Source organism: Pseudomonas sp. Pmew2, from assembly GCF_058129885.1.
Window position 1 is genome coordinate 56,677 of the sequence record NZ_JBYJZP010000002.1, and the last position, 56,365, is coordinate 113,041.

The window sequence follows — 56,365 nt, forward strand, 5'->3', positions numbered from 1 at the left end:
TCATTACGGATGCGTGTTTCACCGTGCTCAGCCACTAGGGCATAAAAATCGGCGCGTGAAGTCACGCCACGTTCAATAACCTGCTTGACCAGCTCCTGCTTGAACTGGCGGTTCTTGCCGTAGAAGTCATCGCCTTTATAACGAGACAAGACACTGGCCGCATCGGTGATGTCCGCACGCACATTCTCACGCGGCGAAGACAGACCGTACTTCTGGTTAATGTGCTCCTGAAAAGCTTCAAAATACTTCTCATGATTCTTATAAACATCGACCGGATTGGCCTCGTTGCCGCTCAGCAGGTTGATACGTGGAATGATGATATGAATGTGAGGCTTGCGGTCAATCACCTCGCCGGTTTTCCTATCAGTGACCGTCTTCATTTTTGGCAAGTGCGCTTCGGCATACAGATTGAATTCTTCAGGCTTGTACGCATGCATAAAGAAGTTCTTGAAGTCGGTCGTCACTGCCTTGAGCAATTCAGGTGACACCGTGTCCTCTTTGAAGCTTAGCGTGAACGTAAGGTAGCGATCTTGGCCATGGTCCGGGATACTTTCGTAGATAGCTCTAGTAACACTGAGCTGCCCCTCAATTATCAAGCGATGGTCCAATTCATCACGTGTAAACTCTCGGCCCGACTTGTTACCTTGTTCTAAATACTCCTGCGCCCCGGTGTTATAGCCACTGACTCTAATCAGCATATTCAATACCTGCTAATAAAATCGTTTCGATGACCACCAGCGCTTCATACCATTTGTCTCTCACACTGTCGGTAATGAGGCCCCTGTCACTGGCTGATTTAGCGATATAAGCCAACTGCGAAATGTTGTTGCCGGCTTTATTGACGATGAATACTATTCTTCTCCTAAACCCGGTAAACTCTCTGAATACTGGAGTTGGATTTAAAATCAGCTCTCTAAAAAAGGTTGATGCAGAACAGCCCGCGCGTTTGATCATTTGATCAAACTGCGCCATCTCGTCTTGAGTGAGTCGAAACCGGATGATATGAACTTTTTTGCCAGATTCGTTAGGTGAGCCACGGTTGCCGTTATGGACTGGCCTCGCCGGTTTTGGCGGGTCAGTCTCGGGCAATACCGTGAGCAACAGCTGTTGAATAGCGTTCAGCTTATTAAGCCAGTGGAGATACTGCTTTTGATAAAGCGTGCCGTTGTAAGGTGCCGAGTTTGCGGAGTAGGCAACTTTGTTTAGAGCATGTCCGGACTTTTCGAATACCTGCTGCATCCGCTTCTTGTCGATTGCGGACTGCTCGAAGGTAGGCGAACGACTCATCACCAGGTCATGAAAGAAGCGGGCTGGCTTCAGGCCGGATTGCGCGATGGGCTCGGCAAACCGGGCGAACTGTTCATCCGTGAAACGGCATGACACGGGGCATGATTTGGTCACTTTTTTGGCCACAAGATCACCTCCTGGGGGCACCTGGAATGACGACAACCAACAACGACAACAACAACGCTTTCCCGCTCTGCGGGGTTCCAAAGGGGTATCCCCTTTGGCACGTCGATTGGATACGAAAAAGGCGAAGCTCTTTTTTGTAGACAATCGGTAACGTGCCTGTTTAGCGAATTCGGATTTCGAGTACGGTTCCAGAAGACAAGTGCACACTGCATTTGCACTGCACTCGCACTGCAAAATAACTGCACCTACACTGCACCTACACTGCATTGCACTGCACTTTCACTGCACTTTCACTGCTTCCCCACTGCAAACCCTGATGAAAAGGAACATTTATGGCCAAATCATCCATTGCTGACACCCTAAACAGAATGGCCAACGCACAGAGCGGTCGCAGTGTGGCCAGCCGCCTGCGTGACATTTTCCCTGACATCGAAAGAGCGCTTGAGGCAGGGGTGAGCCGCACAGCCATTCTGAAAGCGCTAGAAGATGATGGATTGGCAATCACCATGAAAACATTCGAAAGCGCTCTGTACAGAATCCGCCGTAGCACTAAGATAAGTGAGGCAAATACAGGCATCGCTGGAAGTTCAGAATCACGTAGTGCGAGTCAGAAACTAACAACATCTCAACAGCCTGAAGGTAAGCCTCACCCTTTCGCAGGGCTCGGCGGTAACGGCAGAGACAGCAATGCAGTGCACCACTCTGTACCTGACAAAGACCGAATATACGGACGAAAATAGTCAGAAAAGGGGTTAACTCACCCCTTTTTACTCATCAGCTCTAACACCTGCTTTTTAACATTACTGGGCAACCTATCAATAGCCTGACTCTGTTTTTTTGATTCTCCATACCAATAGTTGGCGCTTTCCTGACTGTCCTGCGCAAAATTGTACAACATCACCCCCCCAATAGAAGCCGTCATCACAATTAAAGCAAGGGCAACAGAAAGACAAACATTCGTAATTAACAGCTTGGTATCTCGCAAACTCGCTGACAGTTCGTTTATTTTGCCTTCCGCCTTTGCAGCCACTGATTGGAGCGCCTGAGTAGACCCCGTCAATACAGCAGAGGTATCAGCAACCACAATTTCCTTGATACGTTGATGCGCATTTTCAATTTCAAGTTTGGTTAAAGCACTCAACATGCCTTTGGTCTCGTCTCGTAAAGACCCTACAGTCCTTTCCGAATCTTCAACAGCGAGCACAATTTTCTCAATGACCGTATTCATCGCGCGTGGAACATCACGAACCACCTCTTCCAGTGAATCACTCACACTGTCGAGCATCATCTTATTGGCAAGCACTACGGAAAAGATGGGATCTTGTTCGGACAGGCGAATCCCATGCTCGGAGAATACTTCATTACGAATTTTATGATTCAGCTCTTTATCATTCATTCGAGTTTCCATCCTCACGGGAAAAAACCACATCCAATTGACGATAAACATCATTAAACACATTGAATATTCTTGACTTAGGCATCAAGCCAAAGTCAGTGGAGACTTTAACTTCACGGTAAGTCATGTGCCGCTCAGTCATCAGTCGAATATCAGTAATAAAGTCATCACCATTTCTTTGAACGATTGTGACAACCCCTTGAATGATCGGCAAGGCCTCTTGAAACCATTCATTCTGCTCCAGGGTTTTGCCATCAAAAGTAGGCTTACCCCAAAACTCGTTTACCCAAACAACAATTTTTGCATTGGATTGGGTGCTTCGCACCAGGTCAATCAAGGAAATTAGTCCGGCTGCCGTGTCGTCTTTCGATTGGCCACCGGTGACGACACAGTGTATGAATACCTGTTTACCGTATTCCTGCATTGTTTCAAGAACACAATTGGATTTTATGAACTGCGCGAACGGTAAAAACGTCGAGGCTCCGTTATCGACAACCGACACCCTGTCGCTCAGCAGAATGGACTCAAAGAGCGGATCAAAAAGGCGCTGCATCACGATCCCGTCTTCAGCAATTTTGATCAGTTGAACGTTTAACGCAGCAATTTGGTAAAAGGTGCTGTTTACTGGGTCAGTATCCCCGCACGCGGGCTCATGGCCGCGTTCAATCATGTACTGCGCGAGAATGGATGACGCGAAGGACTTACCCACGCCGCCTTTCCCTTGAAGAATCCAGTGGGTAGTATTTTCCATCGGCATAAGGTTGTTCATAGTGTTTCCTATGGTCGAGTTGAGGCGATCAATCGCCTGAATAGAATGGTTTGTGGCGTAGAGTTTCAACACCAAGGGCGCTGCCCTTGTCATCCCGCAACGGCCGCGTTGACCTCGGGAGCGCGGGGTGGTGAAGCTACCCCACACTCCCAAGGTGAGCCTTTTCTGGACGGGGGTGCGTCAAGTGTGCGCTGCGCCCGTGCTTCCGTTCGCCGCGACGATAGAGCGCGTCACGACGAGCCGGGAGCGCGGCACCTGACGTGGGCAAGATCGATGTGTGGGTGGGTCAGACCAGCATCCAGCTGAACCGGTAGGGGTCCATGAAGGGGATATCGTCATCTCCGGCTCCAAAATCCCCGGCGGGTTGCGGGGCGGGCGCTTTGGCCTGAGCCTGTTTACCTGATGCACGTGGCGGTTTTGGTGCGGCTTTGCCTTTGCCGGACGGTTTTTCCCGTGCCGCCTGCTGGGGAGCTTGCTGCCGTGGGGCTTCCTGGTGATCGCTGTCACCGCTGCCGTGACCGTTCTGCCCTTGTTGAGCGTCGCCCTGTGGACGGCCACCGAGCAGCTGCATGGTGCCTTGCATGTCCACGACGATTTCCGTGGTGTAGCGCTTGATACCGTCCTTTTCCCATTCGCGGGTTTGGAGCTTGCCCTCGATGTAGACCTGCGAACCCTTGCGCAGGTATTCACCCGCGATTTCAGCGACCTTGCCAAACAGCGACACGCGGTGCCATTCGGTCTTTTCGACCTTCTGCCCGCTCTGCTTGTCGGTCCATTGCTCGCTGGTGGCCAGGCTCAGGTTGGTCACCGCCGTGCCGTTGGGCAGGTAACGACAGTCAGGGTCTTGTCCGCAGGTGCCTACCAGGATCACTTTATTGATGCCACGCGCCATGATTGCGCTCCTTCTTCAATGAGTTCGTTAAGGGGTGTCTTCGTTGGGGTCAAACACGAATATCGTGCTCAGAAGCGCTCGGCCACGGGCTGTGGACTGCTCGGCAGGGGCCAAAATCAATGCTGTTGAGCCGTCTGCCGACAACTCGAAATCCGCAAAACAGTTGTCGCAATCCACCGGACGCCAGGTCATTTCCCACGCTCTGACGTTGACGATATCGACGGTCGCAGGGGTTTCGCAGTTGGGGCAGTGCGCCGTCATCGTGTCACCGTCTGGCCACTGAGCCGCCTTGGGCTGTTGTTCCTCTGGCATAGCTAATGCCTCCTTTAGAAAGAGGGGTCATGCGCGCGTGGGTTTGCGGCTGAACACGAATTCCAGCTTGGCTTCGTGGTTGAGCTTCAGTGCCGCGTCAAAGGACTTGCCGGTTTTCTTGCTGTGAAACCCCTTCAGTACGCCGGTCTTGCCCTTCGTCAACAGCGCCTCGATCTGGCCGGGGGACAGCATCTTGCCGCTGACTTCCGGGTAGAACTTGAAGTCGCAGGCGCGACACCCGATCACTCGCGGGGTGACGGCCAGTTCACTGCCGCACATGGGGCACTGGGCGTTCAGGCTGTCCAATACCGGCTTACCGTCGCCCTGCACGTTGCCCAGGTCGATGTTCTGCACCTGGTCTGCGATGAAGCCCTCCAGTTCGTCCAGGAACGCGTCCACGGTCAGTTCACCGGCCTCGATCATCTGTTGCTGTTCATGCCAGAGCGCAGTCATGTCCGGCGTGGTCGCGATATCAGGCAGCGCGGCAATGAACTCCAGCCCCAACGGGGTGGGGATCAGTTTTTTCTTCTCTACCGCGTAAAAACCACGCTCCTGAAGCTTGGCCAGCATCGCGGCGCGGGTCGCCGGGGTGCCGATACCGCCGTTCTCGCCTTTCTTGCCCTGGTCGCGGTCGATCAGCAGCTGCTTGATGCGCGGGTCTTGCACGTACTTGGCGACCCTCTGCAGGTCCTTGAGCAACGTGGCTTCGGTGTACAGCGGCAAGGGTTTGGTCTTTTCCTTGGCGACCGTAATGCCGTCGCATACCCCGGCGTCACCGACTTTCAGATCCGCCAGAGCATCGAATGGGCTCGCAACCTCGGCGGCGTCCGACGCGTCTTCGTCTTGCTCGTTTTCTTCAGTGACCTGCGCCGTCCACCCTGGCTGCGTCACTTTGGTGGAGCGCGCAACGAAGGTGTGTCCGTTCACGCCAAAACGCACCTCGGCACTGAGGTAGCGTTTCTCGGGCAAGAACTGCGCGACGTAGCGTTTGACGATGGCCAGGTACACGGCACGCTCATCGTCACTCAGCTGGGCAATGTCGATCTTCACTGCCGTTGGGATGATCGCGGTGTGCGCCGAGACCTTGCTGTCATCGAAAGCCCGGCTTTTGCGTTCCGAATTCACTTCGGTGAACATCACGGCCAAATCCGGCAGGGCCTGATTTAGCAGGCACAAGGTCTCCGGAGCCTCGGCAAATTGTTCGTCGGACAGGTAGCTGCAATCGGACCGGTTGTAGGTGATGGCCTTGTACTTCTCACGCAGCGCCTGGGTCAGGGCCAGGGTTTTCTCGGCATCGATGCTGTGGGTCTTGCTCATGTACACCTGAAGGTCGAGCAACGCGAACGGCAAAGGTGCCGCCGTTTGCTTCTCTTCCACACGCGCCTCGATCACGTCTGCGGGTTTCATTCGGCACGCATCCGCCACCTGGGTGGCATACGCCTCGTCGATGATGCGGTTCTTGTCATCAATTGGGGCATCAGCAGCCACCACGAGGCGGCCCTGCGCACGACTGCTGCCAACGGCCAGGCTTGCCGCAACCGTGTAGTAAAAAGCACTGGCGTGGCTCTTGTTGGCTAGGTAGCGGTTCACAATCAGTCCCAGGATCGGGGTTTGCACGCGGCCCACTGACAACACGCTTTTGACGCCCTTGGCCCTACCGGCCAGGGTGCAGGCGCGGGTCATGTTGAATCCGTACAGCTGGTCACCGATGCTGCGGGCCAGGGCCTTCTGGAACAGGCCGTAAAACTCGCTGTTGTCGCGCAGGCCTTCCAACGCTTTGCGGGCGGCGTTGGCGTTCATGTCATTGATCAGGATGCGTTTGACCGGCGCGGTGTTGCCGAAATACTCCAGGACTTCCTCGACCAGCAACTGGCCTTCGTCGTCCGGATCACCGGCGTGGACGATTTCCGAGGCGCGACCGATCAGTTGCTGGACTACTTTGAGCTGGTCGCCGGTACGGGCAATTGGCTGGTACTTGGCCGGGCGCAGCTTCAGGGGCAAATCGGCTTGAACCCAGTTTTTATAATCAGGGTTGTGCACCTCGGGCGGGGCCAGTTCGAGCAGGTGGCCCACGCACCAGGTGACGATATCGTGGCTGCCACACTCGAAATAGCCGTCCTTGCGTATGACGGTGCCCAACGCCTCGGCAATGACCTGGCCCAGGGCGGGTTTTTCTGCAATAAAAAGTCTCATCGATCATGATCTCTCTATGATGACAATGGTGTATGAATGTGCATTTAGTAAGGGAAGTGCTCCAACAGAGGAGTCGATTACAAATAACGCGCCCCACTTATGCCGAGGCTATTGATGAGAAAAGCTCGATTCGCAAACCCCCACGGCGACCTGGTTGACCCTGTCGAATTTGTTTCACGTGCTCCTGCGAACTACAGAGCGCTTCAGGTTCTTCCTTACTGCGACGCTTGCCATGAAGTCGTTCATCTATATGGCGTCAATACGCCAAACGTGGAAACCACACCACGATTTGATCACGCAAATTTATCGAAAGAAGCCAACCCGCTTGACGATTGCATCCTGGCCCAGCGCACACGCCGCTTTCGCGGCATGGAGCCCGATGGATACGATGATGCGCGAGGCGAGCAGTTGCGCAAGCAATTCATCAACGATGAAAACCTGAAAACTGCCTATTCCTTTTGTTTAGCCCTTTGTGGAAAAGGCAACCTGCCCAAGAGTCATTTTCGATCCATGATAGCGCGCGCAGACAAAAAGAGAGTGTGGTCGTATGTAGGTATCGAAGTTTGGGCTATCCCTTACATACTGTTGACCCTTGAAGACTTTAGTGCCGAAAACAAAAGTGGCATGTCGTATGGCTTCCATTTTGTCTTCGATAAACGCAAAGGGAGTAACGCCTCCGCCATTTGGGACACTGTCAACCCTTGCAAATTGCTAAAAGTCTATTCCGATAGCGGTAACCCCACTCACGACTCTCCCTTTAGTGTGTCTAAAAACGCACTGACCTTGATGGCAGGTAATACTTCATGGGTGAAGTTGCAAGGCTTACTTCCTTGAGTTGGGGATGGCCGGTAAGACGCCATTGGGATCGCGCAAATTGGAGACGCCGTAGATGTCAATGATGCGTAAGTCCGATGGGCAACTGGCGTATTCACTCCCCTCGTAACCGCTTCTCATATCATGATCGAATCGACTGATCATGGTTTCCAGGGCACCCACCGCTTCGTCAAAGCTCGGACACTCTGCATAGGCATCATCCTCAGATTGCACCGTGCACGGGTGGTACTCCAGTGCCACCCGCGTCCAATGATCAAAACGCTCAAACAGCAAAGGCACTGTTTGGGCATTCACAAACCGGTTGGTCCATGTCAAAAGAGCCACAAATACGCCGGATTTCATTGGGTGCTGAACCACATGGCCGTACCAGAAGCTATTGGCGAACACACCATCTGCGTAGATGAGCGTCAAGACTTCGGGAGCACCTGATGCACCAAGAGGGATACCAAACACCCGAGTGGCGGCCATAAGGCCACCCGTGCACTTTTCGTTCTGGCTCAGGGCGTTTTCAATACGTGAAATAAACGGTTCGATTTTCAATTGCTTTATCCTCAACAGGGTGTTAACCACCCTAATGAAATTCAGTTATTAGCGTCATTTATCAATCAAGCGCTGGCATCATAATCATTACACTTTGATACTATTTTCTTGGACAAAGTCCGTTTCCTGAACGACATCAGAAAGCGGGAGCGTTTGAGAAAATTTGTTCACAACGCTCTGAACTGACAAAACATCACGAAGGGGATGGCTTAGGATTTCTTTTATTTCCAACAGGCTGGCAGGGTTCTTTTCCAGGTCTTCCCTGATAGCAGAGTCCATCCCCTCGAAATACGCTAATACCTTGCCCTCATAAAGAGCTCGGTGAGCAAGTACGTTGACCGTTTCACAAAATCCTTCTTCCGTGGTCGGCCACTGAATACCGGAACACCACGCCAGCATTTCCATTGCCTCGTTGTATTTCAATACACCTTGAAGAATCAGATTCTTTCTTACATCTTCACTTAGCTGGTTTTTCTTAAAAATCATGATAATCACCTCTCTCATAGAGTGCAGAATCAACCCCGGACCTTGCCGAACTTGTCGTTGATTTTTTTGGTGTATCCCTGATCAGCACCGGGACAGCTGTTGAGGTAGTCCTGGCGCGCCGTAGCGGTCTGGCTCCATCTGATGTTTCCGTGCTTCTTGACCAGGATGCTGAAGTAGTCCTGTTCGGCGCTGCGGCATTCACTGCCACCGCTGTTGCCGGTGAATTTGCCGTAGAGGCACAGCACGGACTTGCACGGGTCACCGGCGAAGGCCGAGCCGCTGCCCAGCAGGCACACCGCAAACAGTGCGCAGACCCGCGTTTTGCCGCGACCGGGCACGGCGTTGCCAGCGACATGACCCTGGCGGTCAGCCGTTTTGCTGAAGGTATTCATGTTTTGCTCCTGCTGACGCCGGATGGCGCCGGTGGGGGTGTTACATCGTTTCGGGGGTATCGTCAGTCTGCGCAGGCTCGGGATCTGGCTCGGGGGGCTGAGCCTTGACCGCTTCGGCCTGAGCCACTTCGGACGCTTTGTCTTTGGGGTTCCAGCGCTGCCGCTGTTCGGCCTGCATGGGCTTGGTGTCGGCCACGGCCACCTTGGCTTCGACGGTGCGCACCGGCACGGTGAGCGCGTCGATTTTGGTTGCGTCTCCAACCGGCAAGGGCGGAGGGGTCATCTTCTGTCGCGCTTTGAACACGTCCTCTTCGAAGTAAATGATCTTGCGCGCCAGAATTTTCATGGGCTCTGTTTGCCGGTTGCCCTGGACAAAAATCAATTGCTTGTCGAAAGGCAACTCGTTCACCTCCTGGGGCAGCAACAAGGGCCGGGGCTGCTCGCTGTAACTGTCTGTTTGACCTCGAGCACCCACCTCGTGCTTCTGTCTGTTCAACGACTGGTTATGGACGCGCACCGTGGTGTTGCCCAGGCGCGTGCTGTACTCCTTGGCCAGCTCGACATTGCCGGTGCCGTAGACGATTTCGATGTGAAAGGCCTGCATGATGCCGTTGCCAGCCTCCCGGCCATACGTGCGCTCGCTGCGCAGCTGGTCCTTGCCCTGAAAAATGATGATGTAGCGAAGGCCTGCACCGCGTGTCAGCGCCGGGGCCATTTCCATGATCTCGATACGGCCCATGACCGCGATTTCGTCGATCACGAACAACACCTGATACTTGAGTATCAACGTGCCGTCTGCGCAATGACCACCCTGCTCGGGCATCACATCGGTGTTCTGCTGAATGGCCTGAGTGAAGAACAGGTTCATCAGCGGGCCGTATTTCTTGATGGCGTTACCGGTCACGCAAAAGTAGATGCTGATCTTCTCCTTGCGCAGCTTGGTGAAGTCAATGTCGGTGTCTGAGACTGCCCAGGCCACCGTTTTCTCGGCATACATGGACAAGGCACCGCGCAGGATATCGACGGTGGTGGACCATCCGCTGCTCTTGTTCTTCGAGGCCTCGAACACGCCATTGAGCTCTCGAAGGGTTTCCACTGACAGCGCGTTGGGGCCAGTGCTGTGTTGCTCGATGGCTTGCTGCGCCCATACACCGAGCCCGGTGCCCAGTGACGCCACCTCATAGGCCTGGGGCAAGGTCAGCTTCATACCATTGAGCTTCATGCCCTCCATTTCCATCAGGTACAGCAAGATGGCCGCAAACACGTTGGCAGCCTTGTTGTACCACTCCTGGTTCTTGGGGTTGTCCGACACGAACAGCACACCCGCCAGCGTGCGTATCTGCCCCAAGCGGTACAGCGGGTCGCGGCTGAGTGCGCTTAGCGGGTTCCAGCGGTGCGTCTCCAGAAGCTCCGGCGAAAAGCGGTAGACCTTGTGTCCGGCTGCGGCCCGAAAACCTGCCGTGTCCCTCCAGTTTTCGAATTTGGGGTCGTTCACCACCACCGAATCGGGGTAGCTCAATAGATTGGGGGTAACGACCCCCACCGTTTTGCCGGTGCCAGGGGGCGCGGCCAGCATGACGAACGTCTGGCCATAGCTGGCTAAGAAGGTGTCCTTGGTGGGGTGTTTGCCAATGAGGATCGCGGGGTGCTCCTCGATCCGTTCTTGGGGATTGTCCGGGCTGATGGGTTTGGATTTAGCTTTGGCCATCAGCGGCCCCCTGCTTGACGCTGAAGCGTCTGTTCGTTGTTGCTTTGCGCCTGAAGTGCGGCCTGCTGGTGTTGCAGGGCGATGGACACCTGCTGGTTGGCCTGAATCTGCTTGAGCGAGGCGCTGATGACTTCGAGCTGGTTCGACTGTCGATCAAGCTGTGACTGAGTCGCGCAGCCAGTCAGGGACAGCATGAATACTGCGGACAGGGTCAGTGCGGTACGTACATTCATCGTCATATTTCCTTTGAGTAGGCACAGCCAAACGCCAGGCGGCTGGTAGCTGACTGTGTGGCGTTGCATGGGGATGGTCTGAAAATGCGGATGTATCAGGGGGGGATACGCGCGTAATGGCTACTTGTAACGGGTCGTAATCAGCGCGCTTTTTGGCTCAGATTATCTAAGACTGAAGAATCCCTCGGGCTCGTATTAAGGAGCCGCTGATATATTCTGAACCCCAGCTGTTGCCCCCGGATAAATCAAGGTATCCAGAGCGTTGCCGGGACGAAAAATCGAATGGATCAGCGGCTCCTTAGCGCTTAGCCAAATTGCAAAATCATTGGATCAAATACGGACCCAATCAAGATCTACATCAGCCTCAATGCCATCGATGCGACCTTTGTTACTGTGCTGCCAAATCGACCAGCTTTTACCTGCTACTGTCCATGTAGATGGAACTTTAGGTTCGCTAACATCCCAATTAGCGATCCACAGAGGGTATTCACTAAAGGCATATTTATCTCCTGAAATATTATTCACCCAGAAATTGTTATTGCAATATATGAATGGTTTTTTCCCCTGCAGAATTTTTTCGCTTTCCAATAAGGTCAGCAGTTTATGAAGGTTATCAGCCATTTCGTCCGGGGTAGCTTTTTCGTTGCCCGCTAGTTCCACATCAATAGCAAAAAACTCAGTAGATGCATCGAAGTCGGCAGCGGTAAGTGTACTAACGATGTTATCTCGCTGTGCTTCCGGCGTGCTACTAAGCGCTCGAAAGTAATGATATGCCCCCGTTTTTATTCCGACAGCTCTAGCGTCAGTACGATATGTGGTATATTTTGCATCCTGTACAGTAGCGCCTTCTGTCGCTTTGATAAAGGCGTACTCAATGCCAGCCTCAGTAACTTTTTTAAAATCGACATCACCTTGGAAATGCGACAGGTCAATACCTTTGCTATTTGTACTCACGAATCTCTCCTGTTTTTCGTATTGGGAAATTTTATAACTAGTATCAGCAGTTCTTTAAAAACACTGCCAACGTTATGAGTGGCCCCTTTCTACTCTTGGTTCCACTCATCTACTGCGCATCGGGATTTTCGGCACGACAAGGGTTGCCCAAGCATCCTTCTGATATTTCCATTGAGAATCTCCTGCAAGGTGGCTTCCGGGCATAGCCGACTGCATGGCGGTGCATGGAAAAGCTTTGAAAATGCGGGACTATCAGCGGGCGACGCGGGTGCAATGCCTACTTACTGGTGTTCTTGTACTCGCCTTGGTACTCGAACTGGCGCAGTTCGCGGTCGTTGGCAAAGCGGGCATCACCGTGCAGCGAGGTCTTGGGCTTCAAGCGCACGAAAACGGCCATCAGCGTGATGCCGACCGGCAGGAACGTGAGGGCCGCCGTCACACACCACGACCAGGGCACGTACAGCATCCGCCGGTCGTTCCAGGGCAGCTTCCTGGCCTCCCACAGCGTGTCCCAGGACAAGCCCGCGGAGTGCCCTTGGGTCAGTTGCAGAAACATCGCACCCCCTGCATAAAGACCTGCCACGAAGAACACCAGCATCAATGCGATGACCAGTAATGTCAGTCTCCACCACATAAACGTCTCCTATCACCCTGCCGGGCGAGCGTGTGCTCGGCCTTCTGAACATGAGCACGTGCCGCCTCGAATGCTGCTAACGTCCTCGGATAAGGCTGGATTGCTTCGATCATCGTGAACACTTGCCCCAATGCATCACGGTTGTGCCGCTCGCGTTCTACAAGGGCTTTCTCCAGGCCGTGTGCAGGATTGCGCGTAATGCTGTTGTGCAGCGTGACGTAATCCATCTGGATGGCTTCAGCCACTGCGTAGAACTGTGAGTAATTGAGCAGCAGAACGTATGGCTGCGTGGGTGGCTTGGGCCTTTCTGCTACGCGCTTACCGCTACCGCGTGTTGCAAACTTCCGAGTAAAAATCCGTTTCAACCACATGACCCACTCCTATTTAGCGTCGTTGACGCTGACCATTGAGCAGGGCCAGCTTGTGTTCGGGTTCGTAATGCACTTCCAGGATGTCCGTCTTTTCCATGTACACCACCACATCGAACGAGGTGCGGACCAGGCGTTCGATGTAAGCGTAGTCCAGGCCCTTGCCGACCTCCGATTGCTTCACCAGACCGCATACACGGGCATAGCCTGCTTCACTGTCGTTGGCGTGCGCGGTAGTCACGGTGCCCTTGGTGCCGGTGTTCAGAATCTCGATGAAGTGCCACACCTCATCCCCGGTCAGCTCGGCCAGGAACAGGTGGTCAGGCTTCATCCGTAGCGCGCTGGCCACCAGGGCTTTGGGCGTCACCACATCGCTATAAAGCAGATGCACATGGTTGGGATGAAAGGGCAGGGAGTCTTCCAGTGATTCCTGGATCGTGACCATGCGCCGGTGAGCCGGAAAGAGGTCGATCAGCGTCTTGCCGTAGGTGGTCTTACCCGACCCGGGCCCGCCGAACACGATGATGTTCTGGAGATGGGCGACGGCCATTTCCATGAACGGGTCAAAGTCCCCGGCAGCGTGAGCGTCCTTCATGTCGCACTGCCAGGGCTTGAGGGTCAACACCGGTGAAGCGATGGCCTGGGCCCGGTCATAGCGGCCACTGTTGACGTAATCCTTATGAGTGAAGCGCAGCAAGGAGGGTTTGCGAAACGTCATCGACAGGGTGCCTTCCTCGCACGCCGGTGCCATGACGATCTGACCCCGCTCCCCGCCCGGCAATTTAACGGTGTGAATCGGTGAATGAGGAGCCAGCACGCGGGATCTCAGCGCACAGAGCGCATTGGCCAGACGCCAACACAGGCTGTAGGTGAGCCAGGGCGCGTCCTCGCGCACCCAGCCGTCTGGACCGTCTACCCAGATTTCAAAGGGCCGGTTAATGGCCACATCCTGGGTGCCGGGGCGATTCAGGCGCTCGGTGACGCCTGCCTGGGCGAGAAAGTCCAGGACCAGCGTGTCTTCGGTCAGCCCTTGTTCCTCTGGGTCTTGCGAGTGATCTGGTTCTTGCGTCATGAATACTCCTTAGCGGTTCTCGAAAACCGATGAAAAGTCGATGTCGCGGGCCACGATGACGGTGATCACGGTGCCCGGCAGCAGGTGCGCGGTGTCCGGAATGTTGATGGTGCTGTCCAGCGCCTTGTTGGCCATGCTCTCCACGTTCTGCTCACTGCTGTTCACCGTGTAGCCTCCGGACCCCGAGCTTTTCTGCGTGGTGTTGGACGCGGCCTGGAGCGCGTCCTGGATGAACGACAACATCACTGCACCGCCAAAGCGCTGCATGTAGTGACGATTGATCCAGGCTTCGGTCCCGCTGGCCCCCATAGGGCCTGCACCGAGGCTGTCCAGCTTGGCCCGCACGCCCGATTGGGTTTCAAGTTCCGTCCAGGTGGTGAACACGCTGGTTTCGCCTGGCCCAACCTCAACCGTCTGTTCACCGGTGAGCTTGTCACCCGCCGCTGCAATCACCGTTGAGCCATCGGCGGAATACAGCGGATCGGTCAGACGACAATCCACCAACCCTGGGTGAGTGCTGATGATTTCGGTGTACAGCGCGCAGCGCGTGTAGGTGTTGTGGCTGACCAGGTACTTGCGGTTCGGTGCCAGGTACGCCTTGGCCGGGGCAAAGGTGGTGCCGCCCAGGTCACTCAGACTGCTGCGTTTTCTGGAGGGCGATTCACCACCCAAACCGCTGCTCGATCCGCCTTGCACGTCAGCCAGCAATGAAGGCGGCAGTGAGGGCTGATCGTTGGTCGGCTGTTGCGGCTGAGTATCCGCAGCGCCGGTGCCCATCGCATCTTCCGAAGTGACGAACATTGCAGCCCCGAGTTTGCGTTGCCGGGGGGTCTCCACGACCGGTGTGTTCTGGCCGGGCGGTGGCGGCACACTGGCGGCATGTCCCTGATCGGTCGATCCGCGATTGGCGTCCCTTTTATCCTTTTCCTCCTTCGCCAATCGGTCCCTTTCAGCTCGGGCTCGTCGTTCCTCTTCGGCCTTGTCAGCCGCCAGCTTGGCTTCCCGAGCCTTCTTCATGCTGTCGTCGCTGCCCAGATTCACATCCAGGGTCGCATCCTTCTTGACGTGGGTTTCATCGACCTCGGAGCCGGTGGTTTTCATCCGGGAAATGGTGGCGTAGCAAAGCGCGGCAATAGCCAGCAGCCCCACCAACCCCAGCGCGGCCAGGCTCAGGTAAAGCGTCTTCCTGTTTTGGGTATCGTCTGTGCGCTTGGCCCGCACGTCAAAGGCCCCACGGGCCTGGGTGCTGGCGGGCTCCGAGGCCGGGGCGTGTTCCGGTGCCGCTCCTTGCTCCGTAATCGCTGCTGGTTCGGGCGGCCCGATGCTGTCCGGCCCTGGGGTGTTCGCCGGGGCCTGGTCGTTGTCATTGTCATTGTCATTGTTCTGCATGCTTGAGCTCCCGAATCTCGCCGGTGGTGGTCCCGTTGAAGTTGTAACCCGTGTTTACCTGGGCGGTAGGCCGGGCCTCTACAACCAGGCTGTTCAAGCGGAACCGAAACAACCGGCTGACCCCATGCACCACGACCACGTTCTGTTCGTTGTGCGCGTCGGCCACGGTTTCGGTGCCATCGGGCAGTACCTGGTACAGCACCGGGCGCGGCCCGTTGCCGGTGAAGCGGAAGCAGGTCAGCATGCCGTTGTCCCAGCCCTCATAGGGCGCTATGGACCTGCTCTCTGAACTGGAGCGCTTTTGATAGGGACCGTTTTGCACCGGGCCGTCACAGGGGTTGCCGGGGTCACGGCGTACATCGCCGGTCTTTTTCGGCGGCTCGGGGTAGGTGAAGCGCAGCGCGTAGGTCATGTCCGCAGCCCGAGTCACCAGTTTCAGTTCCAGCAGGTAGGTGTGCCGGTTGGTGTTGATCACCAGATTAGTGTTGGGCTCCTGGTCGGTAATGGGCTTGATGGCCACCAGGTTACCGGCCTTGTTCGGGCCGATGGACCAGGCCTTGGGATCACCTGACACCATCAGGCCTGACGCCTCGTTGATGGTCTCGTTGGCCGGAAGCTGTACCAGCGAGGTACGACCCACCGAGGCCTGGATGCGGTACACGTTGTCCGGGCTGTAAACAGCGGTCTGCACGCGCCGGTCGAGTGATGAGCCGGTGCCCATGCTCTCGGCAAGAGCCGGGACGACACACGTTAAGGCCAACAGCGCCGTCAGGCCTGAAGCGGCTTTATTTCCCATTGGACACCCCCACTTCCTGGGTCATCGTGTAGGCCTTGACCCCAAAACCTCGGGGGTTTAGCCACTGATCACCGGCTTTTTTGGCAGGGTTCTTGTAGTCGTAGGTCACCGTGGCCACCCAGGTCACGGGGGCCAACTGAGGATCAGGCGTGCCGTTGCGATCCAGCACGGTTTTGGTGATCCGCACCTGGGCGGTGCCTTCCCGGTCTTTGCGTTCCAGGAAGTTGATATTGTTGATATCCGTGCGGATTTGACGGTTAGTTCCCAGCACTTCCAGATAGCCCTTGGAGGACAATTGGAAGTTGCGGTACTCGGTAAACGTCTCGCCGTAGGACATCAGCTCCACCATGCCGAACTCTGCGTCGTGGCTTGAGAAGTTGTAGCTCTCGCGAAACTGTACATAAGTCGAGAGCCAGAACTCGTCATCGATCTGCTCCGGTGGCTTGCCCTTGTCGTCGGCCCACACCACGTCCGTGTAGCCGGAGTTGTTGTCTACCCGAACCAGGCCAAGTTGCACGGTCTTGGGGTTGTACGCCCAAACCCCAGATTTTTTTGCGGATGCTGAAGAACGGAGCCACCCGCTAATCGCTTGATGGGGGAAAGCCTCAACCGCGTAACTTACAGGCCGATCGGATTGGTGGTTTCAGGGCCAGATTTAACTGCGATTTTTTGTGCATATTTGATTGCACTGCTGATTGTGCTTCGGCTACAGCCAATCGTTCGTTGCACCTGCGACCACGAACTACCACTGGCCAGTAGTCTGTTAATAGCCCCATATCGATTTTGATCGACTTGCCGTCCTCGATACTTCCCGTTCGCCTTGGCCTTGGCGATACCTTGCGTTTGCCTCTCTCGGCGCTGTTCATAATCACGGCGTGCAATTGCAGCGAGCATGTCTAGCAGCATGTCGTTGATAGCTCCGAACATGCGCGCATCGAATTCATTTTGCCCAGGTGCAAGATGCTGCCAAGTGGTCGGGACGTTCACGGCAACCACACGAACCTGTCGTTCCCGAATCAATTTTTTGAGTTTTTCCCATTCGGCACCGGTTAGCCGCGATAGGCGATCAACGTCTTCCACCAACAGCACGTCGCTGGGTCGGCTGTCGGCTAAAAGTCGAAACAGTGCTGGGCGGTCAAGTCGTGCCCCTGATTCGTTTTCTGCGTAATGGTTGCAAATAACCACTCCACGCTCACGAGCGAAGCTATCTAATGCGCCTCGTGCTCGTTGCGCGTCCTGCTCGCTGGTTGAAGCGCGCAGGTATGCACGGACAAAGTAGGTCATCGGTACCAATAGGGTCATTTTGGCGAACTGGTCCTATTTGGTTTGTTTGGCAAGTAATACAGTACCACATATTGTCGGTTCGCTAAGAGGATACCCAATTCGAACCAACCTCATGACCTACGATAGGTACTATTGATATCTATCGCCATTTGATACATACTGCTGATAGCTATCACGAAAGGAGTTCCTCCATGACAACCACCGCCAAGTTATTCGTCACCGGGCGAAGCCAAGCAGTACGGCTTCCAAAAGAGTTTCGGTTCCAGGGGTCAGAAGTCTTCATACGTCGAGATATCCACACCGGCGACATTGTATTGTCGCCTAAGCCTGCATCTTGGTCAGAGTTCTTCGCACTTGCTGATCGCACCAAAATTCCGGCAAGTTTCATGGCTGATCATGAAGATGGCCCAGCCGAAGAGAGGGATCTGTTTTGAACCGCTACATGCTCGATACGAACACAGCGAGTTATGTGATCAAAGGTCATCCACCCGAAGTTCGCGAGCGTCTAGCGACGTTGTCGATGGACAGCATCGTTATCTCGGCCGTCACACAAGCGGAACTGCTCTATGGCTTGGCCCGTAAGGGCCACCCAGCAGCCCTTGCGAACCTAATTCGAGAATTCTTGCTTCGTGTCCAGATACTGCCGTGGGATGGACATGCTGCCACCGTTTATGGTGATTTGCGGGCGTCCTGCACAGCAGCTGGCATCACCTTGGGGGCACTCGACATGATGATTGCTGCGCATGCCGTAGCAGCCAACGCGACGCTCATCACCCATGACAAGGCGTTCACTCTTGTTCCTGATGGCCTACTTGCTGTCGAAGACTGGATAGAAGGACGCTGAGGCGCTAACGAATGGCTGCGAAGAATAAACTGCTGACGGTCCTGTCAGACGCTGAGCAGGAAGCACTCTACGGGCTACCCGACTTCGATGATGGACAGCAGCTAAAATACCTCTCGCTGTCTGAAGCGGAACTGGCACTCGCTATGAGTCGTTCTGGATTCCATGCCCAAGTCTACTGCATTCTGCAAATCAGCTACTTCAAGGCCAAGCACGCGTTCTTCCGTTTCGCATGGACTACTGACGTAGGTAGCGATGTCGCTTTTGTGCTGAACCGTTACTTTAACGGTAAGGCGTTTGAGCCCTGGCGATAACTGACTACGAGCACTACACGCAGCGTCGGCTGATCACCAAACTGTTCGGCTACCGACCGTGGTCAATGGGGTTCCTGCAGCAGCTTGCCCAACAGGCCGCACAAATCGCTCGACGCGATGTGACACCCGGTTTCGTGGCCTCTGAACTGATTGTCTGGCTCCAGGAACATAAAATTGTCCGGCCGGGCTACACCACACTGCAAGAGCTGATCAGCGAAGCGCTGTCGTTGGAACGGCAGCGTCTGGGGGATCTACTGGAGGAGGTGCTAAGCGAAGCCGACAAGGCAGCACTTGCCGAGCTGATCGCACGCGACGATGTTCTTTCTGGCCTCGCGGTACTGCGCCAGGACGCCAAGGATTTTCGGTGGAGGCAGATGGCCCGTGAGCGCGAGAAGCGTGCCACTCTAGCCCCCTTGCATCGAATAGCCAAAAGACTGCTGCCGCAGTTCGACATTTCGAAACAAAACCGGCTCTATTACGCCAGCCTGGCGAATTTCTACACCGTCTACGACTTGCGTCGGCTACGGCCCGATCAGACCCACCTTTACTTGCTGTGTTACGCCTGGTTGCGCTATCGGCAGCTCACCGACAACCTGGTTGATGCACTGGCCTACCACATGAAGCAGTTCGAGGACGAAACCAGCGCGGCGGCTAAAAAATCCTTCGAAACAGAACAACTTCGCAGGCAGCAGGAAACGCCAAAAGTCGGACGTTTACTTTCGCTTTATGTCGATGACAGCGTGGAGGATCCCACGCCGTTCGGCGAGGTACGGCAACGCGCCTATAGAATCATGCCCAAGAGCACGCTGCAAAGCACTGCGCAGCGTATGAGTATAAAGCCAGTAAACAAGCTGGCAAGACACTGGCTGGCCATCGATAGCGTTGCCGACCGAATGCGGCGACAGCTGCGTCCTTTGTTTGGTGCGCTCGATTTCTCCAGTATCAAAACGGACAATCCGTGGCTCGCGGCGCTCGCCTGGGCCAAGGGTGTGTTCGCCAGGCAGCAGCGCCTGGCGCAGCGGCCGCTGACGGAATGCCCGGTAGCGACACTGCCCAAACGGCTGCGGCCGTACCTGCTGACGTTCGATAGTGATGGTAATGCGACCGGACTGCACGCAGATCGCTACGAATTCTGGCTGTACCGACAGATCAGAAAGCGCTTCAAGTCCGGAGGAATCTATCTGGACGACAGTCTGCAACACCGCTATTTGATGGACGAGCTGGTTTCACTGGAGGAGAAAGCCGACATACTGGCGCAGATGGACATACCCTTTCTGCGTCAACCGATTGAGGTCCAACTCGATAGACTGAAAGCTGAGCTGCACACGCAATGGCTCGCCTTCAACCGCGAACTAAAACAGGGCAAGCTGACGCATCTGGAATATGACAAGGACACACAGGTGCTGATCTGGCGCAAGCCCAAGGCCGACAAGCAGCCCGTGCGCGAAAAGAGCTTCTACGAACAACTGCCGTTCTGCGATATCGCCGACGTGTTCCGCTTTGTCAACAGCCAGTGCCAGTTCCTAGCCCCGCTGACGCCGTTGCAGCCACGCTACGCGAAAAAAGTAGCCGATGCCGATAGCCTGATGGCGGTCATCATGGCCCAGGCCATGAACCACGGCAACCTGGTAATGGCCAAGACGAGCGACATTCCCTACCATGTGCTAGAGACAACCTACCAGCAGTATCTACGTCAGGCATCGCTACAAGCCGCCAACGATTGCATCAGCAACGGCATCAGTGCGCTGCCAATCTTCCCGCATTATTCGTTTGACCTCGACGTGCTGTACGGCGCAGTCGATGGTCAGAAATTTAGCGTCGAACGGCCCACCATCAAGGCGCGTTACTCGCGCAAATACTTTGGCCGTGGCAAGGGCGTGGTTGCCTACACGCTGCTGTGCAACCACGTGCCGCTTAATGGCGACCTGATGGGGGCTCACGATTACGAAGGCCACCATGTGTTCGACATCTGGTACCGCAATACGTCAGATATCGTGCCGACGGCAATCACTGGAGACATGCACAGCGTCAACAAGGTTAACTTCGCCATCCTACATTGGTTTGGCTCGCGTTTCGAACCGCGATTCACCAACCTCGGCAATCAGTTGAAGGAGCTGTACTGCGCAGACGATCTGTCACTCTATGATAAATGCCTGATCCGGCCGGTCGGTCAGATCGACCGGCAACTCATCATCAGCGAAAAGTCCAATATCGATCAGATTGTTGCCACCCTGGGTCTGAAGGAAATGACGCAAGGAGTACTGATTCGCAAACTCTGCACCTACACCGCGCCAAACCCAACGCGGCGCGCGATCTTCGAGTTCGACAAACTGATACGCAGCATCTATACGCTGCGCTATCTACGCGATCCGCAACTTGAACGAAACGTGCACCGCTCGCAGAACCGTATCGAGTCCTATCACCAGCTACGCTCGGCCATCGCCCAGGTTGGGGGCAAGAAAGAGTTGACCGGGCGCACCGACATCGAGATAGAAATCAGCAACCAGTGCGCGCGTCTGATTGGTAACGCGATCATCTATTACAACTCGGCGATCCTGTCCCGGCTGTTGACCAAGTACGAGGCGAGCGATAACACCAAGGCACTGGGATGGCTCGCTCAAATATCGCCGGTAGCCTGGCGACACATCCTACTCAACGGGCACTACACCTTTAACAGCGAAGGGAAGCTTATTGACCTCGATATAATGATTGAAGGAATGGATCTGGGATGACGAAGCTTTCTGGGGGCCGTCATTCAGTCCAACAAAAAAATCTGGGGTTTGGGCGTACAACCCCGATTTGGTGGGCCAGCGTTGCATTGGAGCGAAGCATGACTACACGGACCGATCACCCCGATACGTCAGGCGGCGATTTTTGGTTGCCCCCTAACATTTCTGTTACCCGCCAGCCCTTGCCTGAAGGGATGGTGTACGCCTTTCGTGACATCGATATGGGTGAGTTGGGCAGGTTGGTGATCGAATCCACGGTTGACGGTGAAACGCGAATCTCCAGTGAAGTCGCGGGCGATCCGCAAGACCCCATGACAGCGCAGCGTCTCAAGGTGTTTGAACCTATCAGCGAGGCATTGACCCATCGTCTGGAAACGACACTGGGTCGTGGACGTCTTACAGCCCTCCCCGTCCGGTTATCTGAGCCACGTGGGCAGGTCCCGGTTGAGGAGGTCTATTGTGAAGTATGCAATCACCTGGTGGCTTTGGTTGTATTTGCCGATGAGGCCAATGACCTTGGCCAGCTGGAAGATTGTGCACGCATGATGTACATGCACTATGCCTGGCATAACGTGCCGACCTGGCTTATCGGTCCGCAATACTGCGGTGGCCCGATACCTCAGCGACGCGCCAATGTTCTCCAGGTGTGGCCGCAACACGGCCCACTGGAGAGCCTGCGACCAGAAGAATTCAATCCGCGCATTGAGGCGTTGGCCACGCAACATTGCAAATAGGGGGTGTAAGCCGGAATTCCCGAAATTTCCATTCAGGTGAAGTATTGAGTATGACAAACTAGGTGGGCCTACTGCCTAGAGCTGGAAGAGCGAACCATCAGCATTTCTGGGCAGGAAATATCCCTTAATGCAGGACATATCTCTTATGCAAATCTGCACATGCGTTTGCTTGCGAAAAGAAGTGCCTGGGTATAGATCCGGCCCTTCCAGAAAGGGAGACCGGATTGATGCGTAATCCGGTAGCCCTACCGCAACGCGAGCCTGGTGCAATGTCTGGAACACAGCGCAATCTAGTTTACGTTTGAGATTGTCCTGATCGCCATTAAAACCAGGGGTGTTGAGTGGTATGTCCTCGGACGTAGCAACAAGGATGTCGTAAGCAGCTCGAAGCTCATCAAGAGCGCCTTCGTCCGTCAGATTTAGACATAAACCTAAGTCGATCACAGCGCCAATGACAAATGGCCGCTTGATCGCACCTTTGCCACGGCCGGAGTGTTTTTTGATGTGTTGGGCATAGCTCAAAGCACGCTCTGGACTGTTTCCCAGAAATATGCGCCTTCACCCAACCAGTCATAATCGTTGACACTCTGAGCAACATGCTCACCAGCGAGCACAGCTTCCCCGATTTTTCGATCGCAACCGTGAAAACCGAGAACAAATGAGGGAAGCTGTTGATACATCAGCGATAGGCGGCCTTCAGCTGGCCGTTTGTGTTATATACGCCTGTTTTAAGGCGGAAAGCCTTAGCTTCAGCAGGATCGCCAGCAAGAATCTGAGCCAGCTGGCGAAAGCGCTCCGCAGCTTCAATATGCGGGTTTTCAGTCTTGCTGGTTTTTTTGGCTTTTGCAGTCATGTCGACCTCCCAGAGGGATCGGCTGGATGTACGCTCATTTTATAGACAATCGAAAGGTTTGTCAGTTGACATTTAGTGATGACCCACTGCAATAGTCATGCGGTTGGTATTGCCCCATCGGATTTGTTCGCTGCTTCGGCAGCAGCACCTTCATGCCCTTGCGACCAGGCGTATGCCGAGGCTTATCCAACCATTGCTTCCCAATCCGTTTTCGGTTTCGGGTCGACCGGTCCGGCCTTTCCAAGGACATATACGGATCCGACGCGTTCACGCTGTGTGATAGCTAACAACTTCCACCCTTCCTGTTGGATTCGCTGATTGGCTTCTTCAACGCCCAGTGCTTCCACCAGTTGAAACGCTTCATGCAGCTGCATTAATAATCCCCCATATACTCACTTGCGGTTTTCGGCGCGCCCTCACCCCAAGTATCCGATCTTAACCTTAGCTTGGTTCTGTGCCCACACACGTTTTACCTGGCTGACACTGACCCCCGCCAGCCGCGCAGTTTCCGCAATGCTACACCCGCCGCCTTTAAGGGCAATGATCTGTTCATGCACTTTAGCATTCGGCTTACGTCCTCTGTATCTACCAGCGCTCCTGGCCAAGTCGATGCCTTGCCGCTGTCGCTCTCGCCGGTCCTCGAAGTCGTCACGCGCTATTTGCAGTGCAACACGCAACAGCATGTCTTGTACACCTTGCAACACCACCTTGGCGACGCCACTGGATGCCTCGGCCAATTCCGATAAATCGACGATGCCGGGCACCGCCAAGCGTGCGCCCTTAGCCTTGATCGCGTCCACAAGCCTTTCTGCTTCGATCAAGGGAAGACGGCTGATTCGGTCGATCTTCTCTGCGATGACGACTTCACCTGGTTGCAGGTCCTCGATCATGCGCAACAGCTCGGGACGGTCGGATCGAGCGCCCGATGCTTTTTCGCGATAGACCGCAGCTACGTAGTAGGGGAGCCTACAGAATTCGGAAAAAATCGTACTACAAGGGCTTCCCCATTGAGCACAAGCCCAATAGTTTCTGTTTGACTCCGCTGCATATGCCGGATCGACGTAAGAAGGTGAAGGACTGCGGTACTACAAACGGTCATCTTGAGCTGATCGCTCGGACCCTGATGAAAGACGCACGTGAGGGCCTCGTTCGCTAGGGTCTGTTCCCGTTTCGACGTAACCCATTGATCTCTATGAGAACAGGCCCGTATTGTTGGAGTTCTCACACAACACCAATACGAGCCTGCAATGCCCCGATTAATGCTCAGTGATGAGCACTGGCCGAAGCTTCGAGAAATTTTGCTGCACGAATCGATCTACAACAAGCGAGATTTGCGCACCACGGTTGAAGGCATGCTGTACCGCATGCGTGTGGGTTGCCCTTGGCGAGACCTGCCGAAAGCGTTTGGAAACTGGAGCAAGGTCTACAAGCGGTTCAATGCCTGGTCTGCTTCAGGCAAGTGGGTCAAGGTGCTTGAGGTGCTGATGACCGATCCTGACATGGAGTGGGTTTTCATTGATGGCAGTTATGTAAAGGCTCATCAGCACAGTGCAGGTGCTGCCAGCACGCAGGACCAGGCCATCGGAAAAAGCCGAGCCGGTAACACCAGCAAGATTCACCTGGCTGTAGACGCTTGTGGGCTGCCCATTGCATTTGACGTGACCGGAGGCCAGACCAATGATTGTTCGCAGGCGGCCTCGTTGATTGCCAAGATGCCCAATGCAGAAGTGATCATTGCGGACAAGGGCTACGACACTGAAGCGATACGCGCTCAGGTCGAGCAGCAAGGCAGCAAAGTGGTGATTCCACGAAAGCGCAATTCTCTGAAAGGGAACGCAGATCTGGACAAAGGGTTATATCGCAATCGACATCTCGTAGAAAACGCCTTTGCCCGGTTGAAGCATTTCCGGGCGGCGGCTTCTCGGTTCGACAAACTCAAGAGAAACTATGAAAGCGTCATAGCAATGGCCTGCGCTTTTCTGTGGCTGCCAATGTGAAACGGGAACAGACCCTAACCGGGACTGAATTTCCCATACGATTTTTCAGGTATCCCCCACGCAGGTCCAACCCGCTTCACATCAACGACGGCAGTGCACATTGATCCTTTTATCCGCTCATGATCCTCGCCCTAACGCCTTACAAGGTGATCAGTCATGACCTCTGGTGTTTACGCGCCCGTTGGTTCTGCCTGTTCAGGCTTGAACGTGTCGCCGTAATGCAGAACGGCCCAGGCCATCCTCGCATTCTTGGCGGCAATCGCCACGGCCGCACGCCAGTAACCCCGTCGCTCCATGAGGTTGCGGATCCAGCGACTGAGAGGGTCTTGCTTATCGCCCAGGTTGGCCATGACAGATCGAGCTCCAAGCACCAGTAGACTGCGTAAATAGGCATCCCCGGCTTTGGTGATACTCCCCAGGCGCTGCTTGCCGCCGCTACTGTATTGGCCTGGCGTCAAACCGAGCCAGGCAGCCACTTGGCGTCCGTTTCTGAAGTCGTGCCCATCTCCAATACTGGCCACTAAAGCACTTGCAGTGGTCGAGCCAACCCCACGCAATTGCAGCAGCCTACGGCTACGATCATCTTCGCGAGCGATCTGATTGATGGCTCGATCAAGTTCCACCAGCCGATCCTCGATATGGCTGGTGTGCTCCAACAGTTCACTCATGCACCGTCTTGCCCAGCCAGGCAAGGTGTCCAGACAGGGACCAATCTCTTTTCTCAATCGCTCTGGGCTTTGTGGCAGGACCACGCCGAATTCAGAAAGTAATCCGCGCAGTCGGTTGTACGTAGAGGTGCGTTCTTCGATGAATCCCTGGCGGGTTCGATGAAGGCAAAGAGTGGCCTGCTGATGCTCGTCTTTAACAGGGACAAACCGCATGCTGGGTCGGGTCACTGCCTCACAGATCGCGGCAGCATCTGCGGCATCGTTCTTGGGGGTGTAAGCCGGAACCCCGGAAAATTCCGTCGGAAAACGTCACCAGAGCGGTTTACGGCTGCTTTTGCTATCCGACACGGTTTTCCGTACATGTTTTGGCCGCTCAATCAAACAGTTTTCGGCTTGGCGACGTCGCAGCCGGAAAATAACTGTTTGGCGTCAATCCGCACCAGTACTGGCTTCTCGCCCATGACGGAAATTTCTGGGATTCCGGCTTACAACCCCTGACAGGGGGAAGGTGCGTCCGCACCTAGGCTCAGCGGTAAAATAAACTGTGTTAATGCGGATTTATAGGGATTTTCACTGCATAAGTAACGCATCAGCGTCTTCCTACGCATCGCTATGAAGGCATGACGCCTCCTTCACAGCGTCAGGTTCATGCATAGGCATTTTGAAATTCCTATGCATGAACGATCAATCATAAGGATTTTCTCCATTTATCTCTGAGTGAGTTTACACCCGAGCAACTAACGAAGGAATTTTCGGCGGTTCCGGCGTGCAACCCCTTCTATGAGACGCCGCCCTTGTTGATCGCATCGTTCAGCACTTTAGCCGAGACGAACTTGACGACTTTCTTGGCAGCGATTTCGATGGCGGCACCAGTCGAAGGGTTGCGGCCAGTGCGTGCTGGACGCTCTGCCACTTTCAATTTGCCGATGCCCGGTAGAGTGATTTCTGCACCGCTTTCCAGTTGGTCGGCAACGATCTGTCCCAATTGCTCAAGAGCCTTACGCGCTGTGGTTTTTGGCGCATCGATAGCTTCTGCAATACCGGCAACCAATTGGTCTTTCGTCAGAGCCATGGTGGTGTTCCTTCCAGATCAAATTCATTTGGATTGCAGAGTAAGGGGTCGGCTTGGGGCCCGCAAGAGCCACGCCCTTCAGTAGCAGCCCTAATTTATCGCGGATGTTGATGTGCCACACCGTTGTCAACGCAGACCAACTGCGCAAAACGCATGCCTTCATTGAAGGCAAAGAGCGATTTGCCATGCGCATAATTATTTGAGCAGCCTGCGCGCACACGCGCCCGGTTGAGGACTGGGGCGGCTTGCCGTTCCAGGCCGATTTATCCGGGTCTTAGCGCCCGCAGGGTGGCCGCAGGCCAGGGCAGGGCAGTTTCATCGCCCTGGGCCGCTTAGACAGGCTGTTTCACTGACGTATAGGCGCAGACATACGCGCCGTGCCGAAGGCACGACTTGCGCGTGCATTACTGCTTTATGAGGTGGGTTTCCACCGCGTAAATCCCTGTTTTTCCTGAAAGGGGAAACTGAAGGGGGGATAAAATTTCATTTATTTCAAACCCGCCAGTGCGCCACCTCCGGCGTGGCCAAAAAGAGCTATTGGCACAGCCAAAAAACGGCACAACCAGCGCCGTCGAGCGGTCATTGTGGTGCCTGGCCATAGGGTCACCCACCTCCCTTAAAACGCAGGCGTGACAATGCCTCCGCGTGAGCGGATGCAGTTTTCGGACAAAGTGGGGGCCTGTTAGGCTTTTTTGCTCCTCGACGCCAGGAGCCTATCCAGCGCACTGGACACGGTGTTGCTCACTGGCGGCGATGTGCTGGAGTCCGCGACATCTTGCGTATCCGGTACGCCCGCCTCCCGATTTTCCTTGGCCTGCCAGCGCTGACGCGACGTTTCACGGCGCTGGAGTTCCAGAGAGTGCTTTTCCATGTCCGCCAAGCGCTGTTGCCCTATGTCGCGCAGCTGAGCATCGCGACGCTTCCTGGCCGACTTCTGCACGCGTTCATGAACATAGGCCAAGCCAAGGTCTTTCCAGAAAAGCTTGGTGAAGCGGATCAGGACGCGGGTGCGCACCAGATGCAGACCGTTATCGTCCTTCTCGTCCAGGCGAATGCGCTCGATACGGCGGTACACATACCCCGCATCATCCAGGGTTTTCATCAGGCGACACAGCGCCGGTGCCGAGATACCGGCATCCTCGGCAATGCCACACTGAGTGTTCAGCACATAACGGCCATTGTCGGGGTCGATGTAGCCCAGCACGCTGGTGGCCAGGTCCAGGCGCACCAGCAGCTGCTCGGCCACGCGCTCGATGGCCAGAAACTTCTCTCGCCGGGTACGCCGATCTCCGTGAACGCCATCCAGGCGGCGCAGGTATTGGCCCCGGTAGCTGTCCATGTTGCTCAGGCGCTCATAGGCCGAGCGGATCAGGGGATTTTTAAGCTGTTGTTCAGAGAGGTGACGGGGAGCCGCGTAACGGGCAGGCTTTGCCCGACCGGGGCGACGTAAAGCAGAGTGAGGGTCAGAAGGGGAGAGCCTGACGGCCTTGAGGTGCCTCATGCTTCACCGCCTTGGCCATGAAGGCCATGCGCTACGGTAAACCGTGTCAGGTTTTGGTGATGCTGGGGGTACAGGTCTGCCTTTAGAAGGGGCACAGCCTGCTGAAGAATCTTTTCCATAAGTCCACCGTTCAGCGGTGAACTGAAGGCTTCACTTTTGACGGCTTGCACAAAGCCTCAGTGAACGCCATAATCAGCTCACGTTATGTGTGTTGAACAGGTACTCCGCAAGCAAACGGCCTGTTCAAGATTTTCCAAAAAGCCCCGCCGGCAAGCGGGGCTTTTTGGTTTCTGCAATTTGTGAATCTACATCGTCGCTTTCCTGCAAATAAAACTGTGCCGGATAGTAGCATGGGAGACTCGCTTTTCGCGTTACAAAATCCGTTGCTTTCAATAAGCTAGGCCACCCATCAGCACGGGGTGGGGCGCAGCTGGCCCAGGACGCGCAGGATTTCGTTTTCAAAGGCCACTTTTGATTCGAGGTCGGCTAGTCTCTTATGGCCCTCTGCAACGCACCTCAGCAAGCCGGGTAGGTGACCGTACTGGGGCGGCTCATGGCCGTTCGTGACCAGGTAGCTTTTGTGGTACTGCGCGGCGATGTAACCCTGGGTCTCCAACGAGCGCAGCGCTTCACGCACAGGCATACGGCTGACCTGGAAGGCATTGGCGATGGCTTGCTGCGCAAGCCGTTCACCTGGTTCAAGTCGTCCGTCCATGATGGCTTCGCGAAGCGCTTCTTCTATCGTCGCGCGGGGCAGCGCTACAGGCTGTGCAATGCCGAGGGCAATGGTTTCAAGCACGTGCTGCGCGTGCAGCTTTTGCGTTCTGCGGATACTCATTTACTTCTCCTTTTTGCGCATGCGAACAGAACCCTGCGCCAGTGCGCCGGACTCGGCGCTGCACAGGGTTGAGGGGTGATTTCTTGGGTGCCACCTCCAGGCAAGGAGGTGGTTTATCCAAACGGCTCAGTCCATGCTCATGCCGTCTTCTTCATCCGGGGATGACAGCTCCGGTGTGCCGGCGGCTGCGGCCTGCCCCTTGGGCGTGGTCTCGGCCACTTCCCGTTCAGGCGCGACCGGCTGCGCTGACCATTCGCGGCGGTTGACCGTTTTGTCCGTGACAGTGCCGTCCTCTTCGATGACCTGCACCACGACAGGCTGAGTGCCCAGGTCTTGCAACCGTACCTGGTCGCCTTGCTTCAGATTCGAATCGTTCATGGCCTCTTCCAGCCCTACGCCCCACACCGTGCGGGGCTTACCGCCCTCGGGCTTGAGCGTCACGAAGTAGCTCATCTGGTTGTCATCATTGTGCTGATACGGTGCTTCCCCATGCTCGATCAGCGTGCCCTCGATGGCTTTGCTCCTGGACGGGGCTGTCTGGCCCGTTGCTGGTTGGGGTCGCCTCAGAAAACGGATTTTAAAGTACGCTAGGGTCTGTTCCCGTTTCACATTGGCAGCCACAGAAAAGCGCAGGCCATTGCTATGACGCTTTCATAGTTTCTCTTGAGTTTGTCGAACCGAGAAGCCGCCGCCCGGAAATGCTTCAACCGGGCAAAGGCGTTTTCTACGAGATGTCGATTGCGATATAACCCTTTGTCCAGATCTGCGTTCCCTTTCAGAGAATTGCGCTTTCGTGGAATCACCACTTTGCTGCCTTGCTGCTCGACCTGAGCGCGTATCGCTTCAGTGTCGTAGCCCTTGTCCGCAATGATCACTTCTGCATTGGGCATCTTGGCAATCAACGAGGCCGCCTGCGAACAATCATTGGTCTGGCCTCCGGTCACGTCAAATGCAATGGGCAGCCCACAAGCGTCTACAGCCAGGTGAATCTTGCTGGTGTTACCGGCTCGGCTTTTTCCGATGGCCTGGTCCTGCGTGCTGGCAGCACCTGCACTGTGCTGATGAGCCTTTACATAGCTGCCATCAATGAAAACCCACTCCATGTCAGGATCGGTCATCAGCACCTCAAGCACCTTGACCCACTTGCCTGAAGCAGACCAGGCATTGAACCGCTTGTAGACCTTGCTCCAGTTTCCAAACGCTTTCGGCAGGTCTCGCCAAGGGCAACCCACACGCATGCGGTACAGCATGCCTTCAACCGTGGTGCGCAAATCTCGCTTGTTGTAGATCGATTCGTGCAGCAAAATTTCTCGAAGCTTCGGCCAGTGCTCATCACTGAGCATTAATCGGGGCATTGCAGGCTCGTATTGGTGTTGTGTGAGAACTCCAACAATACGGGCCTGTTCTCATAGAGATCAATGGGTTACGTCGAAACGGGAACAGACCCTAAGCGATTTCAGTCGTCGTAATGGCCGGAATCTTCCTCCACCCACCTTGACGGTGCTGCGTCACAGGTAATCACCAGTTAGGTTGATGTGCTCCCAGCCCAGCGGCGACAGGTACTGCAGCAGCGATTCATCGACAGCGGTGCCATGTCCGCGTAATGCGTTTGCGGACCGCTCCAGGTAAACCGTGTTCCACAGCACTATTGCAGCAGTCACCAAGTTGAGGCCGCTGGCACGGTAGCGTTGCTGTTCGAAGCTACGGTCTCGGATTTCGCCCAGCCGGTTAAAGAAGACAGCCCTGGCCAGCGCATTGCGCGCTTCGCCCTTGTTCAGTCCTGCAATCATGCTAGCTATGTCGTCATTTGGCCGGGTCAGTTCCCCCCAAGCAAGTTCCCTAATCTATGCCATAGCCGCTGAAGCAACATTAATCTGCGCGCAGAGCTTTCACTGATGGAGAAATCCAGCTTTAGCGGCAACAGCGCGGGGAAATTCTGACCATTACGACGAGTGAAATCGCTTAGCGTACTTTAAAATCCGTTTTCTGAGGCGACCCCTTCTTCGACAAGTGGATGTGCCAGTGCTGGCCACCAGCGGTCAGTATCAAACGGCGCCAGTCGCTTTCACAGTGGATGTGGGCCAGCTGCGGCGGCATCGTCAGTTGCGAAAGCGGCTGTCCCAGCAGGTAATCGCGCACCAGCCACATCCAGCGCCGCCGCAGGGCCTCTTTGTGGAACGACAGATTTTTCCAGACGCCCTGCTCATCCAGGCCGCCCGCGGTCACCGACAGGTGGACGTGGGGATGCCAGTTGAGCCGCCGGCCATAGGTGTGCAGCGCACCGAAAATCCCGACGCGCAAACCGCGCCGCTTGGCGGTGTAGATCAGGTTATCGGCCGCCAGACGAAACAGCGCATCGAGCAGCCAGCGGTTGTAGAAGAACAGGGACCACAGCGTGTCGGGCAGCGTGAACACCAGATGCTGCCAGGGGCAGTCGGGCAGACGGTTGTTTTGCACGGCGATCCACTGGTCGGTGGCCTTTTTGCCGCAGGAAGGACAGGCCCGGCAATGGCAGGTGTTGCACAGGTATTTGACGTGCGGGCAATGCTCATTGCCACAGGTGTAGTGTTTGACGCCCAGTATCGAGGTGCCGCAGGCGAGCATTTTGCTGATCGACTCCACTTCGATTTGGCGCAGACCGCCGGCTTCCAGCAAATCTGCCCAGCAGCCGTTGGCCGTGAAGAGGTTTTTGAGCGGTCGAGGTTTGTAAGCAGGCGGTGCAGAGGCCACGTCAGCAGGGCGGCTCCTCATCGTGGTGAATGACGGCGGTGATGGCGAATCCGCCTGGCCCTTCTCTCATCTAAACGCTTACGCAAGAAGCGTCGGGAAACCTGTCGTTCAGATACGTTGTCTGGCAGCAACTACAAAGATCGACATCACCGAAAGGATCGATATCGAAGGAAAAGTCGGTATCGGGCACGAAGGTAGTATGCCCGGCGCGTTGGAGACGGGTCTGCTTTGCCTTGGCTTTTGCCCGGCTCGCCCGTTTACGTTTTTTGGTCTCTGACGCCATGTGTAAGCCTGTGCTGAGGAGGGATCGACTCAATTTTGGCTATGATAACCGATTTCAAAATCCCACAATTTGCAGCCGCAGGCTGCCCAGTTCCAGTTTCGTGGACTCTGACCTCTGGCGCTTCCGAATCCTCTAAAAAACTGCACCGACACCGCCAAAGGCCCCGTCGGTGCAGCTACTCACTCGTTCACATCAGCCATTCAGTTTCGGCGGTCGATGATGTAGAGCATTTTGCCTCGCTCCGAGACCGCGTAGTCTCTGGCATCCTTGCGCAGGACCGACACGCTGCCTTGGTTTTTCTGATACGCCTCTTTGATGTCGGGGATATCGGCGATGGCTGTTTCGATTCTGACGCGTTCGTCTTCATCGACTTCAGAGGCCTGAACGAAAACGGTCACCAGTTCCTTGCGCTCTTCGGTCACTGACAGGTGAACCTGGATTTCCAGCGATCGGCCCAGTGTCTGTTTAATCGTTTGCTGAATGATGCCCAGCCCGATGAGGTTGCCCATGAAGTTGAAGCTCATGTCCTCCCGCTGGATGTCTGTCAGGTAGAGCTTGTCGCCTTTCATCGAAAGGGTTGCGGTGTCTCCTAGGCGATACCTCAGCAGCGGCGTAAAGTTTTCTCGGGTCAGCGAGGTGATGAGGATGCTGTCGCCTTCTTTTTCGATGAAATACTTGTCGGACAGAAACTCGTATTCAGTGTGGCAAGGGCTGTTGGTGAAACCGAGAATGCCGCCCTCGGAACTGCCATACACACCGACGATGGAGACTTGTTCGCCAAAGGCTTGCCTGATGATTTTCTTCTGGAAAGTTTTCAGGCTCTCGCCGGTGAAGACAACCTTCTCGATATTGATGTGCACACCGTTATGTTGCATGGCATTGATGAACTGCAAGATAGTGGATGGCACGCCGAGCAGTACGTTGAGCTTGATCGAGTTAAGCGCTTCGAAATGGCTCTTGGTCACCAGGGTGATGTCACCTACGGACACGACGTGAGCACCGCAGTTACCGGCCATCATGGTAATCGTGTTGTTCAGAGCAGAAAACAGGTTGATCGTGAACAGGTTGGCGCAGCGATCACCGGGCAGAATAAAGCCGTTGCTGCGGAAGACGTTGGAGAGGGAGCTGTCTTCATCGACTTCGCAGTCGTAGTAGTAATAACAGCGTTTGATGTTGCCGCTAGTGCCACTGGTAAAGCCGATCAGGCAGTTTCGCTCATTGCGCTCTAGACAGCGTTCAGTCTGTGCCGCGAAGCCGTCTTTGTCCATGATCGGTACGTGGGTTCTGAAGTCCTGATAAGTGAATCCTTCAAAATCGTTGTTCTGGTGGATTTTAGCGGCAGTGCTGGAAATTCTGCTCCATTCCTTTTCCATATCGTAGGCAGTCATGCGAGTCCTCTATAGTCCGTTTTTTGATTTCCTGGACATCCTGCCCACCTGACGACAGCCAAGGGTGGGCAAAACGTGGATTATGAGTTACTCCTGTGGAGGGATCGGTTCCCTATTGAATGGATCTCGATGTCCAACATCTTTTTCATGAGCAGATGCGCGAGCCAGCAGGCACAAAAGGCCACTATGGTGTTACCCAGCAACTGCCCGAGCATTACCCCGACGCTGCCAAATTTATGTGCCCCATACCACACGAACGGCATGGTTCCCAGGCTGGCGCGCAACCAGCCGAACAGTGTGACGTACGCCGGTCGCCCCATACTGAGGAAGACTGAGGTGGCAATGAATTGCAGCCCGATGAGCGTCCAGAGGGCGCCGCCCCATCGGCAGAACGCGAAGAACACGACTTGGCCTTCACCGGCGACATGAAACAAGCTGGCTAATGGCTCAGCGAGCAGAATGAGTAACAGCGAGGTCACTGAGCCGTAGCCGATCAACAATCCGTACGTCATCTTTATGGCTTGCGACACGCGAGCAGTGTTCATTGCGCCCAGGTTTTGCCCCAGTATCGGGATCAGCGCACCGGGCAAGGCGAACACGACACAAAAAGCAACCTGAATGACCCTGTCGATCACCCCGATAGTCGCCAGCGCCTGAGATCCGAACGGCGCCATCGCAGCCATTACGTAGGCCATGCCCACTGGAGTTGCCAGGTTGCCAATCACCGCTGGCAAGGCGGTTCGCCCGATATTTCTGATGTCACCTGACAGGTTCTTCAGGCTGACCCGACAGGTCAGATGGGCGACTCGGTGAACGTAGTAAAACCCCAGACAGGCCGATACCAGGCTCGATATCAGGTAGGCGATGCCGGCACCCACCAGGCCCAGATCGAACACCACAATAAGCAGCGGATCTGCGATGGCAACGGCGGCCGTCGCCGTCAGCAGGGTCCACATCGCCTGTTTGCCGAAGCCTGCACTGCGCAGGATCTGCACGCATAGCTGCTCGACAGCGACCAGCACCGAAGCCGGAAGGGTTAGCCACAGATACTCACGCGCCGCGGTAAAACTGTTGCCCTCTCCGCCCAACATGCGGATGGCTTGATCGAGAACTACTAGCTCAAGCGCAGCGCCACAAACAGTAGCCATGCTGGCAAGCAGCACACCACTACTGGCGAGGCGTCTGGCTTGATCCGGCACGCCGCTGCCCAGGCTTCTCGAAACGGTTGTCGAGACCGCCACGGCTATGCCAAGAATCATCGAAATGAGGAAGAACAGCAGGGTTTTGGCTATAGCGAACGCAGCCAACAAACTGTCGTCACGCAGCATCGCGATGTAAACCACGGTCAGCACTTCGATCAGAAAGATCGACAGCAGGCTGGTCGCACTGGTGCTGGTCATGAACACAACATGCCGCAACACCGAACCCCTGGTGAAGACTGCTTTGATAACTACCATTGATCCTTATCTTCTCACTGATCTCAGAAGAGCACGGCATTGCATCACTGAAGCTCTGTATGAAAAGTGGCTAAGCTCCGTGATAATGCGTTAAAACAAGCTCAGAACACTCATTTACAATCCGTAGAAACCGCTTCCTCGCCTTTTTTGCCTTGCATGAACCACACTCCCCGACTTTCGTACAGGGGGGTACGCCGGACAATGGCATTCGGTTAAAATGCGCTATGTTAGTTTGCTTGAAAATGAAGCAAGGCACCACCTCAATGTCCCATGAGAAAATGTCTGTGTTCATGCATAGGAATTTCAAAATGCCTATGCATGAACCTGACGCTGTGAAGGAGGCGTCATGCCTTCATAGCGATGCGTAGGAAGACGCTGATGCGTTACTTATGCAGTGAAAATCCCTATAAATCCGCATTAACACAGTTTATTTTACCGCTGAGCCTAGGTGCGGACGCACCTTCCCCCTGTCAGGGCTTCACGTACCTCATCTGCGCGATCGCCTGAGCGTTGAGGACCAGTCCCTGCACCGTCAGCCCGCTGATCGCTGCCGTGTATACCATCCGCGCGCCACACAGCACGCAGCGGAACGGATCGACGTTTAGAAAGGCTTTGGCCATCGGCGCAAAATACAGCTTTGGTACCGGTCCTGGCGTCGCCATCTTCAGTGCTTCATACACCTTCGGCAGGTATTTCCCACACACCCGATTGGCCAGAAAACCAAAATACCGGATCATCCGGAAATGCTTTTCCGGGATGTGCTGGACCACCCGGCGCAGCATGTCGGCCTGGCTCAGCGTTTCCTGCTGATAGGTCTGCGTGCGGTGATCCAGGTAGGTAAAGCTCAACGTGGCCCCGCAGGTGTAATGCGCCAGACGACTGCCCGAGATCGGCGGTTTTTTCAGGTAGCGGCCCAGGTAATTGACGGTCTTTCGGCCGTTTTCCGTCTTCTTCGACAAGTGGATGTGCCAGTGCTGGCCACCAGCGGTCAGTATCAAACGGCGCCAGTCGCTTTCACAGTGGATGTGGGCCAGCTGCGGCGGCATCGTCAGTTGCGAAAGCGGCTGTCCCAGCAGGTAATCGCGCACCAGCCACATCCAGCGCCGCCGCAGGGCCTCTTTGTGGAACGACAGATTTTTCCAGACGCCCTGCTCATCCAGGCCGCCCGCGGTCACCGACAGGTGGACGTGGGGATGCCAGTTGAGCCGCCGGCCATAGGTGTGCAGCGCACCGAAAATCCCGACGCGCAAACCGCGCCGCTTGGCGGTGTAGATCAGGTTATCGGCCGCCAGACGAAACAGCGCATCGAGCAGCCAGCGGTTGTAGAAGAACAGGGACCACAGCGTGTCGGGCAGCGTGAACACCAGATGCTGCCAGGGGCAGTCGGGCAGACGGTTGTTTTGCACGGCGATCCACTGGTCGGTGGCCTTTTTGCCGCAGGAAGGACAGGCCCGGCAATGGCAGGTGTTGCACAGGTATTTGACGTGTGGGCAATGCTCATTGCCACAGGTGTAGTGTTTGACGCCCAGTATCGAGGTGCCGCAGGCGAGCATTTTGCTGATCGACTCCACTTCGATTTGGCGCAGACCGCCGGCTTCCAGCAAATCTGCCCAGCAGCCGTTGGCCGTGAAGAGGTTTTTGAGCGGTCGAGGTTTGTAAGCAGGCGGTGCAGAGGCCACGTCAGCAGGATGGCTCCTCATCGTGGTGAATGACGGCGGTGATGGCGAATCCGCCTGGCCCTTCTCTCATCGAAACGCTTACGCAAGAAGCGTCGGGAAACCTGTCGTTCAGATACGCTGTCTGGCAGCAACTACAAAGATCGACATCGAAGGAAAAGTCGGTATCGGGCACGAAGGTAGTATGCCCGGCGCGTTGGAGACGGGTCTGCTTTGCCTTGGCTTTTGCCCGGCTCGCCCGTTTACGTTTTTTGGTCTCTGACGCCATGTGTAAGCCTGTGCTGAGGAGGTATCGACCCAATTTCGGCTATGATAACTGATTTCAAAATCCCACAATTTGTTTGGGTTGGCCAATCTGATGCTGGCCAAGCGGTATTTGCAACAGGCGGCAGGATAAATCCGTCTGAAAGGCGGGACTGGCCCGCCTTTCAGCAAAATGAGGGCAGAAATCTGCCCGAGAAACGTAAAATAAGGCCGGCAGGTTGAAAAAAACCGGCTTGAGAATGGGGACGGTGCGAACGGGTTAATTGTTCAGCGTCTCCCTAAAAATCCCGAGAGAAGACAAGTTGAAATTAGAAAAAATTAACTTTCTCCCCGAAAAAAGGCACGGAATGTTCTTATGAAGCTTTCAATTGCATGCATTGGAGCGCTCATTCTCGGAGAATTTCTGCAAGAAGTTGGCCTTCCCATTTCTGACTTTGAAAAAACATCGGCCCCAGTACTTTATGTCTGGAAAATACCACATAACATTAAATTAGATCTTGCCCAGTCATACCGTTTGTGGTTTGGGCAGTGATCATGGCGAACCATACTTTTCTAAAGGCGATAAAGATAAGATTTATCGCTCAAGCTAGTGGAGGTGGAGTTTTGGATCGTAATACTGGGCAAGGCTTATTCAAATGGCTGGCACTTACCGAAGCATTGAGTTTCGAAGATCTTGAGTTTCTCATTTTAAATAATATGCTGAGCCTGGCAGAGTTAGAATCAACTTCTGCTTCAATCTTATCGCCTCTGATTACAAGGCCTCATAGGTATATAATTCCAGGAACGAATAGAGGGTTGGTTTTGTATAAAGACGAATGTATTAGGCAGGCAGCCTTAATATCAAGCAGGAGCGATATAATCTGCTTGTATCTGTCTCCACATGCCAGCCGTGACCTGGTTTTTAGAGCAGCAAGACACTTTAATCGCTATGCCGACTTGAGTAATCGGACCTGTCTGCTTTATACTAGTAGTAATTGTTTTTCGGATTATCACATTCTAGATCAGTGCAAAGCGCAAGCGCAAGTTGAATGGAACGGTCCAGAAGAAAAGTCGAACTGTAAAAGTGGAATGCTCTTTTCTTCTGGTTGGAGGGAAGGAGTTTCCGAGCATGTTTCTTTACGGTTGGCACGGTTTGCGAGTGAATGTTGAATTTAGTTTGGCTAGAGTTTTAGATTGGGTATAATGTTGGGAGGGGGCAGCCAAGCTTGTGTTTCAAAAAACGGATAGTTTTTTTTGCAAACTCGCCTGATTAGGAGGTGCGGATGAAAATATATTTAATATGGGGTGCTACTTGTACCGGAAAGACCGAGCATTCTATTAAGTTATCAAAGAGTACTGGTTGGCCAGTCATAGTCTTGGATAGGGTTCAGTGCTGTTTCGATATTGCCACAGGTAGTGGGCGGCCGCATCCTGAAGAGCTACAATCAACGCGGCGTATATACTTAGATAATCGTCGCATTTCTGAAGGGGTTATAAGTGCAGAAGAAGCTAATGACAGGCTCAAGTTGGAAGTAAATAAACATATAGATAGTGGTGGGGTTATTCTTGAGGGGGGGTCGATTTCGTTGTTGAAGCTTATTTCTAAAGACCCATACTGGTGCGATAGATTTATATGGAGCCAGCATAGAATGAGATTGCAAGATACCGATGTATTCATGGATAAAGCCAAAGCACGCGTTAGGCGTATGCTTGTAGGCTCTACAGAAACCACGGGGTTGTTAGACGAGTTGGTTGCGGCTCAGTCAGACCTTAATGCTAAACTCGCTATACAAGATATTGACGGATATCGATATATTATGAACTATGCTCAGGCGCGTCGCCTCAGTATCACTCAACTTCTGAATGTGATGACTGGTGATATGAAAGAGGAACTCATTAATGGAATAGCATTAGAATACTATGAGCATGCTAAATGGCAAGAGCGCGATTTCCCTGCGGAGTGGCTCGCTGAACGTAGTACACGGTAAGGAGGATAAGACTGCAAAGGTTCATGCATAGGAATTTCAAAATGCCTATGCATGAAGCTGACGCTGTGAAGGAGGCGTCATGCTTTCAATCGGCATAGGGTGCAGCCATCTGGCTGCACCCCTGCCACACCACCCGGCGCAGCATGTCGGCCTGGCTGGGGAGCCTAGATGTAGCGGCTTGAAATCGAAAACAGCCGTGCTCGCAATCAGCGCAATTTTCGGCTCAGATTAACTGCGAGCGAGCTTGCATTCAGCCGCATCGACTTGCATTCCATCGTTTCCGGCTCACATTAGCTGCAACTGAACCAGCACCGGTTAGCACGTCCAACAAACGAGGGTTTTTTGGACAAAAACCGCGCTCTAGGCGCAGGCATGGTAGGGCTGGGGTGACCGAGTCCAGTAAATCTGTACATATTTCAACGTCCAGAAAATGTGTATTACCACGAATTTCTGCACTCACATTCAGTTGCAAAAAGCGTGAGCCGGGCAACCTGCAATTTGAGCTGGTCGCAAATATCGTGAGCTGGGATGCAGTTAATCTGAGCCAGCTGCACCGGATACACGCAAATAATCTGAGCCCAAAAAGGCGCTGATTGCGAGCACGCGTGTTTTCAAACGCGAGCCGCTACAAATAGGGTTGATTTTCATTTTTAATATAGTACTTTCACAAAATCTAGAGCCTAAAGAGACAAAAGCGCTATTGGGGTGGAGGACTGAATCTTGTTGAATACAGGTGTAAGCGACTCTTGCTTGCCAGCAGCAACGTCGAAAGATTTATTCCGGCGATGCGTTTGCATTGAATCGCGTTGGCGCCCTCTGCTGTGACAGCGCCACTTGCGGTGTGCTGCTCACGCCTGCACGGAATTTTGCGGCGTCTTTGCGATTGTTTGGTTGGGATTTGAAAGCCGGAACCGTGATTGCCAAGGCCGGAACGTTCTCTTCCTCCCAATCGTCGATCTCGTTGCACTCTGGCGGCGAAGGCACAAGTCTGAAGGCGTCTTGCGCGGGCGCCTGCACTTCTCGCTGGTCAGTCAGTGGGGCGCCCTGAAGCTGCAGCGCATGGCTGTGCTTGTAAAGATCATGGAATTGCTCCTTGAGCCTGAAGGTGTCGGGCGTGTGGAACTGGATCTCCCAGAGCGCACCTTCGGGACTGCGCATCGTGACATTGACCGCTTTGAAGGCTGGCCGGTGCTTGGCAAACAGGTTGTTCAGCTTGACGCGCACATGGCCCTGATCGTCCAGCGAGGCCAGCACACCGCGCAAGCCAGCGGTGAAGTGCTGCGGATCCAGTACCACGCTGTAGCGCAGCGCGTCGTTCACGCCGGCCACGGCATCTTCCAGGGTCTTGTTTTTCAAAGCCATCTGCTGCATTAGCTTTTCTTTCAACGAGCCGACCGACTTCAGTTGATGGTCCATGCCCGCCAGTTGCCCAGCATGGGACTCGGCGACGCGCCTCAGCATGTGAGTGACCCTGGGTTCCATCTCGCGAGCACGCGTCAGTAAGTTCTGCGCCTCAAGCGCAATGTCCTCTGGCTGCACAGCGCGCAGGCGCTCGGTGGGCGGTGGCGGTGGGTCGATCAGGCCTGCTTGCCGCAGCGAGTGTAGCGCGTCTTGCATGACGCCCGCAGCCATCGTCGGCATGTTCTGCAGGTCCACCTGGGTCTGCTCGGCGTCGAAGCGACCATCATGCATGGCCCGAGCAGTCACCTTGCCATACGGTACGCTGCGAACCCGATCAGCGAACCCTCGCTCGGATCGTTCGCACGACTCCACGATCTTGGCGAACAGCGCCGTGCCGGTGTCAGACTTCAGCGCATCGGTGCCCACCTTGATCGCGATGGTGAAGAGGTTGCGCATGCTCAGTTCCGGCTCGCCGGGGATGAGTCCCGGTTGCCCGGCCGGGAACTGCGCGTGCGAGAGCCTGCACACCGGGTAGTTGTCGATGATGGCGTGAATCCGTGCCTCAGTATCAGGCGCAGCAAGGTACGCCTGGGCGAGGCGTGGGAAGGCCTCGCCCAGCGCATCCGGCACTTCGGCACGCGATGATGCCCCCGGCTCCAGTCGAAGCAGTTGTGCATGCAGGAGCTCGGCGGCTTCACGTGCCTCGGGCAGGTGGGCGCGCCCGATGGCGTTGTATGCCTGGTTGCGCAGTTCCGTCAACACCTGAGGATCTCTGGCTTTGCCGTCGAGTGCTACACGTAGACCGTTACGCAGGTCGCGCTCAATGCCGTCATAAGTGCCGAACATCATATTGCGCGCCATTGCCTCACGCAGGTGGTCAGGCTGCGCCATGAAGCGCGCTGCCAAGGTGCTGGCCGCCCCCATGATCTGGCCTCCACGTTGCAGAGACATGATCTCGGACAGCCGCCCCGCCTGGTAATGGCCGTTGTCAGGATCAATGGCCGGCGTGGCCGTTTTCGGCGGCTTGAAGGAACGTGGCTGGCCGCGGCGTACCTCGCGATCAGCCATCTCGCGCGAAATCAGCGCGGCCAGCTTGGGGTAGCCCGCGTACACGAACGCGTCGTCGCCGTCGGTGTCCATGTTGCGCTTGCGCAGTTCCGGGATAGGCAGTGCGCCCATGCGTCCGGGCTCCACGATGTCCTTGAGCCGCAGGCTGCCGGTGCTGAGCATGTCCTGCGGCACGGCACTGCGGTCGCGACCGGTCGTCCAGCGCGATAAGGTCTTGAGGTCCTCCTTCGAGCAGGCCAGATCCATGTCCGCAAAATTGGCTGGCCAGTTCTTTGATGGCACCACGATGAGCATGCCCTTGCTGTGCAGCATCTCGGCATCGCTGCCCGATCTGTCGTCGAAGCCTGTGTAGCTGTACTGGATACCAAAGGACTGCGAGAGGAATTCGGCGGTGGCGTCGCTCTGCGCCACTGTCGCGACGCGTTCTTCCGGCACGGGCAGCAGGTTCTCCTTGTCGTAGGGCGGCTTGCCGATCAGCAAGGCGCCGCCTGCGGCGTCGAAGGCCTGGCTGCGCTCGCTCGGTAGGTGCACCTTGTCGTCGGCAGCAGGCACCGCCCTGACTCTTTGGCCCTGGTAGCCGCCGCTGGTGGCCAGTTCGTACAACGTGAGTTGACTCAACTCCGACGGCAGCGCCTGCAACCGGCTCTGCATCGCCTCGCGCGCCTCCTGCAGTGCCGCCTCGTCACGTGGGAAGTGCTGCAGCGCCTGCGGTGCCAGCCGCGTGGGTCCCTTATCCTTGGCAATCAGGTCACGCTGCTTCTGGCTGGCCTCACCGGCCTGCACTGCTTGCCAGGCAGAGAAGTACTCACGGAAGGCCGGTATGCGTAGTGCCACCTCCAGCTTCAGGAAGCCGCAACCATCGTTGGGGCACAGCGCCAATGCATGCCCGTCCGGTGCTGTTGGCTTGAACGGGTGCGCAGGGCCGCTGACGTCTTCAAAAAATCCCAGACGCAGTGTGCCCTCAATGACGTGATCGGTCGGCACCATCTCTAGTAGCGAGCGCTGCATCCGCGACCAGTCTTCGCGCTGCGGGGCAAGCTTGGCGATGAGCTGCATCAGGCTACTGCCCGGCGCGGTGTCTGTATAGCGCATTGCCGGCAGCAGCGACGGTGCTCCGGATGTGCCGGACAGCAACTGGGCGGGGCGACTCGTGTTGCCTCGCGTGGCGCGGCTGCCGCCGAACATGTCAAAGCGCCAGGGTTCGTCCTGGTAGGTGAGCGTACGCGCGAGCATGAACGTCGAAATCGCCCCAGGCAGTTGGACCTCCACCAGCGGCAAGCCCGTCAGCCGTGTAAACAGCGAGTACGGCTTGTTCGTTTCGGTCGCATTGGTCGACACTTCCTTGCCACGCAGATCGACCACGATGTGGGTCGTGCTGCCGTTGCCGGGTGCCGGCGTGACGGGTTCGCCGGGTTCCGACCGCATGCTCAGGCGCCCGGTGTCAAGGTCGAACTGGCTCGGTGGATGGGCCTGCGTAATCTTCTTCGCTTCCTTCGCGAGGCGCAGGTCCAAGGCGTCAAATACGATGTCACCGGCCTCGATCTGCGCGATCAAGTTCCAGCTCATCTCGCCGAGGTCCTCCTCGATGGCCTCGCGTGTCCGCTCCAGCGTCCTGTCAACCCATTTCCCCAACTCTTCGCGACGTTGGCGAATTTCCTGGCGCGAGCCTTCGATGTGGCGCGGCTTGCATTGCCGGCTCACCATGCTGTAAGCCTTGAGCACCTGGAAGAAGGTCAGCGCCGGGCATCGAGTGGCGTACTGTTCGAGGTCGGTCGAAGACGGCGGGACACCGCCGGTAAGGTACAAGTCGATCTTGCGCTCGATGATGGGCTGCAACGTATTGAACACGCGCAATGCGTGCCCCCGATGGCGAGAGGTCAACTCTGGGCTGCGGATCAACGGCAAAAATCCCATGCACAGGCTGCCGAGACCCTCAAGGTTGGTTTCCCGTAATCCGTCGTCCTGCGCGAGCACCGCAACCCGCTCCAGGGCCGACCGCGCCAGCGGACGCATCTGGCGATGGAGTTGCGCCGATGAAAGGGCCTTGAAGAGCATACCAATGTCTTGCGCGGAGGCAGACTCAAAACGCTCACGGTGCAGCTCCAGGTGCCCGGCCATTGCCAGCAGTTTGGCGCGTCCCAAAATCTGGAACTGTTCCTCATCCAGGTGCAGCAGACGGGACATCGCGTTGGCCACCATGGCGAGCTCACCCATCTCGAACTGCTGCCACGGCAACTCTGCCGAGCCGGCGCGTTCGGCGAGCAGCAACACTGCCGGATGACACGCCGGCCTTCCGAGGCATTTGCTCAGTGCATTGAGCAACACAGCCACGTGGTGCCCATCCATGGCTTGTCGCAGATCGTTGTCCTCCGCCAGCCTGCCTGCCAAGACATCGGTGGCCTTCTCGCAGTTCGCACGTTCGGGCCATTTGCTCAAGGCGTTGAGTGCTTGAGTCACGCCGATAGGACTGAGGGCGTTGCGTAACTCGCGATCATTGGCCAGTCGCGAGGCCAAGGCGTCAGCGGAGGCCTGGCTAACGTCCACGTCGGGCCATTTGCACAGGGCGTTGAGCGCGTTAGCCAGTTCTTGCGGGTTGAGGGCGTTGCGCAAGTTGCGATCATTAGCCAGTCGCGAGGCCAGCGCCTTGACGGCGGCAGTGCAGTCCGCCGTGTTGGGCCATTTGCTCAGGGCGTTGAGCGCGTTGGCCAGTTCTTGCGGGGTGAGGGCGTTGCGTAACTCGCGATTGTTGGCCAGTCGCGAGGCCAGTGCGCTGGCGGCGTCCGCGCAGTCCGGCGTGTCAGGCCATTTGCTCAAGGCGTTCAACACGTGGGCTACGTCTTGCGGGTTGAGGGCGTTGCGTAAATCGCGATCATTGGCCAGCCGCGAGGCCAGTGCGTTGACGGCGGCAGTGCAATTCGGCGTGCCAGGCCATTTGCCCAGGGCGTTCAACACGTGGGCCACGTCTTGCGGTTTGAGGGCGTTACGCAAGTTGCGATCATTAGCCAGTTGCGAGGCCAGCGCCTTGACGGCGGCAGTGCAGTCCGGCGTGTCGGGCCATTTGCTCAGGGCGTTGAGGGCGTTGCCCAGTTCTTGCGGTTTGAGGGCATTACGCAAGCTGCGATCATTGGCCAGTTGCGAGGCCAGCGCCTTGACGGCGGCAGTGCAGTCCGGCGTGTCGGGCCATTTGCTCAGGGCGTTGAGGGCGTTGCCCAGTTCTTGCGGTTTGAGGGCATTACGCAAGCTGCGATCATTGGCCAGTTGCGAGGCCAGCGCCTTGACGGCGGCAGTGCAGTCCGGCGTGTCGGGCCATTTGCTCAGGGCGTTGAGGGCGTTGCCCAGTTCTTGCGGTTTGAGGGCATTACGCAAGCTGCGATCATTGGCCAGTTGCGAGGCCAGCGCCTTGACGGCGGCAGTGCAGTCCGGCGTGTCGGGCCATTTGCTCAGGGCGTTGAGCGTGTTGGCCATGTGTTGCGGGGTGAGGGCGTTGCGTAACTCGCGATTGTTGGCCAGTTGCGAGGCCAGTACCTTGACGGCCGCCGCGCAGTCCGGCGTGTCGGGCCATTTGCTCAGGGCGTTGAGCGCGTTCGCGACGCTCTGCCCATCCATCGCATGACGCAAGCGGCTTTTGCTTGCGAGCATATCAGCAAGCAAGTACGCCATGGATTGGCAGTCCGGATTGTCGGGCCACTTGCTGAAGGCATTAAGTGCCAGGCCGATGTTCTGCGCGTCCAGCGACGACCGGGCAGGATGGTTACGTTGCAGGTGACGTGCCAGACGAGCCACCGCGCGTTCACACCTGCCGCTGTTGAAGTTCTTGGCGAAGGCGTTCAGGAGTAGGACTGAGTGGCGGCCATCCAGTCCCGATAAATCATCTGCCTGATTGAGCTGTCCGGCGATCCACGCGATTGCATCCATGCACGCTTGCTGGTTTGGGTGCTTGCTCAGCTTGTTGCCCACATGGGCCAGCTGCGTCAGAGATGCACCGTCAAACCACTTGGTCTTGCAGAGATACTGCGCCGCAACCTCCGTGCAACGATCGAGCTCGCTATGCGTTACGCCTGCCCCTGTGGCCCGCCTTGCATTGGCAATCATCAGAAGGTATTTGTCGAGCCACTGCGCATTGGTTTGCGCGTTGACGTTCTCATCCAGGAAAGGCAGCGCCAGCCCGCAACTGATGTGACGCGCCAGCGCGTTTTTCTTTGCCACCGACACGCACAAGCGAGCGTTGTGGTTCTGAGGTACTCGGCTGGGGGCACTCAGCCATTTCCGATACTGCTCTCGCTGTTCCTGCAGCTGCTCTTTTGCAGCTGGATCGAGCTGATGTTCGGCCTGGTGAAGATCCGCCGCCGTCCACTCCAAGTCATGCATTGGCCGCTTTGGCTGCCGATACGGCTCTCGCTCTTCCCGAGGTCGTTTTCCTGCCGCCCGGTCGAACGTGTGTTCGGCCAAGCGCGCCTCCCAGCCATGCGTTGTTCTTTGTGGCCTACGATGCGATGACGATGCACTGACGTCAGCGGGCGCTCTGTCATGGGGCCGCTCGGACTTGGTACGATGTCGGTCGGTGATATCGTTGCGCAAGTGCGCGTGAATGGCAGGCTGTTGCCGAGCGTCCCTGTCCCGTGCGCGGCCACCGGCTCCAGGTTCATCCTGCTCCACCCGTCGCCGTTTGGCCGGCTGCCGCTCATTGCAACTGGTGCCGGTACTGGCTTCCGGCTGATCCCCGGTCCGCTTGAGCTGGTCCTCTTCACTGAAAGACCGGTTTGTGCTCAATGCGTTTAGATTGACGTTGGGGATTTTCATGCCTGCAATTAGTCCATCCGAACGTAGTCGTTGTCACGGTTGAGTTGCACTGGGCCGTGGTTCTTGGCGGTCAAGGCGTTGTTTACTGACGCAATACGACCTTTAGCTCTTGCACCTGATCTTCGTACCGACGCTGATATTTGAGCGAGGATCCGCTCCTCCAACATGGCCACCTCAGTGGCGCGTCCAGCCAAGGTGCCGTTTGGCCGCTTCACGCCTCGCGTTCGAACTGCAGTGATGTCTCTGCGCGGCTGTGTAATGAGCGAGCCAGCCTCTTGCCGGGCCTGCTGAGCGGTTGGCTATTTTTGCAGCGTTGCCTTAAAGAAAGAGGGTTTTGACCGCTGACGCTGAAGTTATGTAGCCACCGAATTTTCATTAAAAGTGTCGCGTTGTGTGGCCTTTTGGACGGATTCGGTTCCTTGCGAACGTGGGCCAACGCCAAAGCTTTTAAACGTCGGTGGGTGGCATATCAGGGAGCAACGAAACATCAAACGCGCGACGCCCGGGAGACCGTGCGTGAAAACGAGGGTTCTTGCTACATTCGGACCTTAACTTTAGCCTGGTTCTGTGCCCAGACACGCTTTACCTGGCTGACACTGACCCCGGCCAGCCTTGCAGTTTCCGCAATGCTACACCCACCGCTTTTAAGAGCGATGACCCGTTCATGCATTTTGGTATCCGGTTTACGCCCAGCGTATCGACCGGCGCCCTTGGCCAAGTCGATGCCTTGGCGCTGTCGCTCTCGCCGGTCCTCGAAGTCGTCACGCGCTATTTGCAAGGCCACACGCAACAGCATGTCTTGTACGCCTTGCAACACCACCTTGGGGTTGTAAGCCGGAATCCCAGAAATTTCCGTCATGGGCGAGAAGCCAGTACTGGTGCGGATTGACGCCAAACAGTTATTTTCCGGCTGCGACGTCGCCAAGCCGAAAACTGTTTGATTGAGCGGCCAAAACATGTACGGAAAACCGTGTCGGATAGCAAAAGCAGCCGTAAACCGCTCTGGTGACGTTTTCCGACGGAATTTTCCGGGGTTCCGGCTTACACCCCCTGTCAGGGCTTCACGTACCTCATCTGCGCGATCGCCTGAGCGTTGAGGACCAGTCCCTGCACCGTCAGCCCGCTGATCGCTGCCGTGTATACCATCCGCGCGCCACACAGCACGCAGCGGAACGGATCGACGTTTAGAAAGGCTTTGGCCATCGGCGCAAAATACAGCTTTGGTACCGGTCCTGGCGTCGCCATCTTCAGTGCTTCATACACCTTCGGCAGGTATTTCCCACACACCCGATTGGCCAGAAAACCAAAATACCGGATCATCCGGAAATGCTTTTCCGGGATGTGCTGGACCACCCGGCGCAGCATGTCGGCCTGGCTCAGCGTTTCCTGCTGATAGGTCTGCGTGCGGTGATCCAGGTAGGTAAAGCTCAACGTGGCCCCGCAGGTGTAATGCGCCAGACGACTGCCCGAGATCGGCGGTTTTTTCAGGTAGCGGCCCAGGTAATTGACGGTCTTTCGGCCGTTTTCCGTCTTCTTCGACAAGTGGATGTGCCAGTGCTGGCCACCAGCGGTCAGTATCAAACGGCGCCAGTCGCTTTCACAGTGGATGTGGGCCAGCTGCGGCGGCATCGTCAGTTGCGAAAGCGGCTGTCCCAGCAGGTAATCGCGCACCAGCCACATCCAGCGCCGCCGCAGGGCCTCTTTGTGGAACGACAGATTTTTCCAGACGCCCTGCTCATCCAGGCCGCCCGCGGTCACCGACAGGTGGACGTGGGGATGCCAGTTGAGCCGCCGGCCATAGGTGTGCAGCGCACCGAAAATCCCGACGCGCAAACCGCGCCGCTTGGCGGTGTAGATCAGGTTATCGGCCGCCAGACGAAACAGCGCATCGAGCAGCCAGCGGTTGTAGAAGAACAGGGACCACAGCGTGTCGGGCAGCGTGAACACCAGATGCTGCCAGGGGCAGTCGGGCAGACGGTTGTTTTGCACGGCGATCCACTGGTCGGTGGCCTTTTTGCCGCAGGAAGGACAGGCCCGGCAATGGCAGGTGTTGCACAGGTATTTGACGTGTGGGCAATGCTCATTGCCACAGGTGTAGTGTTTGACGCCCAGTATCGAGGTGCCGCAGGCGAGCATTTTGCTGATCGACTCCACTTCGATTTGGCGCAGACCGCCGGCTTCCAGCAAATCTGCCCAGCAGCCGTTGGCCGTGAAGAGGTTTTTGAGCGGTCGAGGTTTGTAAGCAGGCGGTGCAGAGGCCACGTCAGCAGGATGGCTCCTCATCGTGGTGAATGACGGCGGTGATGGCGAATCCGCCTGGCCCTTCTCTCATCGAAACGCTTACGCAAGAAGCGTCGGGAAACCTGTCGTTCAGATACGCTGTCTGGCAGCAACTACAAAGATCGACATCACCCAAAGGATCGACATCGAAGGAAAAGTCGGTATCGGGAACGAAGGTGGTATGCCCGGCGCGTTGGAGACGGGTCTGCTTTGCCTTGGCTTTTGCCCGGCTTGCCCGTTTACGTTTTTTTGTCTCTGACGCCATGTGTAAGCCTGTGCTGAGGAGGGATCGACTCAATTTTGGCTATGATAACCGATTTCAAAATCCCACAATTTGCAGCCGCAGGCTGCCCAGTTCATGCATAGGAATTTCAAAATGCCTATGCATGAACCTGACGCTGTGAAGGAGGCGTCATGCCTTCATAGCGATGCGTAGGAAGACGCTGATGCGTTACTTATGCAGTGAAAATCCCTATAAATCCGCATTAACACAGTTTATTTTACCGCTGAGCCTAGGTGCGGACGCACCTTCCCCCTGTCAGGGCTTCACGTACCTCATCTGCGCGATTGCCTGAGCGTTGAGGACCAGTCCCTGCACCGTCAGCCCGCTGATTGCCGCCGTGTAGACCATCCGCGCGCCACACAGCACGCAGCGGAACGGATCGACGTTTAGAAAGGCTTTGGCCATCTGCACAAAATACAGCTTCGGTGTCGGTCCTGGCGTCGCCATCTTCAATGCTTCATAGACCTTCGGCAGGTATTTCCCACACACCCGATTGGCCAGAAAACCAAAATACCGGATCATCCGGAAATGCTTTTCCGGGATGTGCTGCACCACCCGGCGCAGCATGTCGGCCTGGCTCAGCGTTTCCTGCTGATAGGTCTGCGTGCGGTGATCCAGGTAGGTAAAGCTCAACGTGGCCCCGCAGGTGTAATGGGCCAATCGGCTGCCCGAGATGGGCGGTTTTTTCAGGTAGCGGCCCAGGTAATTGACGGTCTTTCGGCCGTTTTTCGTCTTCTTCGACAAGTGGATGTGCCAGTGCTGGCCACCAGCGGTCAGTATCAGACGGCGCCAGTCGCTTTCACAGTGGATGTGGGCCAGCTGCGGCGGCATCGTCAATTGCGAAAGCGGCTGTCCCAGCAGGTAATCGCGCACCAGCCACATCCAGCGCCGCCGCAGGGCCTCTTTGTGGAACGACAGATTTTTCCAGACGCCCTGCTCATCCAGGCCGCCCGCGGTCACCGACAGGTGGACGTGGGGATGCCAGTTGAGCCGCCGGCCATAGGTGTGCAGCGCACCGAAAATCCCGACGCGCAAACCGCGCCGCTTGGCGGTGTAGATCAGGTTATCGGCCGCCAGACGAAACAGCGCATCGAGCAGCCAGCGGTTGTAGAAGAACAGGGACCACAGCGTGTCGGGCAGCGTGAACACCAGATGCTGCCAGGGGCAGTCGGGCAGACGGTTGTTTTGCACGGCGATCCACTGGTCGGTGGCCTTTTTGCCGCAGGAAGGACAGGCCCGGCAATGGCAGGTGTTGCACAGGTATTTGACGTGTGGGCAATGCTCATTGCCACAGGTGTAGTGTTTGACGCCCAGTATCGAGGTGCCGCAGGCGAGCATTTTGCTGATCGACTCCACTTCGATTTGGCGCAGACCGCCGGCTTCCAGCAAATCTGCCCAGCAGCCGTTGGCCGTGAAGAGGTTTTTGAGCGGTCGAGGTTTGTAAGCAGGCGGTGCAGAGGCCACGTCAGCAGGATGGCTCCTCATCGTGGTGAATGACGGCGGTGATGGCGAATCCGCCTGGCCCTTCTCTCATCGAAACGCTTACGCAAGAAGCGTCGGGAAACCTGTCGTTCAGATACGCTGTCTGGCAGCAACTACAAAGATCGACATCACCCAAAGGATCGACATCGAAGAAAAATTCGGTATCGGGAACGAAGGTGGTATGCCCGGCGCGTTGGAGACGGGTCTGCTTTGCCTTGGCTTTTGCCCGGCTTGCCCGTTTACGTTTTTTTGTCTCTGACGCCATGTGTAAGCCTGTGCTGAGGAGGGATCGACTCGATTTCGGCTATGATAACCGATTTCAAAATCCCACAATTTGCAGCCGCAGGCTGCCCAGTTCCCCCGCTGGCGAGCGGCTCGGGGCACTGGATGCGCCAGGCTGTAGAAAATCACAATCTGATGCATGTGTATCTTTAGTGCGAAAGTGCAGCGCCCGTTTTGATTTGCGCGCCATGTATATACCGACGGGGGTGAGTAGTGCGCGGCAGCGCTGATCCTCGCAGAGAAAGGTCAACTCTTGTGCATAGTGCTCGCCGTCTTCGTTGGTATAAAGATCGCGTGCTTGGTAGGGCGACAACAATTTTTTGAGTTCTTCGCAGTGGGCGCGGCCAAACTTCATCGCCATGGTGCGGGTCTCCATTCGCCATAGGCGGTAAAAATACATTCTCAGAGCCTGTTCAGTAGGGCTTGAGCAGCTTCTTGATCGAGGGGGCTTTCATGATTCTGGCAGTCTGTTAACCGTAGGAATATTTTATCACGTCTTAGTTAGGGGTCGGTTCCGGCTGGGGGGCGAGATAACACCCTAAGCGTTTTCGCCGTTGGGCCGGAGATATTCGCCAGTCAGCAATATGGGATACGTGAATGCGGTTTTCAGCCTTATGGGCAAGCGAATCGAGCAGCTTGCAGGGTGATAATCAGGTCGTCCTACGGAAATTTAGGCGGTTTGTGATTAAAACCCCATATAGGCCCATTGGGCCTATATGCACCTATTTTTTACCATCCCGCTTCTTAAGGATCTTTTTTATCTGCCAATTAATCCAGGCAGTGCGACTTAGCCCGTCGTCAGCGGCGGCGGCATCGATCTCATCCAACATCGCTTCCGGCAAGGTGTGACTGACCTGTACGCGCTTGCCACGGCGCAGTCGTTTGGGACGCCCTTCTAGGTCAGGCGCGCCTTGGATGTAGAGGTCAGCAGCTACGGAGTCAGTTTTCGAGGCTGGCTTATGAATAGCGTTATCAACCGCTTTAGGGGGGCGTGCAAGTGCCATTACGCTGCATACTCATTCGGTTTTGATCCGCAATGCATATGTATTAGATATTTAATTAAAGCATCGATTTCGGCGATTGCTTTACCATCTTTGGGGCTGTACTCCCATACCCCCATGCCTTGGCCTGTGGCATTGCTAACAGCCTTACGTGTACGGAGCGGGGTATCCACGTAAGTAAGTTGTGGGTACTCCGAAACCCATTTAGCCGCTTCAATATTGTCGAGTGCCAGAACGCCAGGGTCTGCCTGGCAGAGGACCGCATAGGCGGGGAAGTCGTCGCGAGTGCTACGCGCGTCTTCCAGCAGAGGCAACATCTCGTCAAAGGCCCACATGTCAAACGAGCGAGGACGGAACGGTATGATCACTGCATCGCATAAAACCAATGCCGCACGCATAGCAGAAGAATCGAAGCCACCCACGTCGATCACGATATCGTCATAGTCGCCCTTGCGCAGCATCAGCTGGCTGCGCAGCGTTGGACCATCAATATAAGCGTCGCATGCCAAGGCAGGCTCGATCCCTTTGGTATACCGGTGTGTGATGGCTTTCTGCGCAGTCTTCTGACGGTCGCCATCAATTACCCACACCTTGCGCCCTTTGAGCGTCAAACCGATTCCCAAGCTGACTGCAGTAGTGGTCTTACCTACGCCACCTTTCGTATTTGCCACAGCATAAATTGTCATGTCCACCTGCCTTGATGTTTATATAATATGCTTTTGATATGTATTTTATTGCTCATGACTAGCGGTAAAAAGCGTATTCATGAGCTCAATACATAGTATATGCATATGCATTACAGCGTAAACCCTAATATAGCTCTGGTCATAGATCGTGGTCTGGATTACCCAGTTGCCGCAGCTCACCTCGGGAGATCTCATCCGGTATGGTGAAGGAGTACCTCGGTTGTAGGGGATTTAGGAGCAACGGAACCAAAAATCAACGTAAGGTGTGATTAGCGTTCGCTGATTCCATGAACATTGGCGGTTACCATCTTGTTCCAGGCTGTCGGGTTATCATCCCCACCCGGACGAAGCAGACTTTGCTTCCGATGAGGAAAACAGAGCTGTGGCAGCAAGCATGATAGAAAGGGACAGACAGACGTTGAGCCATGTGCTTAAGGCCCTGGAAATTCTCGCTCTGGGCGACTACGGTTTTTGTCAGGATACTGGCGAGGCCATAGGCGTAAAACGCCTGCTACTGGTCCCCGAGTCGTTGTACTCGGTCGAATCGATGCGGGCGCTGGAAACGAAAGGGATGCACCAACGTCAAGTGACCTAGCAAAGCCGCCGCAGCGAAGCGATCTAGGAGAATTGCGATGACTGCAAAAAATGTCGAGCGCGATGTGGCTATCTCAGAGCTTGCCAACCATTTGGAGCGTGATCTAATGCCTTGTCCAGCAGGGCGTACCGCACTGCTGACGTGGATAGAAAAAAAGCTGGCTCACGTAGCGCTCAATCCTGTACCCACAGCCGCTGATGCTACGTGGTTGATCGAAAGCGCTTATATCCAATGGGCCGCTGCACAGCCAAAGGGCTAAGGAACATTCTATGAACGCGATTGCTACCCCTGTCATGGGGTTCATAACGTGTACTGAGCCGCTTCAGGCCAAAGGCAATGGGTATGACTATCCCATTCTGGTTCGGATCGAATTCGAGCGACAGTCAGATGATTCAGTCCAATTGATTTCTCGGGGAGGGCACACAGGAACACTGATCACAAATGCTAGAAGGGTGAATATCTCAAGCCACGACTGGGACAACCGCCCGTATGACCCGCTTGATAGCCTCGTCCTGAACCGGTGGGCTTTTTCAAAAGCGGGCTGGGTGCTTCGTGACTATGAGTAGGTGTAACGACCTGCAATCGAAATGGCCTCGACCTGCAATCATCGAGTTTTTCGACCGGGATTGATTGCGGCTATTCGAGCCAGCAAACCGGGATTATTTGCGAATGAACCTGCAGTCATCTGGTTAGACCTGCAATCGACCGTCATGAACCGAAATTATTTGCGAGTGACCACTCGCCGTTTCTGTCTCATTTAAGTACACCCTTGCGGGACGCGTGTCTGAGGCGTTTTTAATGTCTCAATAGGGTTGATTTTCATTTTTGATATAGCACGGTCACAAAATCTAGAGCCTAAAGAGATAAAAACGCTATTGGGGTAGAGGGCTGAATCTTGTGACCGCCACTATGGTGCTGTGGAACACAGGGTTTGGGAGTAACGAAACAGAATGTGCACTTAGCCCAGTGCCTGAAGACCACTGTTTGATGGACGCTAAATCATCGGTTTCTCAGTCGCATTTAATCCTGGTCGGTTGCGCTCGATTGCAGGTCGAAGTGGCTGGATGCAGGTTCGTTTGCAGTCAATGCTGGTTCGCGGTGCCGGATAGACGCAATCAATCCCGGTCGAAAAACGCGATGACTGCAGGTCGAGGCCATTTCGATTGCAGGTCGTTACAAGTAGGTCAGTGCCCTTAACCGACTAACGTTGCGCCAGCTCGTCGCGGACCTTCATGACGGTCGTAGTTGAACACGCAGCGTGCCTCGCTACGGCGCGGATCCCGAGACCTGCAGCCAGCAGCTCTCGCACTCGGTTACGCAGTTCTGCGTCTACGGGTCTGCCTTTGTAGACGCCTGAAGCTTTTGCCTTCTCAATCCCTTGTGCCTGGCGCAGTCTTCTTTGTTGATAGTCCTTCCTGGCGATCGCGGCCATCATATCGATCATCATGTAGTTGATGGCCGCCAGCATGCGGTCGGTGAACTCGTCCCCCGACTGGGCCGTCATGCCTTGATGACTGGTAGGCAGATCCACAGAGACGATCCGTATGCCTCGGTTATCGATTGCTGTTTTGAGGGATCGCCAAGCCTGGTCATCCATCCGCGACAGCCGATCGATGCTTTCCACCAGCAGCACGTCACCTCGGCGAGCATCTTTGAGTAGTCGAATTAATTCCGGGCGGTCGGCATGGCTGAACCGCCCCGGGTTTCTCGGAGACTCCAACCTTTGAGAGGATGGAGCGATGAAAAAACTACCGAAGTATTCCCCAGAGGTCCGTGAGCGGGCCATCAGGATGGTTTTCGAACACCTTCCTGAGTACGAGTCGCAGTGGGCCACCATCAGTGCCATTGCCCCCAAGATCGGCTGCACGCCCGAGACATTACGGCTGTGGGTTCGCCAATCTGAGCGCAACAGCGGCCAGCGTGATGGGCTGAGCACAGTCGAACGTGAGCGAGTCAAGCTCTTGGAGCGTGAGAACCGTCAGTTGCGTCAAGCTAACGAGATCTTGCGTAAGGCCTCAGCCTATTTTGCCCAGGCGGAGCTCGACCGCCCATTCAAACGATGAAGACGTTTATTGATGAAAACCGCCAGTCTTACGGGGTCGAGCCGATTTGCAAGGTGTTGCCAATCGCCCCGTCGACGTACTACCGGTACGCTGCTCAGCAGGCTGACCCCAGCCAGCAGTCAGCGCGTGCGCAGCGTGACCAGGAACTGGGTGAGCACATCCAGCGAGTCTGGGATGAGCACTTCCAGGTATATGGCGTGCGCAAGGTCTGGCGACAATTGCTGCGTGACGGACTGCAAGTCGCCCGCTGTACGGTGCAACGTCTGATGGGAGAGCTGGGCCTGCAAGGCGTGGTACGCGGCAAGCCCGTCAAGACGACGGTCAGCGACCAAGCCAGGCCGTGCCCGCAGGATCATGTCAACCGTCAGTTTGTGGCTGAGTGCCCGAACGCCCTATGGGTATCGGACTTTACCTACGTCAGTACCTGGCAGGGTTTTGTTTACGTGGCCTTCATCATTGATGTCTTTGCCCGATTCATCGTCGGTTGGAAGGTGTCCAGTTCAGCGCGTACCGATTTTGTACTCGATGCACTGGAGCAAGCCCTTTACGCCCGTCGCCCAGTCAAGCAGGGTGGACTCATTCACCACAGTGACCGTGGCGTGCAGTACGTGTCCATTCGCTATACCGAGCGTCTTGTCGAAGCCGGTATTGAGCCATCGGTCGGGAGTGTCGGTGACTCTTACGACAATGCTTTGGCTGAGACCATCAATGGTCTTTACAAGGCTGAAGTGATTCATCGACGCTCTTGGCCCACACGGGGGGCGGTGGAGCTGGAAACCCTGAAATGGGTGGACTGGTTCAATCACCGCCGCCTGCTGGAGCCAATCGGTCATATTCCACCGGTCGAAGCAGAAGCAATCTATTATCAGCAACTCACCGAGTCTGCCCAGGTGGCATGACTCAAACAAAAGGGTCTCCGAGAAACCCGGGGCGGTTCAAAACACTGACAGCGGCCATGCTGGACAGGCTGTTACATCATGCCCATATCGTGCAGATGACAGGTGAAAGCTATCGACTCAAGGACAAGCGCAAAGCAGGAACCAAATCTTCTCGGGCCGAACCGGCTCGAAAATATGAACCCGAGGGGGGTCAAAACTAAGTTGGCGATTTAGCACGGAAGGGGGTCACTTTTTAGTTGGCGTTGACACTTACCCGACATTCGATAAGGCGAAACGAGTTTAGGAGCCATCAACTTGACCGTATGGCCGTGCTCGGCGAACACCCTCGCCCAATGATGAGCGCCTGAGCAAGCCTCCATACCAATCAAGCACGGGGGCAACTGGGCGATCAATGGCACCAGTTGATCCCGCGCAACCTTGGGCTTCACCAAGGTGGCTTTACCAGCCTCATCGACGCCGTGAACGGCGAATACGGCCTTGGCTAGATCGATTCCCACGGTAATAATTGGCATGGACTTCCCCTCCTGTGGTTTTGATGCAGGTTTGAC

The 56,365-nt window shown here is 55.6% G+C and carries 50 protein-coding genes, 11 pseudogenes and 1 other annotated feature; of the genes and pseudogenes, 15 read left to right on the forward strand and 46 right to left on the reverse strand.

Translation table 11 applies throughout. The annotated features are described in order from the left end of the window. Positions 1-251: 251 nt before the first annotated feature. Positions 252-485, forward strand: a complete 234-nt coding sequence (locus AC4ANK_RS28875) for a hypothetical protein (protein WP_460385268.1) — start codon at positions 252-254, stop codon at positions 483-485. A 202-nt stretch (positions 486-687) separates the two neighbouring features. On the opposite strand, the gene AC4ANK_RS28880 is transcribed toward AC4ANK_RS28875, so the two are convergent. Next, positions 688-1,413: a plasmid mobilization protein gene (locus AC4ANK_RS28880; protein ID WP_460385269.1), complete on the reverse strand. Its 726-nt coding sequence runs from the start codon at positions 1,411-1,413 to the stop codon at positions 688-690. A 332-nt stretch (positions 1,414-1,745) separates the two neighbouring features. On the opposite strand from AC4ANK_RS28880, the gene AC4ANK_RS28885 reads away from it, so the two are divergent. Further along, positions 1,746-2,153: a hypothetical protein gene (locus AC4ANK_RS28885; protein ID WP_460385270.1), complete on the forward strand. Its 408-nt coding sequence runs from the start codon at positions 1,746-1,748 to the stop codon at positions 2,151-2,153. Between the two features lie 17 nt (positions 2,154-2,170). Here the strand turns inward: AC4ANK_RS28885 and AC4ANK_RS28890 are convergent, their stop codons facing one another. From AC4ANK_RS28890 to AC4ANK_RS28910, 5 genes are all read right to left on the reverse strand, one after another. Next, positions 2,171-2,809 carry a hypothetical protein gene (locus AC4ANK_RS28890; protein WP_031598841.1) on the reverse strand — a complete coding sequence of 213 codons (639 nt, stop codon included), beginning with the start codon at positions 2,807-2,809 and terminating at the stop codon, positions 2,171-2,173. Continuing rightward, positions 2,802-3,671: a nucleotide-binding protein gene (locus AC4ANK_RS28895; RefSeq protein ID WP_004662055.1), complete on the reverse strand. Its 870-nt coding sequence runs from the start codon at positions 3,669-3,671 to the stop codon at positions 2,802-2,804. The genes AC4ANK_RS28890 and AC4ANK_RS28895 overlap by 8 nt, the downstream gene beginning before the upstream one ends. A 193-nt stretch (positions 3,672-3,864) precedes the next feature. Next, complete coding sequence (locus AC4ANK_RS28900; RefSeq protein WP_460385239.1) at positions 3,865-4,470, reverse strand: single-stranded DNA-binding protein; 606 nt, start codon at positions 4,468-4,470, stop codon at positions 3,865-3,867. Between the two features lie 27 nt (positions 4,471-4,497). Next, positions 4,498-4,782, reverse strand: a complete 285-nt coding sequence (locus AC4ANK_RS28905) for a hypothetical protein (protein ID WP_460385240.1) — start codon at positions 4,780-4,782, stop codon at positions 4,498-4,500. Between the two features lie 27 nt (positions 4,783-4,809). Continuing rightward, positions 4,810-6,975 carry a type IA DNA topoisomerase gene (locus tag AC4ANK_RS28910; RefSeq protein WP_460385241.1) on the reverse strand — a complete coding sequence of 722 codons (2,166 nt, stop codon included), beginning with the start codon at positions 6,973-6,975 and terminating at the stop codon, positions 4,810-4,812. 270 nt (positions 6,976-7,245) lie between these two features. Here AC4ANK_RS28910 and AC4ANK_RS28915 point away from each other — a divergent pair, with 270 nt between their 5' ends. Beyond that, positions 7,246-7,809, forward strand: a complete 564-nt coding sequence (locus AC4ANK_RS28915; RefSeq protein WP_460414699.1) for a hypothetical protein — start codon at positions 7,246-7,248, stop codon at positions 7,807-7,809. Here the strand turns inward: AC4ANK_RS28915 and AC4ANK_RS28920 are convergent. The 13 genes and pseudogenes from AC4ANK_RS28920 to AC4ANK_RS28980 all read right to left on the reverse strand — a co-directional run. Then, the gene (locus AC4ANK_RS28920) at positions 7,798-8,349 is read right to left on the reverse strand and encodes a hypothetical protein (protein WP_095205442.1); all 552 of its coding nucleotides are present in this window, start codon (positions 8,347-8,349) and stop codon (positions 7,798-7,800) included. The genes AC4ANK_RS28915 and AC4ANK_RS28920 overlap by 12 nt on opposite strands. Positions 8,350-8,436: 87 nt before the next feature. After that, positions 8,437-8,835, reverse strand: a complete 399-nt coding sequence (locus AC4ANK_RS28925; RefSeq protein ID WP_460385242.1) for a hypothetical protein — start codon at positions 8,833-8,835, stop codon at positions 8,437-8,439. A gap of 29 nt (positions 8,836-8,864) precedes the next feature. Further along, a complete protein-coding gene (locus AC4ANK_RS28930) occupies positions 8,865-9,227 on the reverse strand; it encodes a TrbM/KikA/MpfK family conjugal transfer protein (protein ID WP_044310704.1) in 363 nt (120 codons plus the stop codon). Positions 9,228-9,267: 40 nt separating this feature from the next. After that, entirely contained in the window at positions 9,268-10,935 is a 1,668-nt protein-coding gene (locus AC4ANK_RS28935; protein ID WP_460385243.1) for a type IV secretory system conjugative DNA transfer family protein, read from the reverse strand. Then, positions 10,935-11,168 (reverse strand): hypothetical protein, encoded by a 234-nt coding sequence (locus tag AC4ANK_RS28940; protein WP_057446972.1) that lies wholly within the window; start codon positions 11,166-11,168, stop codon positions 10,935-10,937. The genes AC4ANK_RS28935 and AC4ANK_RS28940 overlap by 1 nt, the downstream gene beginning before the upstream one ends. 330 nt (positions 11,169-11,498) lie before the next feature. Beyond that, a complete protein-coding gene (locus AC4ANK_RS28945) occupies positions 11,499-12,122 on the reverse strand; it encodes a glycoside hydrolase family 25 protein (protein WP_044424024.1) in 624 nt (207 codons plus the stop codon). A gap of 277 nt (positions 12,123-12,399) precedes the next feature. Then, positions 12,400-12,756 carry a hypothetical protein gene (locus AC4ANK_RS28950; RefSeq protein WP_460385244.1) on the reverse strand — a complete coding sequence of 119 codons (357 nt, stop codon included), beginning with the start codon at positions 12,754-12,756 and terminating at the stop codon, positions 12,400-12,402. Continuing rightward, on the reverse strand, positions 12,741-13,127 hold the full coding sequence (locus AC4ANK_RS28955; protein WP_460414700.1) for a hypothetical protein: 387 nt from the start codon (positions 13,125-13,127) through the stop codon (positions 12,741-12,743). Before AC4ANK_RS28955 ends, AC4ANK_RS28950 begins: the two co-directional genes overlap by 16 nt. A 13-nt stretch (positions 13,128-13,140) precedes the next feature. Then, on the reverse strand, positions 13,141-14,196 hold the full coding sequence (gene virB11, locus AC4ANK_RS28960; protein ID WP_460385246.1) for a P-type DNA transfer ATPase VirB11: 1,056 nt from the start codon (positions 14,194-14,196) through the stop codon (positions 13,141-13,143). 9 nt (positions 14,197-14,205) lie between these two features. Beyond that, a complete protein-coding gene (locus tag AC4ANK_RS28965) occupies positions 14,206-15,585 on the reverse strand; it encodes a TrbI/VirB10 family protein (protein ID WP_460385247.1) in 1,380 nt (459 codons plus the stop codon). Further along, a complete protein-coding gene (locus AC4ANK_RS28970) occupies positions 15,572-16,381 on the reverse strand; it encodes a P-type conjugative transfer protein VirB9 (RefSeq protein ID WP_460385248.1) in 810 nt (269 codons plus the stop codon). The genes AC4ANK_RS28965 and AC4ANK_RS28970 overlap by 14 nt, the downstream gene beginning before the upstream one ends. Beyond that, on the reverse strand, positions 16,371-16,967 hold the full coding sequence (locus AC4ANK_RS28975; protein WP_489980880.1) for a VirB8 family type IV secretion system protein: 597 nt from the start codon (positions 16,965-16,967) through the stop codon (positions 16,371-16,373). Before AC4ANK_RS28975 ends, AC4ANK_RS28970 begins: the two co-directional genes overlap by 11 nt. An 83-nt stretch (positions 16,968-17,050) precedes the next feature. Beyond that, positions 17,051-17,665: pseudogene (locus AC4ANK_RS28980) on the reverse strand (recombinase family protein); the annotation flags it as partial. A 191-nt stretch (positions 17,666-17,856) separates the two neighbouring features. Here AC4ANK_RS28980 and AC4ANK_RS28985 point away from each other — a divergent pair. From AC4ANK_RS28985 to AC4ANK_RS29000, 4 genes and pseudogenes are all read left to right on the forward strand, one after another. After that, positions 17,857-18,099, forward strand: coding sequence for an antitoxin (locus AC4ANK_RS28985; RefSeq protein ID WP_460385249.1), 243 nt, complete (start codon positions 17,857-17,859; stop codon positions 18,097-18,099). A gap of 8 nt (positions 18,100-18,107) precedes the next feature. After that, on the forward strand, positions 18,108-18,509 hold the full coding sequence (locus tag AC4ANK_RS28990; RefSeq protein WP_460414701.1) for a type II toxin-antitoxin system VapC family toxin: 402 nt from the start codon (positions 18,108-18,110) through the stop codon (positions 18,507-18,509). Positions 18,510-18,520: 11 nt separating this feature from the next. Next, positions 18,521-21,552: pseudogene (locus tag AC4ANK_RS28995) on the forward strand (Tn3 family transposase). Positions 21,553-21,743: 191 nt separating this feature from the next. Further along, a complete protein-coding gene (locus AC4ANK_RS29000; RefSeq protein ID WP_085708086.1) occupies positions 21,744-22,283 on the forward strand; it encodes a hypothetical protein in 540 nt (179 codons plus the stop codon). Between the two features lie 75 nt (positions 22,284-22,358). Here the strand turns inward: AC4ANK_RS29000 and AC4ANK_RS29005 are convergent, their stop codons facing one another. The 4 genes and pseudogenes from AC4ANK_RS29005 to AC4ANK_RS29020 form a co-directional block, all read right to left on the reverse strand. Beyond that, the gene (locus AC4ANK_RS29005; RefSeq protein WP_460385251.1) at positions 22,359-22,805 is read right to left on the reverse strand and encodes a hypothetical protein; all 447 of its coding nucleotides are present in this window, start codon (positions 22,803-22,805) and stop codon (positions 22,359-22,361) included. A 157-nt stretch (positions 22,806-22,962) separates the two neighbouring features. Beyond that, the gene (locus AC4ANK_RS29010; RefSeq protein WP_005759896.1) at positions 22,963-23,136 is read right to left on the reverse strand and encodes a hypothetical protein; all 174 of its coding nucleotides are present in this window, start codon (positions 23,134-23,136) and stop codon (positions 22,963-22,965) included. 182 nt (positions 23,137-23,318) lie between these two features. After that, positions 23,319-23,510, reverse strand: coding sequence for a hypothetical protein (locus tag AC4ANK_RS29015; protein ID WP_010208571.1), 192 nt, complete (start codon positions 23,508-23,510; stop codon positions 23,319-23,321). A 42-nt stretch (positions 23,511-23,552) separates the two neighbouring features. After that, positions 23,553-24,095 (reverse strand): annotated as a pseudogene (locus AC4ANK_RS29020) (recombinase family protein); the annotation flags it as partial. A 288-nt stretch (positions 24,096-24,383) separates the two neighbouring features. Here AC4ANK_RS29020 and AC4ANK_RS29025 point away from each other — a divergent pair. Next, positions 24,384-25,133 (forward strand): IS5 family transposase, encoded by a 750-nt coding sequence (locus AC4ANK_RS29025; RefSeq protein WP_460382697.1) that lies wholly within the window; start codon positions 24,384-24,386, stop codon positions 25,131-25,133. Positions 25,134-25,303: 170 nt separating this feature from the next. On the opposite strand, the pseudogene AC4ANK_RS29030 reads toward AC4ANK_RS29025, so the two are convergent. From AC4ANK_RS29030 to AC4ANK_RS29085, 12 genes and pseudogenes are all read right to left on the reverse strand, one after another. Continuing rightward, positions 25,304-26,068: pseudogene (locus AC4ANK_RS29030) on the reverse strand (IS110-like element ISPsy16 family transposase); the annotation flags it as partial. 511 nt (positions 26,069-26,579) lie between these two features. Continuing rightward, the gene (locus AC4ANK_RS29035; protein WP_002556165.1) at positions 26,580-26,873 is read right to left on the reverse strand and encodes an HU family DNA-binding protein; all 294 of its coding nucleotides are present in this window, start codon (positions 26,871-26,873) and stop codon (positions 26,580-26,582) included. Between the two features lie 682 nt (positions 26,874-27,555). Further along, on the reverse strand, positions 27,556-28,374 hold the full coding sequence (locus tag AC4ANK_RS29040; RefSeq protein WP_460385252.1) for a hypothetical protein: 819 nt from the start codon (positions 28,372-28,374) through the stop codon (positions 27,556-27,558). Positions 28,375-28,783: 409 nt separating this feature from the next. After that, positions 28,784-29,212: a GntR family transcriptional regulator gene (locus AC4ANK_RS29045; RefSeq protein WP_460385253.1), complete on the reverse strand. Its 429-nt coding sequence runs from the start codon at positions 29,210-29,212 to the stop codon at positions 28,784-28,786. A 126-nt stretch (positions 29,213-29,338) separates the two neighbouring features. Beyond that, entirely contained in the window at positions 29,339-29,665 is a 327-nt protein-coding gene (locus AC4ANK_RS29050; RefSeq protein ID WP_460385254.1) for a hypothetical protein, read from the reverse strand. A gap of 152 nt (positions 29,666-29,817) precedes the next feature. Continuing rightward, positions 29,818-30,567 carry an IS5 family transposase gene (locus tag AC4ANK_RS29055; RefSeq protein ID WP_460382697.1) on the reverse strand — a complete coding sequence of 250 codons (750 nt, stop codon included), beginning with the start codon at positions 30,565-30,567 and terminating at the stop codon, positions 29,818-29,820. 156 nt (positions 30,568-30,723) lie between these two features. After that, positions 30,724-30,996: pseudogene (locus AC4ANK_RS29060) on the reverse strand (Tn3 family transposase); the annotation flags it as partial. A gap of 214 nt (positions 30,997-31,210) precedes the next feature. Then, a pseudogene (locus AC4ANK_RS29065) lies at positions 31,211-31,963 on the reverse strand (IS91 family transposase); the annotation flags it as partial. A 462-nt stretch (positions 31,964-32,425) separates the two neighbouring features. Then, positions 32,426-33,613 (reverse strand): indoleacetate--lysine synthetase, encoded by a 1,188-nt coding sequence (iaaL, locus tag AC4ANK_RS29070; protein WP_031598440.1) that lies wholly within the window; start codon positions 33,611-33,613, stop codon positions 32,426-32,428. A gap of 80 nt (positions 33,614-33,693) precedes the next feature. After that, complete coding sequence (locus tag AC4ANK_RS29075) at positions 33,694-35,070, reverse strand: MATE family efflux transporter (RefSeq protein ID WP_002556044.1); 1,377 nt, start codon at positions 35,068-35,070, stop codon at positions 33,694-33,696. Between the two features lie 470 nt (positions 35,071-35,540). Beyond that, positions 35,541-36,770, reverse strand: a complete 1,230-nt coding sequence (locus AC4ANK_RS29080) for an IS91 family transposase (protein ID WP_460382827.1) — start codon at positions 36,768-36,770, stop codon at positions 35,541-35,543. Further along, positions 36,751-37,014: a hypothetical protein gene (locus AC4ANK_RS29085; RefSeq protein WP_460385255.1), complete on the reverse strand. Its 264-nt coding sequence runs from the start codon at positions 37,012-37,014 to the stop codon at positions 36,751-36,753. The genes AC4ANK_RS29080 and AC4ANK_RS29085 overlap by 20 nt, the downstream gene beginning before the upstream one ends. Before the next feature lie 530 nt (positions 37,015-37,544). Between AC4ANK_RS29085 and AC4ANK_RS29090 the strand changes: the two genes are divergently transcribed. Then, on the forward strand, positions 37,545-38,159 hold the full coding sequence (locus AC4ANK_RS29090; RefSeq protein WP_134937633.1) for a hypothetical protein: 615 nt from the start codon (positions 37,545-37,547) through the stop codon (positions 38,157-38,159). Positions 38,160-38,272: 113 nt separating this feature from the next. After that, positions 38,273-38,977, forward strand: a complete 705-nt coding sequence (gene ptz / locus AC4ANK_RS29095) for an adenylate dimethylallyltransferase Ptz (RefSeq protein WP_031598371.1) — start codon at positions 38,273-38,275, stop codon at positions 38,975-38,977. 774 nt (positions 38,978-39,751) lie between these two features. Here the strand turns inward: ptz and xopAD are convergent. From xopAD to AC4ANK_RS29140, 9 genes and pseudogenes are all read right to left on the reverse strand, one after another. Next, the gene (xopAD, locus tag AC4ANK_RS29100; protein ID WP_460385256.1) at positions 39,752-46,246 is read right to left on the reverse strand and encodes a XopAD/skwp family type III secretion system effector; all 6,495 of its coding nucleotides are present in this window, start codon (positions 46,244-46,246) and stop codon (positions 39,752-39,754) included. 535 nt (positions 46,247-46,781) lie between these two features. Then, positions 46,782-47,072, reverse strand: a pseudogene (locus AC4ANK_RS29105) (helix-turn-helix domain-containing protein); the annotation flags it as partial. Positions 47,073-47,299: 227 nt separating this feature from the next. Further along, a complete protein-coding gene (locus AC4ANK_RS29110; protein ID WP_460382827.1) occupies positions 47,300-48,529 on the reverse strand; it encodes an IS91 family transposase in 1,230 nt (409 codons plus the stop codon). Then, a complete protein-coding gene (locus AC4ANK_RS29115; RefSeq protein ID WP_460384945.1) occupies positions 48,510-48,791 on the reverse strand; it encodes a hypothetical protein in 282 nt (93 codons plus the stop codon). The genes AC4ANK_RS29110 and AC4ANK_RS29115 overlap by 20 nt, the downstream gene beginning before the upstream one ends. A gap of 273 nt (positions 48,792-49,064) precedes the next feature. Beyond that, positions 49,065-50,294: an IS91 family transposase gene (locus AC4ANK_RS29120; protein WP_460385061.1), complete on the reverse strand. Its 1,230-nt coding sequence runs from the start codon at positions 50,292-50,294 to the stop codon at positions 49,065-49,067. After that, positions 50,275-50,556 carry a hypothetical protein gene (locus AC4ANK_RS29125; RefSeq protein ID WP_015062535.1) on the reverse strand — a complete coding sequence of 94 codons (282 nt, stop codon included), beginning with the start codon at positions 50,554-50,556 and terminating at the stop codon, positions 50,275-50,277. The genes AC4ANK_RS29120 and AC4ANK_RS29125 overlap by 20 nt, the downstream gene beginning before the upstream one ends. A 54-nt stretch (positions 50,557-50,610) precedes the next feature. Beyond that, positions 50,611-50,934: a hypothetical protein gene (locus tag AC4ANK_RS29130; RefSeq protein ID WP_460385257.1), complete on the reverse strand. Its 324-nt coding sequence runs from the start codon at positions 50,932-50,934 to the stop codon at positions 50,611-50,613. A gap of 361 nt (positions 50,935-51,295) precedes the next feature. Continuing rightward, complete coding sequence (locus tag AC4ANK_RS29135) at positions 51,296-51,577, reverse strand: hypothetical protein (RefSeq protein ID WP_004666803.1); 282 nt, start codon at positions 51,575-51,577, stop codon at positions 51,296-51,298. Then, entirely contained in the window at positions 51,577-52,260 is a 684-nt protein-coding gene (locus AC4ANK_RS29140; protein ID WP_057415112.1) for an AAA family ATPase, read from the reverse strand. The genes AC4ANK_RS29135 and AC4ANK_RS29140 overlap by 1 nt, the downstream gene beginning before the upstream one ends. A 334-nt stretch (positions 52,261-52,594) precedes the next feature. Between AC4ANK_RS29140 and AC4ANK_RS29145 the strand changes: the two are divergent. The 3 genes and pseudogenes from AC4ANK_RS29145 to AC4ANK_RS29155 all read left to right on the forward strand — a co-directional run. Beyond that, positions 52,595-52,855: pseudogene (locus AC4ANK_RS29145) on the forward strand (TraR/DksA family transcriptional regulator); the annotation flags it as partial. A gap of 37 nt (positions 52,856-52,892) precedes the next feature. Then, positions 52,893-53,114, forward strand: a complete 222-nt coding sequence (locus AC4ANK_RS29150; protein WP_005620871.1) for a hypothetical protein — start codon at positions 52,893-52,895, stop codon at positions 53,112-53,114. A gap of 10 nt (positions 53,115-53,124) precedes the next feature. Further along, a complete protein-coding gene (locus tag AC4ANK_RS29155; RefSeq protein WP_031599208.1) occupies positions 53,125-53,421 on the forward strand; it encodes a hypothetical protein in 297 nt (98 codons plus the stop codon). A gap of 635 nt (positions 53,422-54,056) precedes the next feature. On the opposite strand, the pseudogene AC4ANK_RS29160 reads toward AC4ANK_RS29155, so the two are convergent. Beyond that, positions 54,057-54,545 (reverse strand): annotated as a pseudogene (locus AC4ANK_RS29160) (recombinase family protein); the annotation flags it as partial. Between the two features lie 49 nt (positions 54,546-54,594). On the opposite strand from AC4ANK_RS29160, the gene AC4ANK_RS29165 reads away from it, so the two are divergent. Further along, positions 54,595-55,817, forward strand: a protein-coding gene (locus tag AC4ANK_RS29165; RefSeq protein ID WP_095178853.1) for an IS3-like element IS51 family transposase whose coding sequence is annotated in 2 segments (ribosomal slippage) — positions 54,595-54,880 and positions 54,880-55,817 — 1,224 coding nt in all. Because the reading frame shifts where the segments join, the coding sequence is not laid out codon by codon here. Continuing rightward, positions 54,873-54,989 (forward strand) — a sequence feature (AL1L pseudoknot). (Overlaps the previous gene by 117 nt.) A 38-nt stretch (positions 55,818-55,855) precedes the next feature. Further along, positions 55,856-56,017: pseudogene (locus tag AC4ANK_RS29170) on the forward strand (ATP-binding protein); the annotation flags it as partial. A 48-nt stretch (positions 56,018-56,065) separates the two neighbouring features. Here the strand turns inward: AC4ANK_RS29170 and AC4ANK_RS29175 are convergent. Then, positions 56,066-56,329: pseudogene (locus AC4ANK_RS29175) on the reverse strand (IS110 family transposase); the annotation flags it as partial. Positions 56,330-56,365: the final 36 nt, after the last annotated feature.

Bases quoted from the DNA above. Each gene is read 5' to 3' on its own strand.
- AC4ANK_RS28875 (WP_460385268.1), top strand. From the start codon at position 252: ATGATTCTTATAAACATCGACCGGATTGGCCTCGTTGCCGCTCAGCAG.
- AC4ANK_RS28885 (WP_460385270.1), top strand. From the start codon at position 1,746: ATGGCCAAATCATCCATTGCTGACACCCTAAACAGAATGGCCAACGCA.
- AC4ANK_RS28890 (WP_031598841.1), bottom strand. From the start codon at position 2,809: ATGAATGATAAAGAGCTGAATCATAAAATTCGTAATGAAGTATTCTCC.
- AC4ANK_RS28895 (WP_004662055.1), bottom strand. From the start codon at position 3,671: ATGACAAGGGCAGCGCCCTTGGTGTTGAAACTCTACGCCACAAACCAT.
- AC4ANK_RS28900 (WP_460385239.1), bottom strand. From the start codon at position 4,470: ATGGCGCGTGGCATCAATAAAGTGATCCTGGTAGGCACCTGCGGACAA.
- AC4ANK_RS28905 (WP_460385240.1), bottom strand. From the start codon at position 4,782: ATGCCAGAGGAACAACAGCCCAAGGCGGCTCAGTGGCCAGACGGTGAC.
- AC4ANK_RS28910 (WP_460385241.1), bottom strand. From the start codon at position 6,975: ATGAGACTTTTTATTGCAGAAAAACCCGCCCTGGGCCAGGTCATTGCC.
- AC4ANK_RS28925 (WP_460385242.1), bottom strand. From the start codon at position 8,835: ATGATTTTTAAGAAAAACCAGCTAAGTGAAGATGTAAGAAAGAATCTG.
- AC4ANK_RS28930 (WP_044310704.1), bottom strand. From the start codon at position 9,227: ATGAATACCTTCAGCAAAACGGCTGACCGCCAGGGTCATGTCGCTGGC.
- AC4ANK_RS28935 (WP_460385243.1), bottom strand. From the start codon at position 10,935: ATGGCCAAAGCTAAATCCAAACCCATCAGCCCGGACAATCCCCAAGAA.
- AC4ANK_RS28940 (WP_057446972.1), bottom strand. From the start codon at position 11,168: ATGAATGTACGTACCGCACTGACCCTGTCCGCAGTATTCATGCTGTCC.
- AC4ANK_RS28950 (WP_460385244.1), bottom strand. From the start codon at position 12,756: ATGTGGTGGAGACTGACATTACTGGTCATCGCATTGATGCTGGTGTTC.
- AC4ANK_RS28955 (WP_460414700.1), bottom strand. From the start codon at position 13,127: ATGTGGTTGAAACGGATTTTTACTCGGAAGTTTGCAACACGCGGTAGC.
- virB11 (WP_460385246.1), bottom strand. From the start codon at position 14,196: ATGACGCAAGAACCAGATCACTCGCAAGACCCAGAGGAACAAGGGCTG.
- AC4ANK_RS28965 (WP_460385247.1), bottom strand. From the start codon at position 15,585: ATGCAGAACAATGACAATGACAATGACAACGACCAGGCCCCGGCGAAC.
- AC4ANK_RS28970 (WP_460385248.1), bottom strand. From the start codon at position 16,381: ATGGGAAATAAAGCCGCTTCAGGCCTGACGGCGCTGTTGGCCTTAACG.
- AC4ANK_RS28985 (WP_460385249.1), top strand. From the start codon at position 17,857: ATGACAACCACCGCCAAGTTATTCGTCACCGGGCGAAGCCAAGCAGTA.
- AC4ANK_RS28990 (WP_460414701.1), top strand. From the start codon at position 18,108: ATGCTCGATACGAACACAGCGAGTTATGTGATCAAAGGTCATCCACCC.
- AC4ANK_RS29000 (WP_085708086.1), top strand. From the start codon at position 21,744: ATGGTGTACGCCTTTCGTGACATCGATATGGGTGAGTTGGGCAGGTTG.
- AC4ANK_RS29010 (WP_005759896.1), bottom strand. From the start codon at position 23,136: ATGACTGCAAAAGCCAAAAAAACCAGCAAGACTGAAAACCCGCATATT.
- AC4ANK_RS29015 (WP_010208571.1), bottom strand. From the start codon at position 23,510: ATGCAGCTGCATGAAGCGTTTCAACTGGTGGAAGCACTGGGCGTTGAA.
- AC4ANK_RS29025 (WP_460382697.1), top strand. From the start codon at position 24,384: ATGCCCCGATTAATGCTCAGTGATGAGCACTGGCCGAAGCTTCGAGAA.
- AC4ANK_RS29035 (WP_002556165.1), bottom strand. From the start codon at position 26,873: ATGGCTCTGACGAAAGACCAATTGGTTGCCGGTATTGCAGAAGCTATC.
- AC4ANK_RS29040 (WP_460385252.1), bottom strand. From the start codon at position 28,374: ATGAGGCACCTCAAGGCCGTCAGGCTCTCCCCTTCTGACCCTCACTCT.
- AC4ANK_RS29045 (WP_460385253.1), bottom strand. From the start codon at position 29,212: ATGAGTATCCGCAGAACGCAAAAGCTGCACGCGCAGCACGTGCTTGAA.
- AC4ANK_RS29050 (WP_460385254.1), bottom strand. From the start codon at position 29,665: ATGAGCTACTTCGTGACGCTCAAGCCCGAGGGCGGTAAGCCCCGCACG.
- AC4ANK_RS29055 (WP_460382697.1), bottom strand. From the start codon at position 30,567: ATGCCCCGATTAATGCTCAGTGATGAGCACTGGCCGAAGCTTCGAGAA.
- iaaL (WP_031598440.1), bottom strand. From the start codon at position 33,613: ATGACTGCCTACGATATGGAAAAGGAATGGAGCAGAATTTCCAGCACT.
- AC4ANK_RS29075 (WP_002556044.1), bottom strand. From the start codon at position 35,070: ATGGTAGTTATCAAAGCAGTCTTCACCAGGGGTTCGGTGTTGCGGCAT.
- AC4ANK_RS29080 (WP_460382827.1), bottom strand. From the start codon at position 36,770: ATGAGGAGCCATCCTGCTGACGTGGCCTCTGCACCGCCTGCTTACAAA.
- AC4ANK_RS29085 (WP_460385255.1), bottom strand. From the start codon at position 37,014: ATGGCGTCAGAGACCAAAAAACGTAAACGGGCGAGCCGGGCAAAAGCC.
- AC4ANK_RS29090 (WP_134937633.1), top strand. From the start codon at position 37,545: ATGGCGAACCATACTTTTCTAAAGGCGATAAAGATAAGATTTATCGCT.
- ptz (WP_031598371.1), top strand. From the start codon at position 38,273: ATGAAAATATATTTAATATGGGGTGCTACTTGTACCGGAAAGACCGAG.
- xopAD (WP_460385256.1), bottom strand. From the start codon at position 46,246: ATGAAAATCCCCAACGTCAATCTAAACGCATTGAGCACAAACCGGTCT.
- AC4ANK_RS29110 (WP_460382827.1), bottom strand. From the start codon at position 48,529: ATGAGGAGCCATCCTGCTGACGTGGCCTCTGCACCGCCTGCTTACAAA.
- AC4ANK_RS29115 (WP_460384945.1), bottom strand. From the start codon at position 48,791: ATGGCGTCAGAGACAAAAAAACGTAAACGGGCAAGCCGGGCAAAAGCC.
- AC4ANK_RS29120 (WP_460385061.1), bottom strand. From the start codon at position 50,294: ATGAGGAGCCATCCTGCTGACGTGGCCTCTGCACCGCCTGCTTACAAA.
- AC4ANK_RS29125 (WP_015062535.1), bottom strand. From the start codon at position 50,556: ATGGCGTCAGAGACAAAAAAACGTAAACGGGCAAGCCGGGCAAAAGCC.
- AC4ANK_RS29130 (WP_460385257.1), bottom strand. From the start codon at position 50,934: ATGGCGATGAAGTTTGGCCGCGCCCACTGCGAAGAACTCAAAAAATTG.
- AC4ANK_RS29135 (WP_004666803.1), bottom strand. From the start codon at position 51,577: ATGGCACTTGCACGCCCCCCTAAAGCGGTTGATAACGCTATTCATAAG.
- AC4ANK_RS29140 (WP_057415112.1), bottom strand. From the start codon at position 52,260: ATGACAATTTATGCTGTGGCAAATACGAAAGGTGGCGTAGGTAAGACC.
- AC4ANK_RS29150 (WP_005620871.1), top strand. From the start codon at position 52,893: ATGACTGCAAAAAATGTCGAGCGCGATGTGGCTATCTCAGAGCTTGCC.
- AC4ANK_RS29155 (WP_031599208.1), top strand. From the start codon at position 53,125: ATGAACGCGATTGCTACCCCTGTCATGGGGTTCATAACGTGTACTGAG.